Origin of the sequence: Pseudomonas sp. PDM14 (assembly GCF_014851905.1) — a bacterium.
In the GTDB taxonomy this organism is placed as follows: Bacteria; Pseudomonadota; Gammaproteobacteria; order Pseudomonadales; family Pseudomonadaceae; genus Aquipseudomonas.
On the sequence record NZ_JACVAQ010000002.1, the window covers coordinates 1 to 55,440 of the forward strand.

The 55,440-nt window shown below is 63.2% G+C and carries 52 protein-coding genes and 1 pseudogene (1 of these 53 only partly in view); 16 read left to right on the plus strand and 37 right to left on the minus strand.

The features are described from left to right. Positions 1-324: 324 nt before the first annotated feature. The 3 genes from queD to IB229_RS12575 all read right to left on the minus strand — a co-directional run bounded on the left by queD (position 325) and on the right by IB229_RS12575 (position 2,235). A complete protein-coding gene (queD, locus tag IB229_RS12565; RefSeq protein WP_192329411.1) occupies positions 325-681 on the minus strand; it encodes a 6-carboxytetrahydropterin synthase QueD in 357 nt (118 codons plus the stop codon). A 74-nt stretch (positions 682-755) separates the two neighbouring features. Next, positions 756-1,124: a DUF5329 domain-containing protein gene (locus IB229_RS12570; RefSeq protein ID WP_225579140.1), complete on the minus strand. Its 369-nt coding sequence runs from the start codon at positions 1,122-1,124 to the stop codon at positions 756-758. A gap of 31 nt (positions 1,125-1,155) precedes the next feature. Beyond that, positions 1,156-2,235 carry a patatin-like phospholipase family protein gene (locus IB229_RS12575; protein ID WP_192329415.1) on the minus strand — a complete coding sequence of 360 codons (1,080 nt, stop codon included), beginning with the start codon at positions 2,233-2,235 and terminating at the stop codon, positions 1,156-1,158. A gap of 198 nt (positions 2,236-2,433) precedes the next feature. Here IB229_RS12575 and IB229_RS12580 point away from each other — a divergent pair, with 198 nt between their 5' ends. The 4 genes from IB229_RS12580 to IB229_RS12595 are packed head-to-tail and all read left to right on the plus strand — an operon-like array spanning position 2,434 to position 5,043. After that, positions 2,434-2,742: a PepSY domain-containing protein gene (locus IB229_RS12580; protein ID WP_192329416.1), complete on the plus strand. Its 309-nt coding sequence runs from the start codon at positions 2,434-2,436 to the stop codon at positions 2,740-2,742. Continuing rightward, positions 2,742-3,056 carry a PepSY domain-containing protein gene (locus tag IB229_RS12585; protein ID WP_192329418.1) on the plus strand — a complete coding sequence of 105 codons (315 nt, stop codon included), beginning with the start codon at positions 2,742-2,744 and terminating at the stop codon, positions 3,054-3,056. The genes IB229_RS12580 and IB229_RS12585 overlap by 1 nt, the downstream gene beginning before the upstream one ends. Further along, complete coding sequence (locus IB229_RS12590; protein ID WP_192329420.1) at positions 3,056-3,724, plus strand: response regulator transcription factor; 669 nt, start codon at positions 3,056-3,058, stop codon at positions 3,722-3,724. Before IB229_RS12585 ends, IB229_RS12590 begins: the two co-directional genes overlap by 1 nt. Then, entirely contained in the window at positions 3,721-5,043 is a 1,323-nt protein-coding gene (locus tag IB229_RS12595) for an ATP-binding protein (protein WP_192329422.1), read from the plus strand. The genes IB229_RS12590 and IB229_RS12595 overlap by 4 nt, the downstream gene beginning before the upstream one ends. Before the next feature lie 78 nt (positions 5,044-5,121). Here the strand turns inward: IB229_RS12595 and IB229_RS12600 are convergent, their stop codons facing one another. The 3 genes and pseudogenes from IB229_RS12600 to IB229_RS22295 all read right to left on the minus strand — a co-directional run. Next, positions 5,122-5,718, minus strand: a complete 597-nt coding sequence (locus IB229_RS12600) for an NADPH-dependent FMN reductase (RefSeq protein ID WP_192329424.1) — start codon at positions 5,716-5,718, stop codon at positions 5,122-5,124. Positions 5,719-5,841: 123 nt separating this feature from the next. Continuing rightward, the gene (locus IB229_RS22290) at positions 5,842-6,597 is read right to left on the minus strand and encodes a methyl-accepting chemotaxis protein (protein ID WP_412547801.1); all 756 of its coding nucleotides are present in this window, start codon (positions 6,595-6,597) and stop codon (positions 5,842-5,844) included. Positions 6,598-6,699: 102 nt separating this feature from the next. Next, positions 6,700-7,983 (minus strand): annotated as a pseudogene (locus IB229_RS22295) (HAMP domain-containing protein); the annotation flags it as partial. A 250-nt stretch (positions 7,984-8,233) separates the two neighbouring features. Between IB229_RS22295 and IB229_RS12610 the strand changes: the two are divergent. The 3 genes from IB229_RS12610 (at position 8,234) to IB229_RS12620 (ending at position 12,514) form a co-directional block, all read left to right on the plus strand. Further along, positions 8,234-9,553, plus strand: coding sequence for a Na+/H+ antiporter family protein (locus IB229_RS12610; RefSeq protein ID WP_192329428.1), 1,320 nt, complete (start codon positions 8,234-8,236; stop codon positions 9,551-9,553). 89 nt (positions 9,554-9,642) lie between these two features. Next, on the plus strand, positions 9,643-11,325 hold the full coding sequence (locus IB229_RS12615; protein ID WP_192329430.1) for a methyl-accepting chemotaxis protein: 1,683 nt from the start codon (positions 9,643-9,645) through the stop codon (positions 11,323-11,325). A gap of 127 nt (positions 11,326-11,452) precedes the next feature. Next, positions 11,453-12,514, plus strand: a complete 1,062-nt coding sequence (locus IB229_RS12620) for an AI-2E family transporter (RefSeq protein ID WP_192329432.1) — start codon at positions 11,453-11,455, stop codon at positions 12,512-12,514. A gap of 57 nt (positions 12,515-12,571) precedes the next feature. Here the strand turns inward: IB229_RS12620 and nuoN are convergent, their stop codons facing one another. From nuoN to IB229_RS12740, 24 genes are all read right to left on the minus strand, one after another. Then, complete coding sequence (nuoN, locus tag IB229_RS12625) at positions 12,572-14,047, minus strand: NADH-quinone oxidoreductase subunit NuoN (RefSeq protein WP_192329434.1); 1,476 nt, start codon at positions 14,045-14,047, stop codon at positions 12,572-12,574. Positions 14,048-14,051: 4 nt separating this feature from the next. Next, positions 14,052-15,575 carry an NADH-quinone oxidoreductase subunit M gene (gene nuoM, locus IB229_RS12630; RefSeq protein ID WP_192329435.1) on the minus strand — a complete coding sequence of 508 codons (1,524 nt, stop codon included), beginning with the start codon at positions 15,573-15,575 and terminating at the stop codon, positions 14,052-14,054. Between the two features lie 15 nt (positions 15,576-15,590). Then, positions 15,591-17,441 (minus strand): NADH-quinone oxidoreductase subunit L, encoded by a 1,851-nt coding sequence (gene nuoL / locus IB229_RS12635; RefSeq protein ID WP_192329437.1) that lies wholly within the window; start codon positions 17,439-17,441, stop codon positions 15,591-15,593. Further along, complete coding sequence (gene nuoK / locus IB229_RS12640) at positions 17,438-17,746, minus strand: NADH-quinone oxidoreductase subunit NuoK (RefSeq protein ID WP_192329439.1); 309 nt, start codon at positions 17,744-17,746, stop codon at positions 17,438-17,440. The genes nuoL and nuoK overlap by 4 nt, the downstream gene beginning before the upstream one ends. Then, on the minus strand, positions 17,743-18,252 hold the full coding sequence (nuoJ, locus tag IB229_RS12645) for an NADH-quinone oxidoreductase subunit J (RefSeq protein WP_192329441.1): 510 nt from the start codon (positions 18,250-18,252) through the stop codon (positions 17,743-17,745). The genes nuoK and nuoJ overlap by 4 nt, the downstream gene beginning before the upstream one ends. 9 nt (positions 18,253-18,261) lie before the next feature. Beyond that, the gene (gene nuoI, locus IB229_RS12650; protein WP_192329443.1) at positions 18,262-18,810 is read right to left on the minus strand and encodes an NADH-quinone oxidoreductase subunit NuoI; all 549 of its coding nucleotides are present in this window, start codon (positions 18,808-18,810) and stop codon (positions 18,262-18,264) included. Between the two features lie 11 nt (positions 18,811-18,821). Beyond that, entirely contained in the window at positions 18,822-19,811 is a 990-nt protein-coding gene (gene nuoH / locus IB229_RS12655; protein ID WP_192331565.1) for an NADH-quinone oxidoreductase subunit NuoH, read from the minus strand. Beyond that, entirely contained in the window at positions 19,811-22,522 is a 2,712-nt protein-coding gene (gene nuoG, locus IB229_RS12660; RefSeq protein WP_192329445.1) for an NADH-quinone oxidoreductase subunit NuoG, read from the minus strand. Before nuoG ends, nuoH begins: the two co-directional genes overlap by 1 nt. A 95-nt stretch (positions 22,523-22,617) precedes the next feature. Continuing rightward, positions 22,618-23,982, minus strand: a complete 1,365-nt coding sequence (gene nuoF, locus IB229_RS12665) for an NADH-quinone oxidoreductase subunit NuoF (RefSeq protein WP_192329447.1) — start codon at positions 23,980-23,982, stop codon at positions 22,618-22,620. After that, complete coding sequence (gene nuoE / locus IB229_RS12670) at positions 23,979-24,479, minus strand: NADH-quinone oxidoreductase subunit NuoE (RefSeq protein WP_192329449.1); 501 nt, start codon at positions 24,477-24,479, stop codon at positions 23,979-23,981. Before nuoE ends, nuoF begins: the two co-directional genes overlap by 4 nt. A gap of 1 nt (position 24,480) precedes the next feature. Further along, positions 24,481-26,262 carry an NADH-quinone oxidoreductase subunit C/D gene (nuoC, locus tag IB229_RS12675; protein ID WP_192329451.1) on the minus strand — a complete coding sequence of 594 codons (1,782 nt, stop codon included), beginning with the start codon at positions 26,260-26,262 and terminating at the stop codon, positions 24,481-24,483. A gap of 58 nt (positions 26,263-26,320) precedes the next feature. Continuing rightward, entirely contained in the window at positions 26,321-26,998 is a 678-nt protein-coding gene (locus IB229_RS12680) for a NuoB/complex I 20 kDa subunit family protein (RefSeq protein WP_192329453.1), read from the minus strand. A 10-nt stretch (positions 26,999-27,008) separates the two neighbouring features. Beyond that, complete coding sequence (locus tag IB229_RS12685) at positions 27,009-27,422, minus strand: NADH-quinone oxidoreductase subunit A (RefSeq protein ID WP_192329455.1); 414 nt, start codon at positions 27,420-27,422, stop codon at positions 27,009-27,011. 327 nt (positions 27,423-27,749) lie between these two features. Then, positions 27,750-28,388, minus strand: coding sequence for a murein L,D-transpeptidase catalytic domain-containing protein (locus IB229_RS12690; RefSeq protein ID WP_192329457.1), 639 nt, complete (start codon positions 28,386-28,388; stop codon positions 27,750-27,752). 155 nt (positions 28,389-28,543) lie between these two features. Beyond that, positions 28,544-30,139 carry an isocitrate lyase gene (locus tag IB229_RS12695; protein ID WP_192329459.1) on the minus strand — a complete coding sequence of 532 codons (1,596 nt, stop codon included), beginning with the start codon at positions 30,137-30,139 and terminating at the stop codon, positions 28,544-28,546. Positions 30,140-30,586: 447 nt separating this feature from the next. After that, positions 30,587-31,396 carry a secretin N-terminal domain-containing protein gene (locus tag IB229_RS12700; RefSeq protein ID WP_192329461.1) on the minus strand — a complete coding sequence of 270 codons (810 nt, stop codon included), beginning with the start codon at positions 31,394-31,396 and terminating at the stop codon, positions 30,587-30,589. Further along, positions 31,393-32,022: a histone acetyltransferase HPA2 gene (locus tag IB229_RS12705; RefSeq protein ID WP_192329463.1), complete on the minus strand. Its 630-nt coding sequence runs from the start codon at positions 32,020-32,022 to the stop codon at positions 31,393-31,395. Before IB229_RS12705 ends, IB229_RS12700 begins: the two co-directional genes overlap by 4 nt. Positions 32,023-32,030: 8 nt before the next feature. Next, positions 32,031-32,456, minus strand: coding sequence for a GNAT family N-acetyltransferase (locus IB229_RS12710; RefSeq protein ID WP_192329465.1), 426 nt, complete (start codon positions 32,454-32,456; stop codon positions 32,031-32,033). Beyond that, positions 32,449-33,615 carry a cupin domain-containing protein gene (locus IB229_RS12715; RefSeq protein ID WP_192329467.1) on the minus strand — a complete coding sequence of 389 codons (1,167 nt, stop codon included), beginning with the start codon at positions 33,613-33,615 and terminating at the stop codon, positions 32,449-32,451. Before IB229_RS12715 ends, IB229_RS12710 begins: the two co-directional genes overlap by 8 nt. Before the next feature lie 60 nt (positions 33,616-33,675). Then, positions 33,676-35,046 carry an adenylosuccinate lyase gene (gene purB, locus IB229_RS12720; RefSeq protein ID WP_192331566.1) on the minus strand — a complete coding sequence of 457 codons (1,371 nt, stop codon included), beginning with the start codon at positions 35,044-35,046 and terminating at the stop codon, positions 33,676-33,678. 87 nt (positions 35,047-35,133) lie between these two features. Beyond that, entirely contained in the window at positions 35,134-35,991 is an 858-nt protein-coding gene (locus tag IB229_RS12725; protein WP_192329469.1) for a DMT family transporter, read from the minus strand. A gap of 1 nt (position 35,992) precedes the next feature. After that, complete coding sequence (gene hflD / locus IB229_RS12730) at positions 35,993-36,613, minus strand: high frequency lysogenization protein HflD (protein ID WP_192329471.1); 621 nt, start codon at positions 36,611-36,613, stop codon at positions 35,993-35,995. Beyond that, the gene (gene mnmA, locus IB229_RS12735; RefSeq protein WP_192329473.1) at positions 36,610-37,740 is read right to left on the minus strand and encodes a tRNA 2-thiouridine(34) synthase MnmA; all 1,131 of its coding nucleotides are present in this window, start codon (positions 37,738-37,740) and stop codon (positions 36,610-36,612) included. The genes hflD and mnmA overlap by 4 nt, the downstream gene beginning before the upstream one ends. 65 nt (positions 37,741-37,805) lie before the next feature. Next, the gene (locus IB229_RS12740; protein WP_192329475.1) at positions 37,806-38,252 is read right to left on the minus strand and encodes an NUDIX hydrolase; all 447 of its coding nucleotides are present in this window, start codon (positions 38,250-38,252) and stop codon (positions 37,806-37,808) included. Positions 38,253-38,572: 320 nt separating this feature from the next. Here IB229_RS12740 and icd point away from each other — a divergent pair, with 320 nt between their 5' ends. Beyond that, entirely contained in the window at positions 38,573-39,829 is a 1,257-nt protein-coding gene (gene icd / locus IB229_RS12745) for an NADP-dependent isocitrate dehydrogenase (RefSeq protein ID WP_192329477.1), read from the plus strand. A gap of 64 nt (positions 39,830-39,893) precedes the next feature. On the opposite strand, the gene cspD is transcribed toward icd, so the two are convergent. Further along, entirely contained in the window at positions 39,894-40,157 is a 264-nt protein-coding gene (gene cspD / locus IB229_RS12750) for a cold shock domain-containing protein CspD (protein ID WP_192329479.1), read from the minus strand. Between the two features lie 230 nt (positions 40,158-40,387). Here cspD and clpS point away from each other — a divergent pair, with 230 nt between their 5' ends. Together clpS and clpA are read left to right on the plus strand one after the other, a co-directional pair. Further along, positions 40,388-40,750 (plus strand): ATP-dependent Clp protease adapter ClpS, encoded by a 363-nt coding sequence (clpS, locus tag IB229_RS12755; RefSeq protein ID WP_192329481.1) that lies wholly within the window; start codon positions 40,388-40,390, stop codon positions 40,748-40,750. Positions 40,751-40,779: 29 nt separating this feature from the next. Further along, on the plus strand, positions 40,780-43,050 hold the full coding sequence (gene clpA / locus IB229_RS12760; RefSeq protein WP_192329483.1) for an ATP-dependent Clp protease ATP-binding subunit ClpA: 2,271 nt from the start codon (positions 40,780-40,782) through the stop codon (positions 43,048-43,050). 61 nt (positions 43,051-43,111) lie between these two features. On the opposite strand, the gene infA is transcribed toward clpA, so the two are convergent. From infA to trxB, 4 genes are all read right to left on the minus strand, one after another. Further along, positions 43,112-43,330, minus strand: a complete 219-nt coding sequence (gene infA, locus IB229_RS12765; RefSeq protein ID WP_002553999.1) for a translation initiation factor IF-1 — start codon at positions 43,328-43,330, stop codon at positions 43,112-43,114. 99 nt (positions 43,331-43,429) lie between these two features. Beyond that, positions 43,430-44,137, minus strand: a complete 708-nt coding sequence (locus tag IB229_RS12770; protein ID WP_192329485.1) for an arginyltransferase — start codon at positions 44,135-44,137, stop codon at positions 43,430-43,432. An 84-nt stretch (positions 44,138-44,221) separates the two neighbouring features. Then, on the minus strand, positions 44,222-44,911 hold the full coding sequence (gene aat, locus IB229_RS12775) for a leucyl/phenylalanyl-tRNA--protein transferase (protein ID WP_192329486.1): 690 nt from the start codon (positions 44,909-44,911) through the stop codon (positions 44,222-44,224). 42 nt (positions 44,912-44,953) lie between these two features. Further along, positions 44,954-45,901 carry a thioredoxin-disulfide reductase gene (gene trxB / locus IB229_RS12780; protein WP_192329488.1) on the minus strand — a complete coding sequence of 316 codons (948 nt, stop codon included), beginning with the start codon at positions 45,899-45,901 and terminating at the stop codon, positions 44,954-44,956. A gap of 221 nt (positions 45,902-46,122) precedes the next feature. Here trxB and ftsK point away from each other — a divergent pair, with 221 nt between their 5' ends. The 6 genes from ftsK to cysG all read left to right on the plus strand — a co-directional run bounded on the left by ftsK (position 46,123) and on the right by cysG (position 53,696). Further along, positions 46,123-48,528 (plus strand): DNA translocase FtsK, encoded by a 2,406-nt coding sequence (ftsK, locus tag IB229_RS12785; RefSeq protein WP_192329497.1) that lies wholly within the window; start codon positions 46,123-46,125, stop codon positions 48,526-48,528. Between the two features lie 27 nt (positions 48,529-48,555). Then, positions 48,556-49,182, plus strand: coding sequence for an outer membrane lipoprotein chaperone LolA (gene lolA, locus IB229_RS12790; protein ID WP_192329499.1), 627 nt, complete (start codon positions 48,556-48,558; stop codon positions 49,180-49,182). Between the two features lie 19 nt (positions 49,183-49,201). Then, positions 49,202-50,527 carry a replication-associated recombination protein A gene (locus IB229_RS12795; protein WP_192329501.1) on the plus strand — a complete coding sequence of 442 codons (1,326 nt, stop codon included), beginning with the start codon at positions 49,202-49,204 and terminating at the stop codon, positions 50,525-50,527. Next, on the plus strand, positions 50,524-50,898 hold the full coding sequence (gene crcB, locus IB229_RS12800; protein WP_192329503.1) for a fluoride efflux transporter CrcB: 375 nt from the start codon (positions 50,524-50,526) through the stop codon (positions 50,896-50,898). Before IB229_RS12795 ends, crcB begins: the two co-directional genes overlap by 4 nt. A gap of 23 nt (positions 50,899-50,921) precedes the next feature. Further along, the gene (gene serS / locus IB229_RS12805; protein ID WP_192329505.1) at positions 50,922-52,202 is read left to right on the plus strand and encodes a serine--tRNA ligase; all 1,281 of its coding nucleotides are present in this window, start codon (positions 50,922-50,924) and stop codon (positions 52,200-52,202) included. A 99-nt stretch (positions 52,203-52,301) separates the two neighbouring features. After that, positions 52,302-53,696, plus strand: coding sequence for a siroheme synthase CysG (cysG, locus tag IB229_RS12810; protein WP_192329506.1), 1,395 nt, complete (start codon positions 52,302-52,304; stop codon positions 53,694-53,696). A gap of 3 nt (positions 53,697-53,699) precedes the next feature. On the opposite strand, the gene IB229_RS12815 is transcribed toward cysG, so the two are convergent. Further along, positions 53,700-54,695 (minus strand): glutathione S-transferase family protein, encoded by a 996-nt coding sequence (locus IB229_RS12815; RefSeq protein WP_192329508.1) that lies wholly within the window; start codon positions 54,693-54,695, stop codon positions 53,700-53,702. Positions 54,696-54,783: 88 nt separating this feature from the next. Further along, a protein-coding gene (locus IB229_RS12820) for a glycosyl transferase family protein (protein ID WP_192329510.1) crosses the window boundary here: on the minus strand, positions 54,784-55,440 show its 3' portion. Its footprint extends 327 nt past the window's final position; only the last 657 of its 984 coding nucleotides appear in the window; the start codon falls outside the window, past its right edge — the gene reads right to left on this strand; its stop codon occupies positions 54,784-54,786.

A 55,440-nucleotide genomic window follows, 5' to 3' on the forward strand; every position in this document is an offset into this window, starting at 1 on the left:
AGCTCCTATCCCCAAACCCCCAATCCGAGAAATCGGGTTGGGGGTTTGGCTTTGGGCGATGGAAAATCTCAACAGGCAATCGAGCCTACCAGCACGCTGAACCTTACTCGCACCTTTGTAACCTAAGCGTTCAGGTGCGCTTGCAGCGCAGCGGGCTTGTTGGTCTACTCGTTGACCTGCTCGTGCACGATATTTACGCCGGGCAACTATCGTCTTGGCTGAAGAGCATCCCAACAAAGTGTGTTCTCCTATGACCTAGTGATATCTCGTTCATAAAAAAGCCACCCGCAGGTGGCTTTTCTGTTTGTGCCAGGAGCTATCCGATCAATCGCCGCGGTATTCGCAGCCACTGGTGCAGGTTTCGTGAATTCGGACACGGGAGAGTTCTGGCAGTAGCGGTTTCACCCGTTGCCAGAGCCATTTCGCCAGGTTTTCGCTGGTTGGGTTTTCCAGGCCGGGAATGTCGTTCAGGTAATTGTGGTCGAGCTGGTCATAGACCGGTTTGAAAATCGCCTTGATCTCGGAAAAGTCTCGAATCCAGCCGGTATGCGGGTCCACTTCGCCCTCGATGTAGATGGCAATCCGGAACGAGTGGCCGTGAAGGCGACCGCATTTGTGGCCCTCCGGAACGTGGGGGAGTCGGTGTGCGGATTCGAAGATGAATTCTTTGAACAGTTCCAAGATGTATAGCGCTCTGAAGGTCGATTACAGCGGCCGAGAAGTTTACCAGCTATGCCTGCTGCAAGCCTCGCCCGTCAGTCCTGTCGAAGCCGTTGCAGCTCCTGATTCAGCCAGTCGGCCGAGCGCAGTTTGTGCCCGTTGCAGTCGACTTCGTAAGCTGTACCACTGAAACTGCTTTCTGTTGCAGCCCGGGTAATGAAGTCTTCCGTCGAGTCGACGAGCTCCTTCCGCTTCAAGTAGTCGAGCTTCTTCTGCAAGTGAGCTTTGGCGTCCCTTGAGTCGTGTTCCGTGCTATTGCGAATGAAGGTGCAGCCGCTGTCTTCGACAAATCGCAAGAGTGCGTCGATTTCCTGCTGACTTGCATTTGGCAATGCGACGCTGGTGATCGACGTGATCAGCAGGGCGCTTGCGCAGAGCGGGCGAAGGTAGTGCTGAGATTTCATAAGGCAAACCATTCCGTGTCTGCTGGGTTGTTCAGAGTGCTTGCAGCCTATCGCCCAGACGGCCCGTTTCTGTCAGTTCGAGGAACTCGTCACCGAGGCGGACGCTTTCGTCCATGGCTGTGCGCCAGTAACGTTCGCGCCCACTGTCGTTGCCCAGATAGCGCTTGAAGTCGCTGCGATCCGGCAGCTTTCCATGGGGAAGACCGGCCAGGTACTGCTTGGATGGCGAGATCAGCAGCACATCCTGCAGACGTTCGCTGTCGCCGCGTCGCCAGGGTAGTCCCTTGTCGAACCAGCCAGGGATCACCCGATCGGTGAAGTGTGGGTAGAGCACAATGCCATCGCTGTTGTAGGGCAGGTCCAGGTGGTAATCCAGCAGGCCGCCATCACGGTAGGCGCCGGGCGTCAGGCCAGGAATCTCGCGAATAGCCTCCATGACCATCGGGATCGAGCCGGACGCCAATAGCGCATGGCGCAGGTTGAGGGTGTCCAGCGTGTGGAAGTGCGAGAGGAAATCCTTCAGCTCGCCGAGCGGTGGCGCCAGGCGCGCGTCGTGCAGGATCACGCGGTCGAAGTGTCGACTCAGGCGGCTGCGGCTGAGCAGGTTGTTGCCGATCACGGAGGACAGGCCAAAGCCGAGTGCGCCCTTACGATCATGCTGCAGCAGGCCATGACTGCGCACCACGACGATGTTCAGGCGGTACAGCGGATTGTCGAGAACGGCGGCGTCCTGACCGTCGAGCAGCTCATCGAGCAGGGTCACGCAGCTACGCGAAACTTCCGCCATGCTTACGCCTTTGGCGAAGCGCTGGCTAGTATATAGCTCACCAAGCCGACGAATCCCAGCGCGTGCATCGGGCAGGCAGGCACTGGCGAAGCGCCAGGAGCCGATCGACGCGCCGATCAACGTGCGCACACGCGGTGCGCGAGGTAGCCAGTCGCCAAAGAGTGCGAGATCCAGTCCCTGGATGCCCAGCCCCTTGGGGCCGCCAGCGGCACCAGGCAGAACGCCGACATCTTCAGGGCGCAGACCCTGTTCACGAATCCGCGCCAGCGCGCGTTTACCCGCGCGCAGAGTCAGGGCCGGGGACTTGATGTGGATGGCGGTCATGCTGGTCTCCATAAGGCAAGCCAGCGATTATAGTGTGCTGAGTTTTCAGGCCAAGCGGGTTCAACGGATGAATGACGCATCTGCCGCTGTGCAGATGGTGGCGAGGGCCGTTCAGGCAAATTCAGTTTCAGTTAAGTCCGTAGCAGTATCTTGGGCACCGTACACAGCACATACCCGCTGCCTCAAGGAGAGACCACCATGAATAAGTTGACTGCCGTATTTTCCATCCTTGCCATGACTGCCGCTGTCGGCGTCGCCCAGGCGCGTGATCTGGGCCCGGACGAAGCGCTGAAGCTGCGCGATGCCGGCACCGTGCAATCGTTCGAGAAGCTCAACGCCGCCGCTATCGCCAAGCACCCGGGCGCCACTGTCGAAGACACCGAACTCGAAGAGCAGCACGGTCGCTACATCTATCAGGTCGAGCTGCGTGATGCCCAGGGCGTGCAGTGGGACGTCGAGCTCGACGCCACCAGCGGCCAGGTGCTGAAAGACCACCGGGATGACTGATGAAGTTCGTCGCGCGTTACATCGGTATCGTCGTGCTGGTTCTCGGGGTGCTTGCGCTTGAGGCGCAGGCCCGCGATCTGGACCAGGACGAGGCGCTACGCTTGCGCCGCGAAGGCGTGATCATGCCCCTCGAGCAGCTGATGCAGCCAGCTCTGGGGCGTTACCCCGGGGCTACGCTGCTTGAGGCGGAACTGGAAGAAGAGGACGACGTCTTCGTCTATGAGGTCGAGTTGCTGACCAGCGACGGCGTGGTCCGCGAGCTGGAACTGGATGCCCGTGATGGCCGCATTCTTAAGGACGAAGTGGAGGACTGATGCGTCTGTTGCTCGTAGAGGATCACGTACCACTGGCGGATGAACTGCTCGCCGATCTTGGCCGTCAGGGATATGCCGTTGACTGGTTGGCCGATGGCCGCGATGCGGTTTACCAGGGAGCCAGCGAGCCCTATGACCTGATCATTCTCGACCTCGGTCTGCCCGGCAAGCCGGGGCTCGAGGTCTTGCGCGAATGGCGCGCCGGGGCGTTGGCCACGCCGGTGCTGATCCTCACCGCGCGCGACTGCTGGGCCGAGCGCATTGATGGCCTGAAGGCCGGGGCCGACGATTACCTGACCAAGCCCTTTCATCCGGAGGAGTTGGCCTTACGTATCCAGGCGCTGCTGCGTCGTGCCCACGGCCTGGCCAACCAGCCGCAGCTGGAAGCCGCCGGCCTGCAGTTGGACGAGGGACGCCAGTGCGTGACTCGTGCCGGACAGGAAGTGGAGTTGACCGCTGCGGAGTTCCGCCTGCTGCGTTATTTCATGCTGCACCCCGGCCAACTGTTGTCGAAGAGTCACCTGGCCGAGCACCTGTATGACGGCGAAACCGAGCGCGACTCCAACGTGCTCGAGGTTCACGTCAACCGGCTGCGCGGCAAGCTCGGTCGCGAGGTGATCGAGACTCGTCGCGGCCAGGGCTATCGCTTCACCGGAGCGGCCGTGTGACCTCGATCCAGCGGCGTCTCAGCCTGGGGCTGATCGGCGTTCTTCTGATCGTCGGCCTGGCCCTGGCGCAGACCTGCCTGTGGCTGTTCGACAAGAGCTTGCGCAGCTATCTGGAGGCCGGCCTGCATGATGAGGCGCGCTCGCTGCTGGTGGCGATCGTGCGCGGGCCGCAGGGCCTGCAGCTGGATGAACAGCGCCTGAGCGCGACCTACCAGCGGCCGTTCGCCGGCCTGTACTTTCGCATCGATTTCGCTGGCAAGGTCTGGCGCTCGCGCTCGCTGTGGGACCGCGAGCTGCAGCAGCCAACGGCCGTCGGCCTGCAGGAGGGGCTGGGCGACGGGCCGCGTAATCAGATGCTCCTGATCTACCGCGAAGACTTCACCCGCTACGGCGAGCGTTTCTCCATCACCGTGGCGCGCGATTACACGCCGATTCTGCAGAGCTTTCGGCAGATCCAGTGGATTGGTCTGGCGCTCGGCATCGGCGCCCTGGTGCTGATCCTGCTGGCCCAGCGTTACACCGTGCACGCGGCGTTGCGTCCGCTGGAGCGGGTGCGCCGGCAGATCGCCCAGTTGCAGCGAGGCCAGCGCAGCGAGCTGGATGATCAGGTGCCAGTAGAACTGGAGCCGCTGGTGGGGCAGGTCAACCGCCTGCTGGCCCACACCGAGGACACCCTGCGCCGCTCGCGCAACGCCCTCGGTAACCTTGGTCACGCGCTGAAAACACCACTGGCGGTGCTGGTCAGCCTGTCCAATCGTGAAGCCCTGGCGGCGCAACCGGAGTTGCAGAGTAGCCTGCGTGAGCAGTTGCAACAGATCGAGCAACGCCTGGCGCGTGAGCTCGGCCGTGCACGTTTGGCGGGCGATGTGCTGCCCGGCGCGCACTTCGACTGCGATACCGAAGTGCCGGGCCTGCTCAGTACCCTGCAGATGATCCACGCGTCCGGTCTGGACATGGACTGGCAGGCACCATCCGGCCTGCGTCTGCCGTGGGACCGCGAGGACATGCTCGAGCTGCTCGGCAACCTGTTGGATAACGCCTGCAAGTGGGCCGACAGTCTGGTGCGCCTGCGGTTTTCACTGGACGGGCAGGGCTATCGGATCGATGTCGAGGACGATGGCCCCGGCATCAGCGAGGCACGGCGCGATGAGGTGCTCGAGCGCGGAGTGCGCCTGGATGAGCAGGTCGACGGCCATGGCCTGGGGCTGGGCATCGTGCGCGATATCGTTGAAGCCTGGGGCGGCGAGTTGAAGCTGACGGAGAGCGAACTCGGCGGCTTGCAGGTGGCGATTCGCCTGCCGCAGCGTGGCGTTGCCTGAGCCCGTAGCCTTCTTGCTTCAACGCGGATGCATGGCACACGCGCAGAAAAAAGCCCGGTTGATACCGGGCTTTTTCATTTACATGCCGGTGGCGAAAGCCGGCTGGTCGATGTCGATGGCGGCACGCACCGGCTTCAGTGCTTCGCCGTACTTGGCGAAGATATCCAGGGCGAAATCTATGCGGTTGCGCAGGCGCTGATCGTCATCGCTGGTCACATCGCTGCCATTCAGCACCTTCTCGACGTGGCGCACGATCAGGTGCTCGGGAAGGTAGCAGAGGCGGCAGTTCTTGTAGCCGGACGCCCGCAGTTCGCTGATCGGGTAGGCGCCGCCGATACCCGATGACACACCCACCAGCAGGCCGGGTTTGTGGGCCAGCTCGGCCTTGCCGGCATAGAGGAAGAAGTTCTTGATCGCCGGACCGGCCATACCGTTCCACTCGGGGGCGATGATCACCACCGCATCGGCGGCCTGCAGCTGCTGCTGGTACTCGTTCCACGGGCCGTTGTCGTCAGCTGGCCACAGTGGCAGCGGCCGTTCGCCCAGGTCGAGCACGCTGCTCAGTTCGGTGCTGGTGAGGCCGAGTTCGATCAGGCGCTGGCGGAGGAAGCCGGCGACCTTGGCCGACTGGCTGTTGCGGCGGCTGGAGCCGGCGACGAGGGCAATGTTCAACATGCGGTATGTCTCTCTGGAAAAGTGACGGCAGGCTAGCGAGCGCTCAACGGTGCGGCAAGGGCATGCGCGTCAGCCATGCCGGCCATTCACGCCAGCGACCGCCAGACCGGCGCCCGTGACTGATCAGACGCGGAACTGGTCCATCAGCCCCTGCTGGTGGTTGGCCAGGCTGTTCAATGCCTGGCTGACCTGGGCGGACTCCTCGGCCTGGCCGGAAAGCGCCTCGGTGACATCGCGGATGCCGGCGACGTTACGCGTGATCTCTTCGGCGACCGCACTCTGCTCCTCGGCCGCGCTGGCGATCTGCAGGTTCATGTCGCTGATCACCGTGACCGCATCGCCGATGCGCCGCAGCGCGGTGACCGCCTGCTCGACCTGGGTGACGCTGCCCTGGGCCTGCTGGTGGCTGCTGTGCATGGAGCTGACCACTTCACGGGTGCCGCTCTGCAGGCCTTCGATGACCTGGCGGATTTCCTCCACCGAATCCTGGGTACGCTTGGCCAGGTTGCGCACCTCATCGGCGACCACGGCGAAGCCTCGTCCGGCTTCGCCAGCACGGGCGGCCTCGATGGCGGCGTTGAGGGCGAGCAGGTTGGTCTGTTCGGCAATGGCGCGGATCACCTCCAGCACCGAGCCGATCTTCTCGCTGCTGCTGGCCAGTTTCTCCACTTTGCCCATGGCGTCGTTCAGCTCGGCGGCAAGCTGCTCGATGGACAGGGTGGTGCGGTCGATCACCGCCAGGCCGTCGCGGGTGGCTTGGTCCGCGCCGCGGGCGGCGGTTGCAGCCTGGGCGGCGCTGCTGGCGACATCGTGGGCGGTGGCGCTCATTTCCTGGGACGCGGTGGCGACCTGGTCGATCTCGCGGAATTGCTGCTGCATCCCCGAGCTGGTCTGGCTGGCGATCACGGCCGATTGGTCAGCAGTGTGGCGGGCGTCCTGCACGCTGTGTTTGACGTCGGCGATCACCGGTTGCAGCTTGTCGAGGAAGCGGTTGAACCAGCCGGCAAGGGTGCCCAGTTCGTCGTCGCGCGCGTATTCCAGGCGCCGGGTCAGGTCGCCTTCGCCGCTAGCGATGTTCTGCAGCATGGCGGCGACGTCGAGGATCGGCCGGGTCACGCCGCGCGCGGTGAGCCACATCAGGCCGGCGCCGAGGACGATGGCGACCAGGGCGAGAAGCAGCGACAGGCTGGTGTCACGGGTGCGCTGCTGGTCGAGCTGGCCTTCCAGCTGCACGGCTGGTGCGAGCAGGGCGGCGCGGGGAACTTCGAGCAGCACGCCCCAGGGCTTGGCGCCGGGGATCGGCAGCAGCGGCTCGAGCACGCGCAGGTGCTCGGCACGCTCGAAGAACTGCGACTGGCCCTGGCCCATGGCGGCGGCGATTTCGTCGCCCTGGTTGGGGAAGGCCGCTTTCAGCGGTTTGCCGAGCAGGCCGGCGTCACGGCTGTGGCCGGCGAGCAGCGGTGCCGGACTGATGATGCTGACTTCACCCTGGCCGCCATACAGGTCCTTGTGCGCCTGCTCGCTGAGTTCCTGCAGGCTTTCCAGGCTGATGTCGACGCCGAGCACGCCGACCACCTTGCCATCGAGAATCAGCGGGAAGGCGATGCTGGTCATCAGCACCTGCTTGCCATTGATCTCGTCGAAGTAGGGGTCGAGCACGCAGCTCTTCTGGCTGGCCAGCGGACAGGTGTACCAGGCGTTGTAGGGGCTGCCGCTGGGGCCGGTGCTGGTGTCGTTGAGCAGTTCCTCGTTCATCGCCTCGGCTTCGAGCTTGCCTGGCGTACTCTGCGACCAGTAGAGGGAGAAGCGGCCCTTGTCATTGCTGCCCAGCTCGGCCTGGTCGACGAACAGTTCATCCTTGCCATCCAGGGCATTGGCCTCGAAGACCACATACAGGCCGAGCAGATCCGGGTTGGCATCGAGCGCGGTACGCACCTGGCGGGTGAGGTCTTCGCGCAGGTCATAGGCGTCGAGAAAGCGCTTCTCGGCCTGTTCCTTGAGGAACAGTACCTGGCGCGAAAAGCCCTTGCCGTACTGGTAGGCGTCCATGAAATAGCGCTGGATGCGGATGCCCTGTAGCTGGCCGAGTGCAGCCATGCGTTCACGCGCCGACTCCTCGAGCATCTTCGAGCTGGACGACTTCACCAGCTCGGCGCTGTGCTTGGACTGGTACAGCGACGCCCCTACCAGAAGGGTGACGATGGCCAGCAGGCAGAGCCCCGCCAGTAGCGTGATTTTCCATTGAATGGACAGACGGGGCAGCATGGGGAGGTCCTTTAAAGTCAGACTACTAGCGCTGTATCGGTGCGCCGCGCCATAAGTTGAAGCGCCACAGACCCCGATCTAGACGGGCTACTTGATGTTCAAGGAAGCTGGGGAATTTCAAGGCAAGAATTATGCACGTTTTGCTCAGTATTCTGCACAAAGTTGTTTTTGACAGAAGCTGACCAATCGGGCAAAGTTTTGCGCTTTTTTTCCAGGCGCCTGCCTGCTCTTTATCCCTCTGGAGCTTCCCATGAACGCAGTTGTTGCCGCTGTCGGCATCATGCTGGTCCTCAGCCTGTGTCGCGTGCACGTGGTCATCGCCCTGATTGCCGGCGCACTGGCGGGCGGCCTGATCGGCGGCCTCGATATCCAGGCCAGCCTGGCGGCGTTCAACAAGGGGCTCGGCAATGGTGCCACCGTGGCGCTGTCCTACGCGCTGCTCGGCGCGTTCGCCGTGGCGATTTCCAAGTCCGGTCTGGCCCATGCCCTGGCCGACAAGGCGTTGAACCTCGTCGGGCGTCAGCAGGAGAAGGGCGGCAGCCTCGTGGGCTGGCTGCTGATCGGCCTGCTGCTGGTGGTGTCGATCTGCTCGCAAAACGTCCTGCCGATCCACATCGCCTTTATCCCGCTGCTGGTACCGCCGCTGCTCTATGTGATGGCGCGCCTGCAGATGGATCGCCGGCTGATCGCCTGCGTGATCACCTTCGGCCTGATCACCCCGTATATCTTCCTGCCGGTCGGCTTCGGCAACATCTACCTCAACGAGATCCTGCTCGCCAGCGTGAGCAAGGGCGGCGCCGATGTCTCCGGCGTCAATGTCACCCAGGCCATGCTTCTGCCGGCGCTGGGCATGCTCTGTGGCCTGCTGTTCGCGGTGTTCATCAGCTACCGGCGCAAGCGCAGCTACGACATCGAGCGCATCGAGCAGGTGGAAAAGGTTGCCGTGCAGTACAACCCCTACAGCCTGTTGGTGGCTGGCGTGGCGGTAGCGGTGGCGTTCGCCGTGCAGCTGTGGCTGGACTCGATGATCATCGGCGCGCTGGTCGGCTTCGTGATCTTCTCGGTGTCCGGCGTGGTGCGCTGGCGCGAGTCGGACGACCTGTTCACCGAGGGCATGAAGATGATGGCCATGATGGGCTTCATCATGATCGCCGCCGACGGTTTCGCCGAAGTCATGCGCGCCACCGGCGAGATCGACGCCCTGGTCGGGTCGGCCACCCAATGGATCGGCCACAGCCAGGCCATCGGCGCGCTGATGATGCTGCTGATCGGCCTGTTGCTGACCACCGGCATCGGCTCGTCCTTCTCCAGCGTGCCGATCGTGGCGGCGATCTTCGTGCCGCTGTGTGCGCAGCTCGGCTTCAGCCCGCTGGCCATCGTCTGCATCGTTGGCACCGCCGGCGCCCTGGGCGATGCCGGCTCGCCGGTATCGGATTCGACCCTGGGGCCGACCGCCGGCCTCAATGCCGACGGTCAGCACGACCACATCTGGGACACCGTGGTGCCGACCTTCCTGCACTACAACCTGCCGTTGCTGGTATTCGGCTGGGTGGCGGCTATGGTGCTTTAACGCACGTCGGGCTTCAGTTGCGAACGGGGTTGCCGACATAGCGGTAACCCCGTTTTCGTTTGGGCCGGCAATTTATCGAGGATGAGCGCATGCGCCTCACACTAAAAACAAAAGTACTGCTGCTGGCCCTGGTGCCGGTGATCCTCTTCGCCCTGGTTCTTAGTGGCGCTGCTGCCAAGATTCTGCTCGACCTCGCCGAGGGCGAGGTCAAGGAAACCCGCGACCGCCTGATGGAGGAAAGCCACAAGGAGCTGCAGAACTACATGCAGATCGCCCTGGGCTCGGTGCAGGCGCTCTATGACCAGGCGGCACCAGGCGACACCGCCAGCCGCGAGCAGGCCATTGCCATCCTGTCGAAGATCAAGTACGGCAAGGATGGCTACTTCTTCGGCCATGACTCCAACGTGGTGCGCCTGTTCCGCGGCGACAGCCCGGTTGACGTGGGCAAGAACCTCTCCGATCGCAAGGACCCCAACGGCGTCTACGTCAACCGCGAACTGGTGCGGGTGGCCAAGGACAGCAGCTACTACGTGCAATACAGCTCGCCGCTGCCGACCAACGAGAAGGTCATGGTGCCCAAGCTGGCGTACAGCTATTACCTGAGCAAATGGGACATGGCGCTCGGTACCGCGATCAACCTGGATGGCGTCGAGGCCGAGGTGGCCAAGGTGCAACTGGCCATCGACGAGCGCATCAGCACCATCCTCAGCAGCGTGCTGGTGATCGCGGTGATCCTTCTGGTGATCTTCGGTATCGCTGGCCTGGCCCTGGCCAATGCTTTCCTCAAGCCGTTGCAGCAGATCAAGGACAACCTCGACGACATCGCCGCCGGTGAAGGTGACCTGACCCGACGCCTGCCAGTGAACAGCAATGACGAGCTGGGCCAGTTGGCCGGATCGTTCAACCAGTTCGTCGAGAAGATCCACGGCCTGGTGCGGCAGATCGTCGACATGACCGGCCAGCTCACCGGCCTGGTGGCCGAGGTGTCGTCCCAGGCGCAGCGCTCGGAACAGGCGATGGATCGCCAGCGTCACGAAACCGACCAGGTGGCGACGGCGATCAACGAGATGTCCGCCGCCGCCCATGAGGTGGCCAAGAGTGCCCAGGGCGCGGCCGAAGCGGCGCAGCAGACCGATCAGGAAGGCCAGGCGGCGAAGAAGGTGGTGGATGGCAGCATCACGCGCATCCATGCCCTGGTCGGCGACATCCGCAGCAGCGGGCAGTCGCTCGACAGCCTGCAGCAGGACGTGCAGTCGATTGTCAGCGTGCTCGGCGTGATTCGCTCCATCGCCGAACAGACCAACCTGCTCGCGCTCAACGCGGCCATCGAGGCGGCGCGCGCCGGCGAGGCCGGGCGAGGCTTTGCCGTGGTCGCCGACGAGGTGCGTGCGCTGGCCAGCCGCACGCAGCAGAGCACCCAGGAAATCCAGGGCATGATCGACCGCCTGCAACAGGGCACCCAGGAGGCGGTGACGTCGATGCGCCGCTCCAGCGATGCCGGTGACATCACCAGCGAGCAGGCCAACCAGGCCGGTTCGTCACTGGATGCCATCGCCCAGCTGATCGGCACCATCAACGCCATGAACGCGCAGATCGCCAGCGCCGCCGAGGAGCAGACCGCGGTGGCCGAGGAGATCAACCGCAGCGTGCACCAGATCGCCGTGGCGGTGGACAGCGTGGCCGATGAAACCCAGCACGGAGCGCAGACCGCGCGCAGCCTGGCGGCTCTGGGCGAGCGCCTGAGCTCGCTGGTGCGGCAGTTCCGCATCTGACCGTGATGTGGTGAAACGAGGCGCTGCGGCGCCTTTTTTCATGCCCGCAAGACCGGCTGCAAATGACTGGCACTTGCCCGACCAGCGGCGGACTAAACAGAAACAGTCTCTGAGGTTCGCCCCTGCCATGTCGTCAGACCGTATCGAACAGAAAACCTTTCTCCTGCTGCTGGTCATCGTCACCCTGGCCTTCGGCTGGATTCTGCTGCCGTTCTACGGTGCGGTGTTCTGGGCGGTGGTGCTGGCGGTGATCTTCGGCCCGCTGCAGCGGCGCCTGGCGCTGCGCATCGGTGGGCGTGGCAACCTGTCGGCGCTGATCACGCTGCTGATCTGCCTGACGGTGGCGATCCTCCCGGTGATCGCCATCACCAGCATGCTGGTCAGCGAAGGCACGGTGATCTACCAGCGCATCGAGTCCGGTGAGCTGGATGTCGGCGCCTATGTCGAACAAACCAAGGCCATGCTGCCCGGCAGCGTGCAGACCCAGCTCGACCGCTTTGGCCTGGGCGATTTCGATGCGGTTCGTGATCGTATCGCCAAAGGTGCGCTGGCCGGCAGTCAGTTCCTCGCGACCAAGGCGTTCTCCATCGGCCAGGACACGTTCCAGTTCGTCATCGGCTTTTTCCTGATGCTCTACCTGCTGTATTTCTTCCTGCGTGACGGCCCGGAGCTGGTGCGCACCGTGCGCACGGCGATCCCGCTGGTGGATACGCAGAAGCGCCGCCTGCAGATCAAGTTCACCCGCGTGGTGCGCGCCACGGTGAAGGGCAACATCGTTGTCGCCGCGGTGCAGGGTGCGCTGGGCGGGGTGATCTTCTGGATTCTCGGTATTCCCAGCCCGCTGATCTGGGGGGTGCTGATGGCCTTCCTGTCGCTGCTGCCGGCCGTGGGCTGCGGCATCGTCTGGGTGCCGGTCGCGCTGTACCTGCTGCTCAGCGGGCAGATGGTCCAGGGCGTGGTGCTGGTGCTGTTCGGCGTGCTGGTGATCGGCCTGGTCGACAACATCCTGCGCCCGTTGCTGGTGGGCAAGGACACGCGCATGCCGGACTACCTGATCCTCATCTCCACCCTCGGTGGCCTGACCCTGTTCGGCCTCAACGGCTTCGTCATCGGGCCGCTGATCGCCGCATTGTTTATCGCCTGCTGGGATCTCTACAGCAGTAGCAAGCGCACCGTGCGTCTGCCGTAGCGTTTTCGCAGGCAGAAAAAACCCGGCATGTGCCGGGTTTTTTGTTTGCCTGGGTGCTCAGGGCGCGAGGGGCACAAGACCGGCGTGCTGCACCAGCTCCAGTAGCGGTTGCGGGTACACGCCCAGCCCGAAGGTGAGCAGGGCGACGAGCAGCAGCATGATGCCGCCAGCGTGTTGCGCCCAGTGCATGTCCGCATCGTGGCGGCGCAGGTTCGGCTCGACCATGAACAGGGTGACCATCACGCGCAGGTAATAGAACACGCCGATGGCGCTACCCAGGACCAGCGCGCCGAGCAGCCACCACTGCTGCGCCTGCACGCCGGCGGCGACCACGTAGAACTTGCCGATGAAACCGGCGGTCAGCGGGATGCCCGCCAGCGACAGCATCATCACGGTGAGCACGGCGGTCAGGTACGGACGGCGCCAGAACAGGCCGCGGTACTCGTACAGGGCGTCGGCGTCGCGGCCGCTGTAGGGCGTGGACATCAGGGTGATCACGCCGAACGCGCCCAGGCTGGTCAGCACGTAGGTGGCCAGGTACACGCCAATTGCTTCCACGGCCAGGCCCTTGCTGGCGATCAGCGCCACCAGCAGGTAGCCGAAGTGGGCGATGGAGGAGTAGCCGAGCAGGCGCTTGAGGTTGTTCTGCAGCAGGGCCAACAGGTTGCCGAAGAGGATCGAGGCAATGGCGATCAGCGTCAGCAGCTCGTTCAGCCAGCCGCCAGCGGCAACTGGGGAAACCTGGTACAGGCGCAGCAACACGGCGAACACCGCGACCTTGCTGGCGGTGGCGAGGAAGGCGGCGACCGGTGCCGGCGCGCCTTCGTAGACGTCCGGCGTCCACAGGTGGAACGGTACCAGCGACAGCTTGAAGGCCAGGCCGATCAGCATCATGCCCATGCCGATCTGGGCGATCAGGCTGGGCAGGCCATCCGCCGCCAGCTTGGCGCCGATACCAGCGAAGCTGAGGCTGCCGGATTCGGCGTAGAGCAGGGCCATGCCGAACAGCAGGAACGCCGAGCCGGCGGCCGACAGGACCATGTACTTGATGCCGGCTTCCAGCGAGCGCTTGTTGAAGAAGGCGTAAGCGATCATGCCGTAGGTCGGCACCGAGAGCAGTTCCAGGCCGATGAACAGGCCGGCCAGGTGTTGCGCGCTGACCAGGACCAGGCCGCCGGTGGCGGACAGCAGCATCAGCAGGTACAGCTCTTCGCGGTTGCCCGGATAACCCTTGCCCGAATCGCCGCCCAGGTACGCGTGGATCAGGGTGATGCAGGCCAGCGTGGCGGCGAGCACCAGTGCCATGTAGTAGCAGGCGTAGGTGTCGATCAGCAGCAGCGGGGTGACTTCCAGCGGCGTCACGCCCAGGGCCGGGATGATCGACAGCAGCGCCAGGTTGAGGCCGACCACGGACAGGCCGAAGGTCATCGAGTGGTTGCGCTTCCAGGCGATGGCCAGCATCACCACGACGACGGTGATGCTGGTGACCAGCAGCGGCAGCAGGGCGATGAAGTGTTGAATCGTCAGTTGCATAGCACTACTTACCGAGTTGATTGAGGGCGCTGCCCATCCATTGCTGCACACCGTTCATGGTGGCGGCAGAGGTGTCGAGAACCGGCTGCGGGTAGACGCCGAGCAGGATCAGCAGGACCGCCAGGCCCAGCACCATACCCAACTCGCGAACCTTGAGGGCTTGCAGCGGTTCGTCCGACTTGGCGGTGCCGAAGTAGGCACGGTGGATCATGATCAGCGAGTAGACCGAGCCGAACACCAGGCCGGTGGCCGCCAGGACGATGACCCACGGCGCCGTCTGGAACGCACCGATGAGGATCAGGAACTCGCCGACGAAGTTGCCGGTGCCTGGTAGGCCCAGTGCCGCTGCAGCGAAGAACAGGCTCACCGCAGGCAACCACGGCAGGCGCGACCAGATGCCGCCCATCTGGCGCATGTCGCGGGTGTGCAGGCGCTCGTAGAGCTGGCCGCAGAGGATGAACAGTGCCGCGGCCGATAGGCCGTGGGCCATCATCTGTACCACTGCGCCCTGCAGGGCGATCAGGCTGCCGGAGTAGATGGCGATCAGCACGAAGCCCATGTGCGAGACGCTGGAGTAGGCCACCAGGCGCTTGATGTCGGTCTGGGCGAACGACAGCAGGGCACCGTAGATGATCGCGAATACGCCAAGCCACTGGGCGATCGGTGCGAACTCGGCCGAGGCGTTGGGGAACAGCGGCAGGGCGAAGCGCATCAGGCCGTAGGCCGCGGTTTTCAGCAAGATACCGGCGAGGTCCACGGAGCCTGCGGTCGGTGCCTGGGCGTGGGCGTCGGGCAGCCAGGAGTGGAACGGCACCACCGGGAACTTCACCGCGAAGGCGATGAAGAAGCCGAGCATCAGCAGGTATTCGGTGCCCGCGGTGAACTGGGTCTTCAGCAGGTCGGCGTAGTTGAAGGTCAGCACGCCGGTCTGGTCGAAGTGGACGAACACCAGGGCCAGGATGGCCACCAGCATGATCAGGCCGCTGGCCTGGGTGAAAATGAAGAACTTGGTGGCGGCGGTGATGCGGGTCTTGCCTTCGCTGCCGCTATGACCCCAGAGCGCGATGAGGAAGTACATCGGCACCAGCATCATTTCCCAGAAGAAGAAGAACAGGAACAGGTCGATGGCGAGGAACACGCCGACCACGCCGCCAAGGATCCACATCAGGTTGAGGTGGAAGAAGCCGACGCGGTTCTGGATCTCGTTCCACGAGCACAGTACCGAGAGCACACCGAGCAGGCCGGTGAGGGCGATCATCAGCACGGACAGACCGTCCAGCGCCAGGTGCACGTTGATACCGAAACGCTCGATCCACTGCACCTTGAATTCGGCGGCCCAGACCGGGTCCGCGCCCGGCACCGGGGCCAGGGCGAAGTTGCCGGTAGCCCACAGCCACAGGCCGAGGCCGAACAGCAGGCTCATGGTCAGCAGGGCGATCCAGCGCGGCAGGGTGTTGCCGAAACGCTCGCCTTGCCAGCACAACAGGCCGCCGATGAAGGGGATCAGGATTAGCCAGGGCAGAATCATGACGGTTGGATTTCCTTAATTCAGAATCAGCAGCAGGCCGAGCACCAGCACGGCACCCCCGGCGATGGACGTGGCGTACCAGCGGATCTGGCCGGTCTCGCTGCGCGCGAGCAGGGCGTTGCCGCCGCGAATCAGGCGCGGAACCAGGCCGATGCCGCGGTCGATCGGGTCACGCCCGAGCAGACGGCAGAGCAGCAGATAGGGGCGCACGAACAGCTTGTCGTAGAGCCAGTCGAAGCCCCAGGCGGCGAACCACCAGGCCGACAGGAAACGGCCCGGCGCGCTCTGCGCCACCGCTGTGACAAAACGGCGCTTGCCGAGGAACAGCAGGGCAGCGAGCAGGATGCCGGCCAGGGCGATGGCGCCCGAGGCGATTTCCAGGCTGTGCTGCGCTTCGCCACCGGCATGGCCGACGCTCTGCGGTAGGACGCCAGCCAGCGGCGGGGTGATCAGTGCGCCGATGAAGGTCGACAGCACGATCAGCACCGACAGCGGCAGCCAGTGGGCGATGCCGTGACCGGCGTGGGCCTCGGTCTTCTGTTCGCCGTGGAAGGCGATGAAGATCAGGCGGAAGGTGTAGATCGAGGTCAGGAAGGCACCGGCCAGGCCGGCGTACAGCAGGCCGCTGTGGCCGCTGGCGAAGGCTTCCCAGAGGATCTCGTCCTTGGAGTAGAACCCGGCGGTGATCAGCGGCAGTGCGGCCAGGGCCGAGCCGCCGACGATGAAGCTGGCGTAGGCCAGCGGCAGTTTCTTCCACAGACCGCCCATCTTGAAGATGTTCTGCTCGTGGTGGCAGGCGTTGATCACCGCACCGGACGCGAGGAACAGCAGGGCCTTGAAGAAGGCGTGGGTCATCAGGTGGAAGATCGCCGCGTCCCAGGCACCAACGCCGAGGGCGAGGAACATGTAGCCGATCTGGCTCATGGTCGAGTAGGCGAGGATGCGCTTGATGTCGGTCTGCACCAGGGCGGCGAAGCCGGCCAGGACCAGGGTCACGCCGCCGACGATGCCGACCAGTTCGAGGATCTCGGGGGTCAGCAGGAACAGGCCGTGGGTACGGGCGATCAGGTAGACGCCAGCGGTAACCATGGTGGCCGCGTGGATCAGGGCGGAAACCGGCGTCGGGCCGGCCATCGCATCGGCCAGCCAGGTTTGCAGTGGCAGCTGGGCGGATTTACCCACCGCGCCGCCGAGCAGCATCAGCGTGGCAACCCACAGCCAGGTGTCGCCGGCCACGTACTTCTGCGGCGCCAGCACCATCAGCTCCTGGATGTTCAGGGTGCCGAGGTGGAGGAACAGGATGAACAGGCCGATGGCCATGAACACGTCGCCGATACGGGTGACGATGAACGCCTTCAGCGCCGCGTTGCCATTGGGCACGTGCTTGAAGTAGAAGCCGATCAGCAGGTACGAGCACAGGCCCACGCCTTCCCAACCGAAGTAGAGGAACAGCAGGTTATCGCCGAGCACCAGGAACAGCATGCTGGCGATGAACAGGTTGGTGTAGGCGAAGAAGCGCGAGTAACCCTCTTCACCGCGCATGTACCAGCTGGCGAACAGGTGGATCAGGAAGCCGACCCCGGTGACCACGCCGAGCATGGTCACCGACAGGCCGTCGAGGTAAAGGGTGAAGCTCGGGGCGAAACCGCCGACGCTCATCCACTGCCACAACACCTGGGTGAACACGCCGTTTTCTGGCGGATTGACGTTGAACTGCAGGATCACCCAGCCGGCGGTGAGCGCCGACAGGCCGATCGAGCCGACGCCGATCAGCGCCGAGAGGTTTTCCGAGAAACGTCCGCGGGAGAAGGCCAGGAGAAACCAGCCAAGCAGCGGAAACAGGCATGTCAGGAATAGAAGGTTCATCCGCGCATCTCGCTCGCAGCGTCGATATCGAGGGTGTTGAAGCGGCGATACAGCTGCAGCAGGATCGCCAGGCCGATACTGGCCTCGGCGGCTGCCAGGGTGATCACCAGAATGAACATCACCTGGCCATCAGCCTGCACCCAGCGGCTGCCGGCAACGACGAAGGCCAGGGCGGTGGCGTTCATCATGATTTCCAGACTCATCAACACGAAGAGAATGTTGCGGCGCACCATCAGGCCGATCAGGCCGAGGCTGAACAGCACGCCGGCCAAGGCCAGGCCGTGCTCCATGGGAATCGCGTTCATGGTTTGAGCTCCTTGGCTTCGTGGCGGCCCAGGTGGTAGGCGGCGACCAGCGCGGCGAGCAGCAGCATGGAGGCCAGCTCCACGACCAGCAGGTAGGGGCCGAACAGGGTGATACCCACGGCTTTGGCATCGACCGTGACCAGGCCGATGGAGGCACCGCTCGGCGCCTTGAACAGGGCGTACAGCAGCTGGCCCAGGAGCAGCGCGGCGAGAATCGCCGGGCCGGTCCAGATACCGGGTTTGAACCACTGCTTTTCCTGGTCGACCGCAGCCGGACCGAGGTTGAGCATCATCACCACGAAGACGAACAGCACCATGATCGCACCGGCGTAGACGATGATCTCCAGCGCGCCGGCGAACGGTGCGCCGAGGGCGAAGAAAGTCATGGCCACGGCCAGCAGCGACACGATGAGATAGAGCAGGGCATGCACGGGGTTGGTGTTGGTCACCACCCGCACGGTTGAAGCCACGGCAACGCCCGCGGCGAAGTAGAAAGCGAATTCCATCGTTCGTCCTTAAGGCAGCAGGCTTTTCACGTTGATCGGCTCGGCTTCATTCTGCGCGGCGCCTTTCGGCTTGCCGGCGATGGCCATACCGGCAACGCGGTAGAAGTTGTAGTCCGGGTTCTTGCCCGGGCCGCTGATGAGCAGGTCTTCCTTCTCGTACACCAGGTCCTGGCGCTTGTACTCGCCCATCTCGAAGTCCGGGGTGAGCTGGATCGCGGTGGTCGGGCAGGCCTCCTCGCACAGGCCGCAGAAGATGCAGCGCGAGAAGTTGATGCGGAAGAAGTCCGGGTACCAGCGACCGTCCGGGGTTTCGGCCTTCTGCAGCGAGATGCAGCCGACCGGGCAGGCCACGGCGCACAGGTTGCAGGCCACGCAGCGTTCTTCACCGTCGGGGTCGCGGGTCAGGACGATGCGGCCGCGGTAGCGCGGCGGCAAGTAGACCGGCTCTTCCGGGTACTGCAGGGTGTCGCGCTTGCGGAAGCCGTGACTGAACACCATCACCAGGCTGCGCAATTGGGTGCCGGTACCGACCAGCACGTCCCATATGTATTTGAGCATCGTGTTTCTCCTTACTGGGTGGCCAGCACGAGCGCGCCGGTCACCAGCAGGTTGATCAGGGTCAGCGGAAGGCAGAACTTCCAGCTGAACGCCATGACCTGGTCATACCGCGGGCGTGGGATCGACGCGCGCAGCAGGATGAAGATCATGATGAAGAAGCAGGTTTTCAGGGCGAACCAGATGAACGGGATCTGCGGCAGGATGCCGAACGGCCCGTGCCAGCCACCGAAGAACAGGGTTACCAGCAGCGCCGATACGGTGACGATGGCCACGTACTCACCGACAAAGAACATGCCCCATTTCATGCCGGCGTATTCGATGTGGTAACCGTCGGCCAGTTCCTGCTCCGCTTCCGGCTGGTCGAATGGGTGACGGTGAGTCACGGCGACGCCAGCGATGAAGAAGGTACAGAAGCCGAAGAACTGCGGAATGATGAACCACAGGTTCTCGGCCTGGTAATCGACGATGTCGCGCATGTTGAACGAGCCGACCTGCGCTACCACGCCCATCAGGGCCAGGGCCAGGAACACCTCGTAGGAGACGGTCTGGGCCGAGGCGCGCAGGGCGCCGAGCAGGGCGAACTTGTTGTTGCTCGACCAGCCGGCGAACAGCACGGCGTACACCGACAGGCCGGCCATGGCGAAGAAGAACAGGATGCCGATGTTCAGGTCGGCAACGTACCAGGTCGGGGTGATCGGGATGATCGCGAAAGCGATCAGCATCGAGGCGAAGGCGATCATCGGCGCCAGGGTGAAGATGAACTTGTCGGCGAACGGTGGCGTCCAGTCTTCCTTGAAGAACATCTTCAGCATGTCGGCGGCGATCTGGAACATGCCGAACGGGCCTACACGGTTCGGGCCGTAGCGGTCCTGCCACCAGCCGAGCAGTCGACGTTCGACGAAGCTCAGCAGCGCGCCGCAGATGACCACGGCGAGCAGGATGACGATGGCCTTGAGCACCGCGACGACCACGTCGATCACATCAGGAGTGAGCCAGCTCATCATTGCGCGGCCTCCTGAACGCCGGTGACCACGGCGCCGGCGATGGCCGCCGGAATACCCGGCAGACCGGCCGGCAGGCCGACCAGGCCGATGGCCAGTTCTTCACGCACCTGTAGCAGCAGGCGCAGGGCCTGGCCGTTGACGGTCAGCGCCAGCAGGGCACCATCATTGACACCGAGGCGGTCGGCTTCGGCCTTGGCCAGAGCTACGTAAGGCTGCGGCATGCGCTCCTGCAGCGGAGCGGCGCGCGAAGAGTTCTCTTCGCTGCCGAACAGGTGATGCAGCGGCACGACCTGCAGGGTGCCTGGTTGTGGGTTGAAAGCATTGGCAACGCTGAACCACGGCAGTACTGCGCCCTTGGCTTCGATCAGGCGCACGCCCGGATCGCCGGCACGCAGATGGCCGCCGACTTCGTCCTGGAACTTGTTCCAGGCTTGCGGCGAGTTCCAGCCTGGCGACCAGGCAAACGGGATCTGCTGACGGTCTTCCTTGCTGCCCGAGTAACCTTCCATGGAGAAGGCGAAAGCCGAGTCCTGGTCCTGCGGCTGACGCGGCTCGTGCACGCTGATATTGGCGCGCATGGCGGTACGGCCGCTGTAGCGCAGCGGCTCGCGCGCCAGCTTCAGGCCCTTGATGCGGAACGAGGCGCTTGGTGCGGCTTCGGTGATGGTGGCGAGCGATGCGCTGCTGGCGGCGCAGGCCGCGGTGACCTGATCAAGCTGGGTCCAATCCGCCATCGGCTTGCCTTGCAGCGTGCTATGCAGGGCGTGCAGCCAGCGCCAGCCTTCACGTACGAGGATGTTGCTGTCGTAGTAGCTCGGCTCGAACACCTGGAAGAAGCGCTGTGCACGGCCTTCCAGGCTGACCAGGGTGCCGTCGCCTTCGGCGAAGCTGGCAGCCGGCAGCACCAGATGGGCCTTGGCGGTGGTATCGGTCTGCTGGTGGTCGGCGACGATCACCACCTGGGCGGCGGCGAGGGCTGCATCGACCTTGGCGGCATCGGCGCGGCGATACAGATCGTTTTCGAGGATGACCACGGCGTCGGCCTGGCCGGCGCTCAGGGCATCCAGTGCGGCATCCACGGAGTCGCCGCCGAACAGGGCCAGGCCCATGCTGTTGGCTTCCGGCACGACCAGGGTGATCGAACCGTTCTTCTCGCGATTCTTCAGTGCGCTGGCGATGTTCGCTGCGGCTTCGATCAGCGCCTTGCTGCCCAGCGAGGCACCGGAAACGATCAGCGGACGCTTGGCGTTGAGCAGGGCGTCGGCAATGCGCTGGACCAGCTCGGCGGCCTCGGCTTCCAGGCCGCTGACGGCCGGGGCACTCGGGTCGATGGCGTGGGCCACGGCGAAACCGAGGCGGGCCAGGTCGGCTGGTGCGGCGTGGACGGTTTCTTCGGCGATGTCGTCCAGGCGGGTGGCGGTGACGCTGGCGATGAACAGCGGGTTCAGCGCGTGCTGGGCGACGTTCTGCACGGCCGCCATGTGCCAATCCTGGATCTTCGCCGCCGCGGCGATCTCGGTGGCCTTGCCCTTGACCGACTGGCGCAGGGCCAGGGCCAGGCGTGCGGCAGTCTGGGTCAGGTCTTCGCCGAGAACGAACACGGCGTCGTGGCTTTCCACGTCACGCAGGTTCGGCACCGGCAATGGGCCGTTCTGCAGTACGTCGCGGATCAGGCGCAGGTTGTCCAGTTCGCCCGCGGCAATACCGGAGTAGTAGTTGCCTTCACCGACCAGCTCGCGCAGGGCGAAGTTGCCTTCCAGGCTGGCGCGGGGCGAACCGATGCCGATCACGCGCTTGCCCTTGAGCAGCTCGGCGGCCTTGTCCAGTGCCGCGTCCAGGCCGAGCTTCTCGGTGCCCAGCGTAGGCTGGCGCGGGCGATCGTCGCGGTTGGTGTAGCCGTAGCCGAAGCGGCCTCGGTCACAGAGGAAATACTGGTTCACCGAGCCGTTGAAGCGGTTCTCGATGCGGCGGATCTCGCCGTAACGCTCGCCGGGGCTGGTGTTGCAGCCGCTGGAGCAGCCATGGCAGATGCTCGGCGAGAACTGCATGTCCCACTTGCGGTTGTAGCGCTCGGAGTGGGTCTTGTCGGTGAACACACCAGTCGGGCAGACCTCGACCAGGTTGCCGGAGAACTCGCTTTCCAGGGTGCCGTCTTCGACGCGGCCGAAGTACACGTTGTCATGCGCACCGTAGACGCCCAGGTCGGTGCCACCGGCGTAGTCTTTGTAGTAGCGCACGCAGCGGTAGCAGGCGATGCAGCGGTTCATCTCGTGGGCGATGAACGGGCCGAGCTCCTGGTTCTGGTGGGTACGCTTGGTGAAGCGATAGCGGCGCTCGTTGTGGCCGGTCATCACCGTCATGTCCTGCAGGTGGCAGTGGCCGCCTTCCTCGCAGACCGGGCAGTCGTGCGGGTGGTTGGTCATCAGCCACTCGACGACGCTGGCGCGGAACTGCTTGGCCTCTTCGTCCTCGATGGAAATCCAGGTGTTGTCGGTTGCCGGGGTCATGCAGGACATGACCAAGCGGCCGCGCTTGTCGTTCTCGTCGCTGTACTGCTTCACCGCGCACTGGCGGCAGGCGCCGACGCTGCCGAGCGCCGGGTGCCAGCAGAAGTAGGGGATGTCGAGACCGAGGGACAGACAGGCCTGTAGCAGGTTGTCCGCACCATCGACTTCAAGATCTTTGCCGTCTACGTGGATAGTGGCCATGGTTCAGGTTTCTTCTTGCCCCGCGTGAGCGGGCTTGGCTAATGGAATCTCGGTGTGCCGCGGGGCCAGGTTGCTGGCCGCCGCAACGCAAATCTTCACGCGGGGGCGAATTGCCCCGTCGCTGCCGGAGTCGAGGTACTGGCCACGCCAGCGTCGAACTCCGGACGGAAATACTTGATCGCACTGCCCAATGGCTCGACGGCGCCTGGTGCGTGAGCACAGAAGGTCTTGCCAGGGCCGAGGAAATTGACCAGGCCGAGCAGGGTGTCGATGTCCTGCTGGGTGCCTTGCTTGCGTTCCAGGGCACGAAGGATCTTCACGCTCCACGGCAGGCCGTCACGGCACGGTGTGCACCAGCCGCAGGATTCGCGGGCGAAAAACTCTTCCATGTTGCGCAGCAGCGCGACCATGTTGACGCTGTCGTCGATGGCCAGGGCCAGGCCCGTACCCATGCGGGTGCCGACCTTGGCGATACCGCCGGCGAACATGGCTGCGTCCAGGTGCTCCGGGAGCAGGAAACCAGTACCGGCGCCACCAGGCTGCCAGCACTTCAGCTTGAAGCCGTCACGCATGCCGCCGGCATAGTCTTCGAACAGCTCGCGGGCTGGAAGGCCGAACGGCAGTTCCCACAGGCCAGGGTTCTTTACCTTGCCGGAGAAGCCCATGAGCTTGGTGCCCATGTCTTCGCTGCCCGGGCGGGCCAGGGTCTTGTACCAGTCGACACCGTTGGCGACGATCGCCGGGACGTTGCACAGGGTCTCGACGTTGTTCACGCAGGTCGGCTTGCCCCACACGCCAACGGCGGCGGGGAAGGGCGGCTTGGAGCGCGGGTTGGCACGACGGCCTTCCAGAGAGTTGATCAGCGCGGTTTCTTCACCGCAGATATAGCGGCCGGCACCGGTGTGGACGAACAGCTCGAAGTCGAAGCCGCTGCCGAGGATATTCTTGCCCAGCAGGCCGGCGGCCTTGGCTTCCTCGATAGCGCGGTTGAGATTGGCTGCCGCGTCGACGTACTCACCGCGCAGGAAGATGTAGCCGCGGTAGGCCTTCAGCGCACGCGCGGAGATCAGCATGCCCTCCACCAGCAGGTGCGGCAGCTGCTCCATGAGCATGCGGTCTTTCCAGGTATTCGGCTCCATCTCATCCGCGTTGCACAGCAGGTAACGGATGTTCATGGATTCGTCGTTGGGCATCAGGCCCCACTTCACGCCGGTGGGGAAGCCCGCACCGCCGCGGCCCTTGAGGCCGGAGTCCTTGACCGTCTGCACGATGTCGGCCTGGGCCATTTCGCCCAGGGCCTTGCGTGCGGCGGCATAGCCGTTCTTCTGCTGGTACTCGTCGAGCCATACCGGCTGCGCGTCTTCACGCAGACGCCAGGTCAGCGGATGGGTTTCTTCGCTGCGGTCGATGCGGTTGGCCGGCCCGAAGGAGGTCAGCTGGGTCGAGCTGCGGCTGGTCATTGGAAACTCTCCAGCAGTTGGGCGACGCCATCGGGACGGACGTCGCCGAAGGTCTCGTCGTCGATCATCAGCGCCGGCGCCTTGTCGCAGTTGCCCAGGCAGCACACCGGCAGCAGGGTGAAGCGGCCATCGGCAGTGGTCTGGCCTGGGGCGATGCCGAGCTGGTCCTTGATGCTGGCGAGGACGTTTTCATGCCCGCCAACGAAGCAGGTCATGCTGTCGCATACGCGGATGATGTGGCGGCCCACCGGCTGACGGAAAATCTGACTATAGAAGGTGGCTACGCCTTCGACGTCGCTGGCCGGGATGCCGAGGATCGCGCCGATGGCATCGGCAGCGCCGTCAGGCACCCAGCCTCGAGCCTTCTGCACGATCTTCAGGGCTTCGATGGACGCCGCGCGCGGGTCCTCGTAGTGGTGCATCTCGTGCTCGATGGCCGAGCGCTCGGCTTCGCTCAGGGCGAAACGATCGGTTTGAATCAGGGATGTCTGGCTCATGTCAGCGGTCCACGTCAGCCATAACGAAGTCGATACTGCCCAGGTAGGCAATGAGGTCGGCCACCATGCTGCCGCGGATCACCGAGGGGATCTGCTGCAGGTGGGCGAAGCTCGGGGTGCGAATCCGGGTGCGGTAGCTCATGGTGCTGCCGTCGCTCGTCAGGTAGTAGCTGTTGATGCCCTTGGTCGCTTCGATCATCTGGAAGCTTTCGTTGGCCGGCATGACCGGGCCCCACGAAACCTGCAGGAAGTGCGTGATCAGGGTCTCGATGTGCTGCAGCGTGCGCTCTTTCGGCGGCGGCGTGGTCAGCGGGTGATCCGCCTTGTACGGGCCTTCCGGCATGTTGCGCATGCACTGGTCGATGATGCGGATGCTCTGGCGCATCTCCTCGACGCGGACCATGCAGCGGTCATAGGCGTCGCCGTTGACGGCCAGCGGCACTTCGAACTCGAAGTTCTCGTAGCCGGAGTACGGACGGGCCTTGCGCAGGTCGAAGTCGAGACCGGTGGAACGCAGGCCGGCGCCGGTGACGCCCCATTCCAGCGCTTCCTTGGTGTTGTACTGGGCCACGCCGATGGTGCGGCCCTTGAGGATGCTGTTGCGCAGAGCAGCTTTCTCGTACTCGTCGAGGCGCTTGGGCAGCCAGTCGACGAACTCCTTGACCAGGCCATCCCAGCCGCGCGGCAGGTCGTGGGCAACACCGCCGATGCGGTACCAGGCCGGGTGCAGGCGGAAACCGGTGATGGCTTCGATGACCTTGTAGGCGCGCTGGCGGTCGGTGAAGGTGAAGAACACCGGGGTCATGGCGCCGACGTCCTGGATGTAGGTACCCAGGAACAGCAGGTGGCTGGTGATGCGGAAGAACTCGGCCATCATGATGCGGATGACGTCGACCTTCTGCGGCACCTTGATGCCGGCCAGTTTCTCCACCGAGAGCACGTACGGCAGGTTGTTCATCACCCCGCCGAGGTAGTCGATACGGTCGGTGTAGGGGATGAAGCTGTGCCAGCTCTGGCGTTCGGCCATCTTCTCGGCACCACGGTGGTGGTAGCCGATCTCCGGTACGCAGTCGATGATCTCTTCACCGTCCAGCTGCAGGATGATGCGGAACGCACCGTGCGCGGACGGGTGGTTGGGGCCGAGGTTGAGGAACATGTAGTCCTCGTGCTCGCCGCCGCGTTTCATGCCCCAGTCTTCGGGGTTGAAGCGTGCGGCTTCCTCTTCGTGCTGCTGCTTGGCCAGGGTCAGGCTGAACGGATCGAATTCGGTGGCGCGCGCCGGGTAGTCCTTGCGCAGCGGGTGACCTTCCCAGGTCGGTGGCATCATGATGCGGGTCAGGTGCGGGTGGCCCTGGAAGTTGATGCCGTAAAGGTCCCAGACCTCGCGCTCGTACCAGTTGGCGTTTGGCCAGATACCGGTGACGGTGGGCAGGTTGAGATCGCCTTCTTTCAACGCGACCTTGATCATGATGTCGCTGTTACGCTCGATCGACATCAGGTGGTAGAAGACGGTGAAGTCGGCGCCTGGCAGGCCACGGCGCTGGGTGCGCAGGCGCTCGTCTACGCCATGCAGGTCGTACAGCATGACGTACGGGCGCGGCAGGTTGCGCAGGAACGTCAGGACATTGATCAGGCGGTCACGCGCCACCCACAGCACGGGCATGCCGGTACGGGTGGTCTGGGCGGTGAACGCCTCTTCGCCAAAACGGGAGTTCAGCTCAACAACCACGTCTTGGTCATCGGCCTTGTATGGCGGTATGGACAGAATGCTGTCTGCAGTCATGGTCTCGGTCGCTATCGGTCAACGGCGTCAGTGAAAGGGCTCGAACAGGAGCCCATGCTCACACTTCGTCGGGGCTGCGCAGGTTGGTCACAGCAATACGCTGTTCGCGGCGCTGTTCTTTCTGCGAAGGCATTTCGGCACGGTAGATGCCTTGATCACCAACGACCCAGGACAGCGGGCGACGCTCCTTGCCGATGGATTCCTGCAGCAGCATCAGGCCTTGCAGGAACGCTTCGGGGCGGGGCGGGCAGCCGGGAATGTAGACGTCGACCGGGAGGAACTTGTCGACCCCCTGGACCACGGAGTAGATGTCGTACATGCCACCGGAGTTGGCACACGAACCCATGGAGATCACCCACTTGGGTTCCAGCATCTGCTCGTACAGGCGCTGGATGACGGGCGCCATCTTGATGAAGCAGGTACCGGCGATGACCATGAAGTCCGCCTGGCGCGGGGACGCACGAATGACTTCCGCACCGAAGCGCGCAACGTCGTGTGGCGCGGTGAAGGCGGTGGTCATTTCCACGTAGCAGCAGGACAGGCCGAAGTTGTACGGCCACAGGGAGTTCTTGCGCCCCCAGTTCACCGCACCATTGAGAACATCTTCGAGCTTGCCCATGTAGATGTTCTTGTGGACCTGATCGTCTAGCAGCGGGTCGGAGACAGTCTCCCGCTCGCCGACCGGATAGTGCTCGTTAGGCGCATCCGGATCGATCCGAGTAAGTTTGTATTGCATCGCCAAAGCCTCATTGTTTTAGCTTCGCCTGCCGATTACGACGGCCCTCGGGTGCCCAGTCGAGCGCACCGATACGCCATAGGTAGACAAGACCTGCCAACAGAATTGCTATAAAAACTGTAGCTTCGATCAGCCCGGCCCAGCCGCTTTCGCGAACCGACACCGACCAAGCGAAGAGAAAGAGGGCTTCAACGTCGAAGATCACGAAGAGCATCGCGACCAGATAGAACTTTGCGGACAAGCGCAGGCGGGCACTGCCGGTAGGCAGCATGCCGGATTCGAAAGGCTCGTTCTTGCTGCGCCCCCAAGCCTTGCTGCCGAGTAGGGCGGAAAGACCGAGCATGAAGGCGATGAGTCCGAAGACCCCGAGCAAGAAAATGGCGAACGCCCAGTTGTGGGACATGGTGGATACCGCATCAGGCATGCCGTTACTCCTTGGGTAAAGGGGCGGCTCTATTATGGTCAGGTGCAAGCCGAATCGGATTGCCCTGCAAAGTATGGGCGCAATTTTATGCGCGCATTAGGCGCTAAGTAAATTTTTCTGAATAAAAAAATGAACGGACTGCAGTGGTTAGCGTGTATCGGCAGCACGTGAATGCCGGCCCGCCAGTGCCTGCAGGGTACTCTACTGCTTTGGTCTTATGGTGCTTATGGCGTTTATCTGTAGGCCGTTGGCGCCTTTCTGAATGAACCCTGTCTGGAATTGTTTACAGATCAGCGGCTTGTTGGTGCGTTAACGGCAACAGCCTGTTCATGGTTTTTTTGTAACGCGAGGGCTATTCGACGATGGCGCGAGGTAGCGCTGCTGCTTTTGCCGTGAGTCGAGCGCGAATATCAGTGCGCCACCCTCCAGCGCTTGTACCGCAGCATCCCGATCCCGATCGGCTAGTACCAGGCAACCGTGGCTGCGCCCGGCAACACCATGGCGCTCGATGAAGTCCTTTTCCATGTAGCGGTTGCCGTGCAGGACGATGTCGCGTTGTTCAGCGTTGCGATTGCTCTCGCTGAGTCCTTGCAGGCGCATCGATAGCCCGTGTCCGGGCGCCGTGCTCTGGTAAACGCTGCCGGTTCTGAAAATGCCGAGCGATGACGCGAGGCTGCTCGGTTCATCGGAGAAGCGTTCGGCATAGCCGTCGTGGTTGGCGTCGGAGCCCTTGCCGTGCGCGACACGATAGCTGGCGATCAGGGTGTGGTCGCTGCGGCGCAAGATCATCAGGCGCGGTTGACTGGAGTGGCGGGCGTAATCGATCACCGCGAAATACGGTTGGCTGTTGTTCTCGAGCTGTTCGAGGATCAGTGCGATGGCGGCGGGCGGCGCATGCTGATCCAGATCATCGGCCTGAGCGCCCAGGGTTGTGATCAGCAGGCAAAGCAGAAGGTGTTTGAGCATGTAGGCTCGCCTCATGGTTTCTGCCTTGCTACCGCAGCTGTTCGGCTGCCGCAAGGCTTTCCTGTGGGCAATAAAAAACCCCAGCATCGCTGCTGGGGTTTTTCAGACACCCTCTCGGTTCGGGGCGTGGCCTTCGCCGAGTGAGCCAGTTCCTATTAGTGGAACTGGTTCATGGTGTTGTCTTTGCCGCCGGCTTTCAGCGCAGCGTCACCAGCGAAGTACTCTTTGTGAGCGTCGCCAATGTCGGAGCCGGACATGTTCTGGTGTTTGACGCAGGCGATACCTTGACGGATCTCCTGACGCTGAACGCCCTTCACGTAGGCCAGCATGCCTTGGTCTGCGAAGTAACCTTTGGCCAGGTTGTCGGTGGACAGCGCGGCGGTGTGGTAGGTCGGCAGGGTGATCAGGTGGTGGAAGATACCAGCCTGGGCAGAGCCGTCGCGTTGGAAGGTGCGGATCTTCTCGTCGGCAACCTGAGCCAGCTCGGTTTCGTCGTAATCGACGCTCATCAGCTTGGCGCGGTCGTAGGCGGAAACGTCTTTACCTTCGGCAGCGAAAGCGTCGAACACTTGCTGGCGGAAGTTCAGAGTCCAGTTGAAGGACGGGCTGTTGTTGTAGACCAGCTTGGCGTTCGGGATGACCTTGCGGATCTCGTCAACCATGCCTTTGATCTGGCCAACGTGCGGCTTCTCGGTTTCGATCCACAGCATGTCAGCGCCGTTTTGCAGCGAGGTGATGCTGTCCAGTACGCAGCGTGCTTCACCAGTGCCAGCGCGGAACTGGAACAGGTTGGAAGCCAGGCGCTTCGGACGCAGCAGCTTGCCGCCACGGTTGATCACGACGTCGCCGTTGCCCAGGTCGGCAGCGGATACTTCTTCGCAATCCAGGAACGAGTTGTACTGGTCACCCAGGTCGCCCGGCTCGTTGGTAACAGCGATCTGCTTGGTCAGGCCGGCACCCAGGGAGTCGGTACGAGCAACGATCACGCCGTTGTCGATGCCCAGCTCGAGGAATGCATAGCGAACAGCGTTGATCTTGGCCAGGAAGTCAGCGTGCGGCACGGTGACTTTACCGTCTTGGTGACCGCACTGCTTCTCGTCGGAAACCTGGTTTTCGATCTGGATGCAGCATGCACCCGCTTCGATCATTTTCTTGGCCAGCAGGTAGGTGGCTTCCGGGTTACCGAAACCAGCGTCGATGTCGGCGATGATCGGGACTACGTGAGTCTCGTGGTTGTCGATCTGAGCCTGAATTTCAGCGGCTTTGGCGTTGTCGCCAGCAGCGCGAGCGGCATCGAGAGCGGTGAACAGCAGATCCAGTTCACGGGCGTCGGCTTGACGCAGGAAGGTGTACAGCTCTTCGATCAGGCCGGAAACCGAGGTTTTCTCGTGCATGGACTGATCCGGCAGCGGACCGAAGTCCGAACGCAGAGCAGCAACCATCCAGCCGGACAGGTAGAGGTAGCGCTTGTTGGTGGTCTTCAGGTGCTTCTTGATCGAGATCAGCTTCTGCTGACCGATGAAGCCATGCCAGCAACCCAGGGACTGGGTGTAGACGGACGAGTCGGCGTCGTACTCGGCCATGTCCTTGCGCATGATGTCAGCGGTGTACTGAGCGATTTCCAGGCCGGTCTTGAAACGGTTCTGGGCGCGCATACGGGCCACGTATTCCGGGTTGATAGCGCTCCAGCTGCTGCCTGCGGCTTCTTTCAGGGCGGCAACGGCTTTGATGTCGTTTTGATAAGCTGACATGGTCAATCCTTCAAAGTGTGAGTTTGGTTGAGCACCGACTTCCCACCCAAAACCAACGTGCAAAAAACTTGCTGTTGCGGGCGACACATTGCAGAACGTCGAAATGTCGACTGAGACGAGAAAGGGGTCGAGCGGAGAGGGGGGATGACGAGACAAACAGGTCGAGGGCCGCACGCGCAAGGCGAAGGTCTTCAATCTGGCTGATACGCTTAAGGCTTCCCCGTCCCTCAGGACAACTTTCGTTCCAGTCGCAACCTCGTCGAACTGCCTTGTGGGCTGTTAAAACACGGACCTGCCCGAATGGTGTTACGGGACCGATCTGGAGGCTCCTGTTACAGAGCCCCTGGCTAGCGGGAGCGGCGCCATGATGCGCCTCGAACAGGTGTTCGTCAACGATTTTGTAGTGCCCGTGCGTCGCCACTACATCCTCTGGCAGGGCCGCCCCAGCTAGTCCAGGGCCTGTACGCGAATGCGCATGCTCATGTCGTTGGCGCCCTGGGTGGAATGCCGGCGCAGGAAGCCGTCATCGTTGCCCTGGCTCTGCTCGCTGACGCCGCCTAGGCTGATCCATTCGCCCAGCCGGCCACTGACGCGGGTGTCGGTGCTCTGGATATCGATGGCGCCGGGCTGGCTGCGGCTCATGCGGTCGTTGTTGCTGCTGATGGTGACGTGAACGATCTCGCCGGAGAGGCTGGCGGTGACGTAGAAGCCCTGGGTCACATTGCGGTACTGGGTGTTGTTGTAGACCTGGCCGTACGGGCCGACGCTGGTGGTGGTCAGGGGCACGCTCTGGCCAACCTGGATCAGCGCCGGATAGCCTTCGGTAGCCTGGACCTGCTGCACGCCACCGCTGCGGCTGTCGGTCGAGCGGCGGATGATGCGCACTTGGTCGCGACCTCGGACTTCACCACGCCCGGCCTCGATGTCGACATTGCCGACGCTGGCCGAGCCATTGACCGCGTAGCCTTCGTTGTCCTGATACCCCGACTCGCTGGTGTCGACGCTGATCATCAGGCGGCGCGGGGCAGTGTCGAGCTGGCTGAGCAGCTCGCGGATCTCGCGGATCTTCTCCGGCGAGGCGTTGATCACCAACTGGTTGCCGTAGAAGCTGACCTTACCCTGGCCGTCGAGTGCCGATTGCACCACGGGCATCACGTCGTCCGCGGTGCGGTAGTTCAGCGGGATCAGCTCGGTGGCAGCCAGCAGCGGCAGGCAGGGGCTAAGCAGCAGGGCGAACAGGCAGGCGCGCAACGTCATAGCAGAAAGCTCCGCAGATCGGGGTCGAGGAGGCTGGTGTCCCAGGCCTGGTTGAACTGTGCCTGCTGTCCGCGGACGCGACCCGCGTCGTTGTACAGGGCGTAGCCAGAATAGGTCTCGGGCTTGGGCCGCAGCAACAGGCCGCAGCGGTCGACCAGCAGGTAGGCACTGTCTTCGCTGGGCAGGTCCGGGTTGATCTTGCGGATGTGCAGGTTACTGGTGATGCGCTGGGCGAGGTTGAGCAGGCGGTGGCCATTCTTGATCGGCCGGCTGACGTCGCGCAGCAGAATGCGCAGCTGGTTTCTCGGGTTGGCGAGCAAGAGTTGGGTGCAGGCGTCCTGCACACTGCTGTGGTTGTACAGCAGATGTTCCAGATCGGGGGAGTACAGGCAGATACTCGATTGAGCCTGCTGGAGCAATGCCAGGGCATGTGCCTGGGCCTGTTCGGGCGTATGGAAGCGCTCCAGTGCCGCATGCTCGCCGAGACGAAACGGCGCGGGTTCGAGGAGGCGCGGTGGCAGTGCGTCGGAGGCCGGGTTATGCACGCTGAAGCGCCCCGGCGATTGAAAGTCGATGGCCGGAAGGTCCGGCTCGGTTTCGTTCAGCGGGGCGCTATCGTCGTTCATGTGGACCTCTAGTCGCTGCGACGCACCATCATCACGTGAGGAATGCCGGCTTCCAGGTATTCCTCGCCTTCGATCTCAAAACCCAGGCGCTGGTAGAACGCTGCGGCGTGGACTTGGGCGCTGAGTTTCTGTTCGCTCTGGCCGCGGCGCTCGGCCTCGGCGATGGCGGCGTGCATCAGTGCATCGCCAACCTTCAGCCCGCGCCAGTCCTTGAGTACCGACACGCGGCCGATCTGGCCGTCGGCCAGCAGGCGCGCGGTACCGATCGGGTAGTCACCTTCCAGGGCGAGGAAGTGCACGGCCTCGTTGTCCTCGTCATCCCATTCGAGCTCGGCGGGTACCGCTTGTTCCGCGATAAACACCGCCTCGCGGATGCGGCGCAGTTCGAGGTGGTCCCTCTGCCAGTGGGCCAGGCGGACGTGTATCTCACTCATCAGCAAACTCCAGGCTTCCTTGCTTGACCAGTTCGCAGAGCAGCTTACGCCCGTCTTCATCGGCGAGCCACGGCTGCAGGTTGTCGGTGTGCAGGGCGTCGGCAGCGCAGATCAGCTTGAGCAGTTCCTTCAGCTCGGCCGGCAGCAGGCGACTCTGGCCGCTGGCGAACAGCACCAGGCCGATGTCCAGTTCACTCCAGGCCAGGCGTGCGCTGGGGTTGCGCACCAGTACGGCGCCGTCGTCGAGGGCGGCGAGCAGGTCGTCTTCCTCCAGCTCGGTGCCGTCGACCAGCTCCGGGTAGCGCGGCTCTGTCATGAACTGGCCGAACCAGGTCAGCAGCAGGCGCTCGTCGCTCATGTGCTCAGCCAGCAGTGCCTTGAGGCGGTCGAGGGCGTCGAGCTGAATCTGGTGCGGGTCTTCGGCGGGCGCGGTGCCGGCGTCGCTGTAGCGCTCCTCGTCCGGCAGGAACTGGGCGAGGAAGTCGGTGAAGTGGGTCAGTACTTCGGCGGCGCTGGGTGCGCGGAAGCCCACGGAGTAGGTCAGGCAGTCGTTTTCGGCCGTGCCGAAATGCGCCAGACGCGGCGGCAGGTAGAGCATGTCGCCGGGCTCGAGCACCCATTCCTCGGTCTGTTCGAAATCGGCGAGGATGCGCAGGTCGGCATGCGGCAGCAGAGCGCTGTCGCTGTCGCACACCTGGCCGATGCGCCAGCGGCGCTGGCCGTGAGCCTGGAGCAGGAACACATCGTAATTGTCGTAGTGCGGGCCGACACCGCCGCCAGGTGCAGCGAAGCTGATCATCACGTCGTCGATGCGCCAGCTGGGCAGGAAATTGAAGTGCTTGAGCAGTTCGGCGACATCCGGCACGAACTGGTCGACAGCTTGTACCAGCAGGGTCCAGTCGCGCGCGGGCAGCTGGCCGAAGGTGTCCTCGGCGAATGGGCCGCGGCGCAGTTCCCAGGGGCGCTCGCCGTGCTCGATGACCAGGCGCGACTCGACTTCTTCTTCCAGGGCCAGGCCGGCCAGTTCGTCCGGGCTGATCGGACTTTCGAAGTCAGGAATGGCCTGGCGGATCAGCAGGGGCTTCTTCTGCCAGTAGTCGCGCAGGAATTCACGAGCTGTAAGACCGCCGAGCAGTTGAAGAGGTACATCAGTAGTCATGTTCAAGCCTTTGAAATAAAAACGCCCGGCACAGCCGGGCGTGCAGAGAAGGTGCGTCGGTCAGACGCGCTTGGCCTGGGCTACGGCGTTGCCGATGTAGTTGGCCGGGGTCAGTTGCTTGAGTTCTTCCTTGGCGGCGGCCGGCATGTCCAGGCCGTCGATGAAGCTGAGCAGGGCTTCCGGGCTGATGCCCTTGCCGCGGGTCAGCTCCTTGAGCTTTTCGTAGGGGTTCTCGATGGCGTAGCGACGCATCACGGTCTGGATCGGCTCGGCGAGGACCTCCCAGCAGGCGTCCAGGTCGGCGGCGATGCGCGCCTGGTTCAGCTCCAGCTTGCCGATGCCCTTGAGGCTGGCTTCGTAGGCGATGACGCTGTGGGCGAAGCCGACGCCGAGGTTGCGCAGCACGGTGGAGTCGGTCAAGTCGCGCTGCCAGCGCGAGATCGGCAGCTTGCTGGCCAGGTGCTGGAACAGCGCATTGGCGATGCCGAGGTTGCCTTCGGAGTTCTCGAAGTCGATCGGGTTGACCTTGTGCGGCATGGTCGAGGAGCCGATTTCACCGGCCACGGTCTTCTGCTTGAAGTAGCCGAGGGAGATGTAGCCCCAGATGTCGCGGTCGAAGTCGATGAGGATGGTGTTGAAGCGCGCGATGGCGTCGAACAGTTCGGCGATGTAGTCGTGCGGCTCGATCTGCGTGGTGTAGGGGTTCCACTGCAGGCCCAGGTCCTTCTCGATGAACTGGCGGGCGTTGGCTTCCCAGTCGATGCTCGGGTAGGCCGACAGGTGCGCGTTGTAGTTGCCCACGGCGCCGTTGATCTTGCCCAGCAGCGGCACGGCGGCGACCTGGTTGATCTGCCGCTCGAGGCGGTAGACGACGTTGGCCAGTTCCTTGCCCAGGGTGGTCGGCGAAGCCGGTTGGCCGTGGGTGCGCGAGAGCATCGGTATGTCGGCGAACTTGACCGCCAGTTCGCGGATGGCGGCGGCGATCTGCTTCATCAGCGGTAGCAGTACGCCGTCGCGGCCTTCCCGCAGCATCAGGGCGTGGGACAGGTTGTTGATGTCCTCGCTGGTGCAGGCGAAGTGGATGAACTCACTCACAGCGGCCAGTTCTGGCAGCTTGGCGGCCTGTTCCTTGAGCAGGTACTCCACGGCCTTGACGTCGTGGTTGGTGGTGCGCTCGATCTCTTTCACGCGCTCGGCGTGTTCGATGGCGAAGTTCTCCGCCAGCTCGTTGAGAATCGCCTGGGCATCGGCGGAGAAGGGCGGCACTTCGTTGACGCCGGTGTGGGCGGCCAGGCGTTGCAGCCAGCGGACCTCGACCAGAACGCGGAAACGGATCAGGCCGTATTCGCTGAAGATCGGGCGCAGAGCGCTGGTTTTGCCGGCATAGCGGCCATCAACGGGGGAAACCGCGGTGAGCGAGGAGAGCTGCATGGAGGTGTTCTCGGGCAGTCGGTCGACGAAAAGGGCGCACATCATACATGAAAACGTCGGGCGTTCCGCGGTCCGGCGATCGGTCGTTCAGCGCCGGCTTATCGACAGCAGGCCGGCACAGAAGATCAGCGCGGCGCCGATCACTGACAGCAGGTCGGGAATCTCGCCCCACAGCAGCCAGGCGATCACCCCGGCGAAGACGATGGACAGGTAGGCGACCGGGCCGATCAGGCCGGGCGGTGCAAGGGCGTAGGCCTTGGACATGGCGATCTGGCTGATGGTCGCGAGCAGGCCGATGCCCAGCAGCAGGCTCAGCTCATGGGTGTCGAGCGCCTGCCAGGCCCAGGTCAGCGGCACGGCGGAGATCAGTGCGCTGCACAGGGCGAAATAGAAAACGATGCGAAAGGCCGGCTCGGTATTGCTCATCTCGCGGATCGAGACGAAGGCGAACGCGGCGAGAATGCTGGCGGCAAGGCCGACCAGGGCCTGGGTGTCGAGCAGGGCTTCGCTAGGCTTGGCGACCATCAGCACGCCGACCAGACCGATCAGCGAAGTCAGCAGCATGCGCCGGGTCAGCGGTTCCTTCAGCCAGACGCGGGCGATGAAAGGGGTGAACACCGGCGCCGAGTAGGTGAACAGCATGGCATCGGCCAGCGGCAGGTGGGCGATGGCGTAGAAGAAGCAGTACATCGCCGCCAGGCCGTAGGTAGTGCGCCACAGGTGCGATTTCAGGTGCCGGGTCTTGAGTGGCTGCAGGCCCTTGGCGAGCACCAGGGGCAGGAAGAACAGCACACCGACGAAGTTGCGGAAGAACACCACCGATTCGTTGTTGACGCTGCTGGAGACCTCGCGAATCCCCACGCCCATGAGTGCGAACAGCAGCGCGGAGAGCGCCAGCAACAGGGCGCCGTGGATCGGCTTCACGCTCCGCGCGGGCGCTTGCATGTCAGCTGCGCAGCAAGGGATAGAGTTCCTTCAGCAGCTTGCCGCGGCTGAATACCAGTTGCCAGCGATGCCCGCCCAGTTGCCGCCACAGGCGCGCCGAGCGGATGCCGGTGAGCAGCAGGGCGCGGATCTTCGCGGCGTTGCTGGCCTGCTGCAGGAAGCGCATATCGCCCTGCACCTGAATGCGCTGGCGGAAGGTGCTGATGGTGTCCTGGTACAGGGCGCCGCAGGAGGCTGCGACGTTTTCGTGGGTCAGGCCGAAGTGCTCGACCTGTTGCTGGACCTGGTCCAGGCGCGAGCCCATGAGCTGCAGCAGGTCGCCGCGCTTGTCCAGTTGCCGCTCCAGGCCGAGCAACGCCAGGGCGTAGCGCAGCGGTTCGCGCTGCAGGCTCGCCGGGTTGCGCTCCAGGGCGCTGGCGAGGGCCTTGTAGCCTTCGCGCAGGTTGAGGTCGTCGCCGCCGTAGACATCCAGCGTGCTCTTCGGGTCGCGCACCAGCAGGCTGCCGAGCAGGCAGCTCATGTCGGCCTCGCTGGACTGGCCGGTGCGGGCGATCTTGTCGACCAGTGTGGTGGCCTGGAAAACCGCAGCGAGTGCGACCAGCTGTTCCTGCGTCGGCGTCATACCAGTCCTGCTCCAGCAAACCAGGGTTCGGCGCGCTCGATCACACCGCCGCCCAGGCAGATTTCCCCGTCATAGAACACCACCGACTGGCCGGGCGTGACCGCACGCTGTGGTTCGTCGAACACGGCGCGGTAGCCATCGGCAGTCTTTTCCAGGGTGCAGGCCTGGTCGCTCTGGCGATAGCGGACCTTGGCGGTGAGTGCGCGCGGGCTGCTCAGGTCAATCGGGTTGACCCAGTAGATGTCCGAGGCGAGCAGGGCGCGGGAGAACAGCCAGGGATGCTCGTTGCCCTGGCCGACCACCAGCACATTGCGATTCAGGTCTTTCGCCAGCACGTACCAGGGCTCTTCGCCGGCGTCCTTGAGGCCACCGATACCCAGCCCCTGGCGCTGGCCGATGGTGTGGTACATCAGGCCGTGGTGGCGGCCGATGACATCGCCTTCGGTGGTTTCGATGTCACCCGGCTGGGCTGGCAGGTACTGCTTGAGGAAGTCGCTGAAACGTCGTTCGCCGATGAAGCAGATGCCGGTCGAATCCTTTTTTTTCGCAGTCGCCAGGCCATGCTTCTCGGCGATGGCGCGAACTTGCGGTTTCTCTAGTTCGCCAACCGGGAACAGGGTCTTGCCGATCTGCTCGCCGCCTACCGCATGCAGGAAGTAGCTCTGGTCCTTGTTCGGGTCCAGGCCCTTGAGCAGCTCGCTGGTGCCGTCGATATCGCGGCGACGCGTGTAATGGCCGGTGGCGATGAGGTCGGCGCCCAGGCTCAGGGCGTAGTCGAGGAAGGCTTTGAACTTGATCTCGCGGTTGCACAGGATGTCCGGGTTGGGCGTGCGCCCGGCCTTGTATTCGGCGAGGAAGTGCTCGAAGACGTTGTCCCAGTATTCGGCCGCGAAATTGGCAGTGTGCAGCTTTATGCCGATGCGATCGCACACGGCCTGGGCGTCGGCCAGGTCATCCATGGCGGTGCAGTACTCGGTACCGTCATCCTCTTCCCAGTTCTTCATGAACAGGCCTTCCACCTGATAACCCTGCTCCATCAGCAGGACGGCGGAAACGGACGAGTCGACACCGCCGGACATGCCGACGATGACGCGTGTTTGGGAGGGTTCGAGAGCGGATGCGGACATAGGAATCTGACAGGGCAACGTCGGAAAAGGCGCGATTCTATCAGGCGCGGCCGGGCAAGGGGGAATCAGGCCGGGTCGCGGATCAGGCTCAGGGGAAAGCATTCGCCCGCCAGGTAGTCGTCGATGCAGCGCATCACCAGTTCGCTGCGCCAGCGCTCAGGTTGCGCGGCGAGCTCGGCGCGGGTCAGCCAGCGCGGGCCGATGATGCCTTCGTCCAGCGGGCTGTCGGGTATCGCATGCAGGGCCTTGGCGGCGAAGCACACGCGCTGGTAGGTGATGCCATTGCTTGGCGCGGTATACAGGTAGATGCCGGTGACGCCGGTTAGCTCGACTGCCCAGCCGGTTTCCTCGCGGGTTTCGCGCAACGCGGCGTCGATGAGACTTTCGTCGGCTTCCAGATGGCCAGCAGGCTGGTTAAATACGGCCTTGCCGTCGGCAAGCTCCTCGACAAGGAGAAAGCGGCCCTGGTCTTCGATGACTGTGGCAACGGTAACGTGGGGGGTGAAGCGCATTGCGAGCCTCCTTTGCATGGTGGGTGCATGGTATCGACAGATGCCGTCGGCCGCCAAAAAGCGCATTTCGGGATTGAGCTGCTAGGATAAAAGTCGTCCTGAGCTGGCGAATATGTAGTGAATATGTAGTTTGACTACAGGAATGGCTGCAGGGCAGCATTGATGCAGTTTCAGCGGCCGCATTGCGGCAAGAAAATGTCGAAAGGGCGTGACTTTCTGTAGAAAAACTACAAGAATGCAGCGCCTTTCCGCGACCCAGTTCCATTCGTCGCGCCATCCGCGTGACGCAATGTCAGACCACGAAAACAACGGAGTCCAGCATGGGATACCAAAAAATCCAGGTGCCTGCGAACGGTGACAAAATCACTGTCAACGCCGACATGTCCCTGAACGTACCGAACAATCCGATCATCCCGTTCATCGAGGGTGATGGCATTGGTGTCGACATCAGCCCGGTCATGATCAAAGTCGTTGATGCTGCTGTCCAGAAAGCCTACGGCGGCGACCGCAAGATCTCCTGGATGGAAGTTTACGCCGGCGAGAAAGCCACTCAGGTTTACGACCAGGACACCTGGCTGCCGAAAGAAACCCTCGAAGCGGTGCGCGACTACGTCGTCTCCATCAAAGGCCCTCTGACCACTCCGGTCGGTGGCGGCATCCGTTCGCTGAACGTTGCCCTGCGCCAGGAGCTGGACCTGTACGTCTGCCTGCGTCCAGTACGCTGGTTCGAAGGCGTGCCTAGCCCGGTCAAGCGCCCGGGTGACGTCGACATGACCATCTTCCGCGAGAACTCGGAAGACATCTATGCCGGTATCGAGTGGAAGGCCGGTTCGCCAGAAGCGACCAAGGTCATCAAGTTCCTGAAAGAAGAAATGGGTGTTACCAAGATCCGTTTTGACCAGGACTGCGGTATCGGCGTCAAGCCGGTTTCCAAAGAAGGCACCAAGCGTCTGGTGCGCAAGGCTCTGCAATACACTGTCGACAACGACCGTGAATCGCTGACCATCGTGCACAAAGGCAACATCATGAAGTTCACCGAAGGTGCCTTCAAAGACTGGGGCTACGAAGTTGCCCGTGACGAGTTCGGCGCCGAGCTGCTCGACGGCGGTCCTTGGATGCAGTTCATGAACCCGAACACCGGCAAGAACATCGTCGTCAAGGACGCTATCGCCGACGCCATGCTGCAGCAGATTCTCCTGCGTCCGGCCGAGTACGACGTGATTGCCACCCTGAACCTGAACGGTGACTACCTCTCCGACGCCCTGGCGGCCGAAGTGGGTGGTATCGGTATCGCTCCGGGTGCCAACCTGTCCGATAACATCGCCATGTTCGAAGCGACTCACGGCACTGCGCCGAAGTACGCTGGCCAGGACAAGGTCAACCCAGGTTCGGTCATCCTCTCCGCCGAGATGATGCTGCGCCACATGGGCTGGACCGAAGCGGCCGACCTGATCATCAAGGGCACCAACGGTGCCATCGCTGCGAAGACCGTGACTTACGACTTCGAGCGTCTGATGGAAGGCGCCAAGCTGCTGTCCTGCTCGCAGTTCGGTGATGCCCTGATCGCCCACATGTAAGGCGAAAGGTGTAAACAAAAAAAGGCCGGTCACATGACCGGCCTTTTTTATTGCCGAGGAATACTCAGGCTTCTACAGGCGCGCTCTGCGGCGTGCTTGCGGGTGTCGCCGCCTCACTGGTTGCCAGGGCCGCGCTGATATTCACTGCGTGCAGGCCTTTGGGGCCTTGCAGAATATCGAAGCTGACTGGCTGGCCGGCCTTCAATGTCTTGTAGCCGTCCATCTGGATGGCCGAATAGTGGGCGAACAGGTCCTCATCTCGGCCATCTGCGACGATGAAGCCGTAGCCCTTGGCGTTGTTGAACCACTTGACCTTACCACTGAGCATGCTGATATCCCTCTGCAAAGGACTCCATCTCTGGAGTATCATCCACTTCAGTTTCGCACCGCATTCAGCCGGGTTGGGCGAAGGTGCGAAACCCCGATACCCCAAGTAGGGTATTCACTGTTTGTAACACCGTTTTGCCCATAGTCAAGGTCATACGGCGGCTGGCTGAGAAGCCGGTCATAAACCTGTCTAGATCCGAATTCGCCCACCCTCGAAGCATTGAATTTCGCATGCATGCAAGCAGTCAGATTCGTCTAACATTCAATCAGGACCGTCCGGCCGAGCACGAAGACGATGGATCGGGTCTGGCCGTTCAAGAGTCCAAGCCGTTGCTGCAGGCACCACCGATGTACAAGGTGCTGCTGTTCAACGACGACTACACACCAATGGATTTTGTGGTCGAAGTACTTGAAGTGTTCTTCAACCACAATCGTGAGCTGGCTACCAAGATCATGCTGACCGTCCATACAGAGGGGCGAGCAGTGTGCGGCGTGTATACCCGCGATATCGCAGAGACCAAGGCTACGCAGGTCAACCAATACGCCCGGGAAAGCCAGCATCCGCTACTCTGTGAGATAGAGAAGGACGGTTAATACCGGCCGCTTGGGTAAGAGGTGAAGCTATGTTGAACCGAGAGCTGGAAGTCACCCTGAATCTTGCCTTCAAGGAGGCGCGCGCTAAGCGCCACGAGTTCATGACGGTCGAGCACCTGCTGCTCGCGCTACTGGACAACGAGGCCGCTGCAACTGTCCTACGCGCCTGTGGCGCCAACCTGGACAAACTCCGGCATGACCTGCAGGAGTTCATCGATTCCACCACCCCCCTGATCCCGCAACACGATGAAGAACGTGAAACCCAGCCAACCCTGGGTTTCCAGCGCGTGCTGCAGCGCGCGGTGTTCCATGTGCAAAGCTCCGGCAAGCGCGAGGTCACCGGTGCCAACGTACTGGTCGCGATTTTCAGCGAGCAGGAGAGTCAGGCGGTGTTCCTGCTCAAGCAGCAGAATGTCGCGCGTATCGACGTGGTCAATTACATCGCTCACGGGATTTCCAAAGTGCCTGGGCACGCGGACCATTCCGATGGCGAGCAGGATATGCAGGATGAAGAGGGCGGCGAGTCCTCGGCGTCGGGCAATCCGCTGGATGCCTACGCGAGCAATCTGAACGAACTGTCCCGCCAGGGCCGTATCGATCCGCTGGTCGGGCGTGAAAGCGAGGTCGAGCGCGTGGCGCAGATTCTCGCCCGGCGGCGCAAGAACAACCCACTGCTGGTTGGTGAGGCGGGCGTGGGTAAAACCGCAATCGCCGAAGGCCTGGCCAAACGCATTGTCGATGGCCAAGTGCCTGATCTGCTGTCCGAGAGCGTGGTCTATTCGTTGGACTTGGGTGCTTTGCTCGCCGGTACCAAGTACCGGGGCGATTTCGAGAAGCGCTTCAAGGCGTTGCTCAACGAGCTGCGCAAGCGCCCACATGCCATTCTGTTCATTGACGAGATCCACACCATTATCGGTGCCGGTGCGGCGTCCGGCGGGGTGATGGATGCTTCCAACCTGCTCAAGCCGCTGCTGTCGTCCGGCGAGATTCGCTGCATCGGCTCCACCACCTTCCAGGAGTTCCGCGGCATCTTCGAGAAGGACCGGGCGTTGGCGCGTCGCTTCCAAAAAGTCGATGTCAGCGAGCCATCGGTAGAGGATACCGTGGGTATCCTGCGCGGCCTGAAGGCGCGTTTCGAGCAGCATCACCATATCGAGTACAGCGACGAGGCACTGCGCGCGGCTGCCGAGCTCGCAGCTCGTTACATCAATGATCGGCACATGCCGGACAAGGCCATCGACGTGATCGACGAGGCGGGTGCCTACCAGCGTCTGCAGCCGGAAGAGAAGCGCGCCAAGCGCATCGAAGTGGCTCAGGTCGAAGACATCGTGGCCAAGATCGCGCGGATTCCCCCGAAGCACGTCACCAGCTCCGACAAGGAGCTGCTGCGTAACCTCGAGCGCGATCTGAAACTGACCGTCTTCGGTCAAGATGCCGCAATCGACTCGCTGTCGACGGCGATCAAGTTGTCGCGTGCAGGCCTCAAGGCGCCGGACAAGCCAGTAGGGTCGTTCCTTTTTGCTGGCCCGACGGGGGTCGGCAAGACCGAAGCGGCGCGCCAACTGGCCAAGGCCATGGGTATCGAGCTGGTACGTTTCGATATGTCGGAATACATGGAGCGGCATACCGTTTCGCGTCTGATTGGCGCGCCGCCAGGGTATGTCGGTTTCGATCAGGGCGGTCTGTTGACCGAGGCCATCACCAAGCAGCCGCACTGCGTGCTGTTGCTCGACGAGATCGAAAAAGCGCATCCGGAGGTCTTCAACCTGCTACTGCAGGTGATGGACCACGGTACGCTGACCGACAACAACGGACGCAAGGCCGACTTCCGCAACGTGATCCTGATCATGACCACCAATGCCGGGGCGGAAACCGCGGCGCGGGCGTCGATCGGTTTCACCCATCAAGATCACTCGTCCGATGCGATGGAAGTCATCCGCAAGAGCTTCACACCGGAGTTCCGCAATCGCCTGGATACCATTATCCAGTTCGGTCGCCTCAGTCACGAAGTGATCAAGAGCATCGTCGACAAGTTCCTCACCGAGCTGCAGGCGCAGCTCGAGGACAAGCGCGTCCAGCTTGAAGTCAGCGACGCCGCACGCGGCTGGCTGGCAGAGAAGGGCTATGACGTGTCGATGGGGGCGAGACCGATGGCGCGCCTGATTCAAGACAAGATCAAGCGTCCGCTCGCGGAAGAAATTCTCTTCGGTGAGCTTGCCGAGCATGGTGGTGTGGTGCACATCGACCTGACCGGCGATGAGCTGAACTTCGAGTTCGAAACCACGGCTGAGCCGGCCTGATCACCAACTGCAGATAAACGAAAACGCCCGGCATTGCCGGGCGTTTTCGTTTTGACTGGGCTTAGCGGGCGCGGTAGGTGATGCGGCCTTTGCTCAGGTCGTAAGGTGTCAGTTCGACACGGACCTTGTCGCCAGTCAGGATTCGGATGTAATTCTTGCGCATCTTTCCGGAGATATGCGCTGTAACGACGTGCCCGTTTTCCAACTCCACACGGAACATGGTGTTGGGCAGGGTGTCGACGACAGTACCTTCCATTTCGAAGCTGTCTTCTTTCGACATGCAGTAGAACCCTCGGTATCCAATGAATGCCCGGCGCAACTGGCCCCGGGCAAAAGCGGCGTGCATTGTGCCCGAAAAATCAGTCGCCCGCCAAGGGCTTCAGGAAAGTACGACCCAGCGCTGGTTGACGAACAGCTCGATGGGGCGGTACTGGGTCTTGTAGTTCATCTTGCGGCAGTTCTTGATCCAGTAACCGAGGTAAACCGCCTCGAGGCCCAGTCGCGCGGCTTCACCGATCTGCCAGAGGATGGCGTGACGGCCCAGGCTGCGGCGCTCTTCGGCTGGATCATAGAAGGTGTAAACCGCGGAAAGACCGTTGGGCAGGACGTCCGTCACCGCGACGGCGAGCAGGCGACCCTGCAGGCGAAACTCGTAGAAGCGGGCGAAAGGCAGGTCGCGGACCAGGAACGTGCTGAACTGGTCGCGGCTCGGTGGGTACATGTCGCCATCGGCATGACGCTGCTCGATGTAGCGGACGTAGAGGTCGTAGTACTCCTCGTTGAACGCCGGACGTACGCCGGTGACCTGGATTTCCGCGTTGCGCTTGAGGATGCGTTTCTGCTGACGATTGGGAATGAACTGATCGGCCGGGATGCGTGCCGGTACGCAGGCGGTGCAACGTTGGCAGTGCGGGCGGTACAGGTGATCGCCGCTGCGACGGAAACCCATCTCCGACAGCTCGGCGTACACCTGCACATCCATCGGCTGGCTGGGATCGAGGAACAGGGTGGTGGCTTGTTCCTCGGGCAGATAGCTGCACGGATGTGGCTGGGTGGCATAGAACTTGAGGCGAGCCAGCTCGGCCATGTTCAACCCTCGGGAAACACTCGGTAAGTGTATGCCAGTGTCTGCGGTGCTACCACCGAGGCGGTTGCGCGGTGAAGCGTGCCATCACGTGTTGAGTAGACACCAATCGGCATGGCTTGGTTGATCGAGGTGGCGCTGCAGGTATTCGGCGAACTCCCGGCGCGCAATCGCGCGGGCGCCGAAGCTGTGTAGGTGCTGAGTCGGCATCTGGCAGTCGATCAGCACGAAGCCCCATTCCTTCAGTGCGCCGACCAGTGTGGCGAAGCCGACCTTCGAGGCGTTGTCCACGTGGCTGAACATAGATTCACCGAAGAACAGTTGCCCCATCGCCAGGCCGTACAGCCCGCCAACCAGCTCGCTGCCCTGGCGCACCTCCACCGAGTGGGCGATGCCCCGGTCGTGCAGCTCCAGGTAGGCGTCGCGCATGGCGCTGGTGATCCAGGTGCCGTCGGCATAGTCGCGCGGGCCCGCGCAGGCCTGGATGACGCCGGCGAAATCCTGATCGAAGGTCACCGCGAAACGCTGCTGGCGCATGAGTTTGGCCAGGCTACGTGACAGGTGGAACTCCTCGGGAAAGAGCACGGTGCGGGGATCGGGCGACCACCAGAGCAGTGGCTGGCCATCCTGGTACCAGGGGAAGCAGCCGTGACGGTAGGCAGCCAGCAGGCGTTCCGCAGAGAGGTCGCCACCGGCCGCGAGCAGGCCATTGGGTTCACGCAGCGCCTTGTCCAGCGCCGGGAAGCTCAGGTCGTCGCGTTTCAGCCAATTCAGCATGGAGAGGAGGGCAGGGCGGGCGCTAAGCGTCCGCCCGCGCCGTCAGATGTCGAGGTATTTTTCGGCATCGAGGGCGGCCATGCAGCCGGCGCCGGCAGAGGTGATGGCCTGGCGATAGACATGATCGGCCACATCACCGGCAGCGAATACGCCATCGATGCTGGTGGCGGTGGCATTGCCTTCGTTACCACCCTGGATGATCAGGTAGCCGTCACGCATTTCCAGTTGGCCCTGGAACAGATCGGTATTGGGCTTGTGGCCGATGGCGATGAACACGCCGGCCAGCGGTAGTTCCTGGGTGCTGCCGTCCAGGGCGCTTTTCAGGCGAACCCCGGTTACGCCGGTGGCATCGCCAAGTACTTCGTCCAGAGTCTGGTTCCAGTGCACGCGCATGTTGCCATTGGCGGCTTTGTCGAACAGCTTGTCCTGCAGGATCTTCTCCGAGCGCAGCTTGTCGCGGCGGTGGACCAGATGCACTTCCTTGGCGATGTTGGAGAGGTACAGGGCCTCTTCCACGGCGGTGTTGCCGCCGCCGATCACTGCCACCACCTGGTTTCGGTAGAAGAAGCCGTCGCAGGTGGCGCAGGCGGAAACACCCTTGCCGGCAAACGCTTCTTCCGAGGGCAGGCCGAGGTACTGGGCGCTGGCGCCAGTGGCGATGATCAGGGCGTCACAGGTGTAGGTGCCGCTGTCGCCTTTGAGGGTGAAAGGCTTCTGCTGCAACTCTGCGGTGTGGATATGGTCGTAGACGATCTCGGTGTCGAAGCGCTCGGCGTGCTTCTGCATGCGTTCCATCAGTGCGGGGCCTGTCAGGCCTTCGACATCACCGGGCCAGTTGTCGACTTCGGTGGTGGTGGTCAGTTGACCGCCAGGCTGAATGCCGGTGATGACCAGGGGCTTGAGGTTGGCGCGCGCGGCATAGACGGCAGCGGTGTAGCCGGCTGGGCCGGAGCCCAGAATGATCAGGCGTGAATGCTTGACTTCGCTCATAAAAAGACCCCATAAGCCTTTGTCACATAAGAGAATGCGTGCTCCAATTGAGCCGCACAGACGATGTTGCCGGGTATGCTACACCGAAGCGCGCGGGGGCGGCAAAACGGGCCGCCCGGCTGTGGCTGGCGTGGCATCGGACCTGTAAATCCGTACAATGGCCCGCACATCCGTATTCAACTGATCGTTGGGCGCGCCTCGGGCGCAGGAATAGCAGCGTTTTGAAGAATTCCACCTCTACCGCTCAGGCGCCGCTCTGGCGCCAGCAACTGCACTACCGACTCAAGGAAGGCGCGCTGATCGCACTCGGTGCCCTGTGCCTGTATCTGTGGATGGCATTGCTGACCTACGACCAGAATGATCCGGGCTGGAGCCACACCAGCAACGTCGAGCAGGTGCAGAACGCCGCCGGCCGCGCGGGCGCCTGGTTCGCCGACATCCTGTTCATGGCCCTCGGTTATTTCGCCTACGTGTTTCCGCTGCTGCTGGCGGTGAAGACCTGGCAGGTGTTCCGCAATCGCCACCAGCCGTGGCAATGGAGCGGCTGGCTATTCTCCTGGCGGTTGATTGGTCTAATTTTCCTGATTCTCTCCGGCGCGGCCCTGGCCGATATCCATTTCGTCGACAGTACCGGCCTGCCGGCCTCGGCAGGTGGGGCGCTGGGCGAAAGCCTCAGCGTGCTGTCGGTCAATGCCCTGAACATCCAGGGCAGCACCCTGTTGTTCATCGCGCTGTTCCTCTTCGGCCTCACCGTGTTCGCCGACCTGTCCTGGTTCAAGGTGATGGACCTGACCGGCAAGATCACCCTCGACCTGTTCGAGCTGATCAACAGCCTGATCAACCGCTGGTGGAGTGCGCGGGTCGAGCGCAAGCAACTGGTGGCCAAGCTGCGCGAGGTCGATGACCGCGTCAGCGAAGTGGCCGCACCGGTGGTGCATGACCGCCGCGAGCAGGCCAAGGTCAAGGAGCGCCTGATCGCCCGCGAGGAGGCACTGAGCAAGCACATGAGCGAGCGCGAGAGCCGTACCGCGCCGGTCATCGCGCCGCCGCCCGCGCCCAAGGCGCCGGAGCCGAGCAAGCGTGTGCTCAAGGAAAAACAGGTGCAGCTGTTCGAGGACAGTGCCGTGGCCGGTACCTTGCCGCCGATTTCGATCCTCGATGCCGCCGAGAAGAAACAGAAGCAGTATTCGCCGGAGTCGCTCGAAGCGATGTCGCGTCTACTGGAAATCAAGCTCAAGGAGTTCGGCGTCGAGGTGATGGTCGAGTCCGTGCACCCGGGCCCGGTGATCACCCGTTTCGAAATCCAGCTCGCCGCCGGGGTCAAGGTCAGTCGCATTTCCGGCCTGGCCAAGGACCTGGCGCGCTCGATGGCGATCATCAGCGTGCGCGTAGTGGAAGTAATTCCGGGCAAGACCACCGTGGGTATCGAGATTCCCAACGAAGATCGGCAGATCGTGCGTTTTTCCGAGGTGCTGTCCTCGCCGGAATATGACGACGCCAAGTCGCCGGTCACGCTGGCCCTGGGCCATGACATCGGTGGCAAACCGGTGATCACCGACCTGGCGAAGATGCCGCACCTGCTGGTGGCTGGTACCACCGGTTCCGGTAAGTCGGTGGGAGTCAACGCGATGATTCTGTCGATCCTGTTCAAGTCCACGCCGGAAGAGGCGCGGATGATCATGATCGACCCGAAGATGCTCGAACTGTCGATCTACGAAGGCATTCCGCACCTGCTTTGCCCGGTGGTCACCGACATGAAGGAAGCGGCCAACGCCCTGCGCTGGTCGGTCGCCGAGATGGAGCGTCGCTACAAGCTGATGGCCGCCATGGGCGTACGCAACCTGGCCGGTTTCAACCGCAAGGTGAAGGACGCCGAGGAAGCCGGCACGCCGCTGAGCGACCCGCTGTACCGCCGCGAAAGCATGCAGGACGAAGCCCCGCTGCTGAAGACCCTGCCGACCATCGTGGTGGTGGTCGACGAATTCGCCGACATGATGATGATCGTCGGCAAGAAGGTCGAAGAGCTGATCGCGCGCATCGCGCAGAAGGCGCGTGCCGCCGGTATCCACCTGATCCTCGCGACCCAGCGCCCGTCGGTGGACGTGATCACCGGCCTGATCAAGGCCAACATCCCAACCCGCATGGCGTTCCAGGTGTCGAGCAAGATCGACTCGCGGACCATTCTCGACCAGGGCGGCGCCGAACAGCTGCTCGGCCATGGCGACATGCTCTACCTGCCACCGGGCACCGGCCTGCCGATTCGCGTGCACGGTGCCTTCGTCTCCGACGAGGAAGTCCACCGCGTGGTCGAAGCCTGGAAACAGCGCGGCACGCCGGACTACATCGAAGATATCCTCGCCGGTGTCGAAGAGGCTGGTAGCGGCTTCGACGGCGGCGGTGGTGGCGAAGGCGGCGAGGGCAGCGAGGAAGACCCGCTGTACGACGAAGCCGTACGATTTGTCACTGAAAGCCGCCGCGCCTCGATTTCTGCTGTCCAACGCAAGCTGAAGATCGGTTACAACCGCGCCGCCCGCATGATCGAAGCCATGGAAATGGCCGGCGTGGTGACGTCGATGAATACCAATGGTTCGCGTGAAGTGCTCGCACCGAGTCCGGTCCGAGATTAAGTAGTCCGTTTCCCGAAGAGGATTTCCATGCGCCTGATCCGCATGCTGTTGCTGGCCGCCATGGCCTGTCTGGCCATTCCTGCCCATGCCGACGACGAGGCCGCCGTGAAGCGCCTCACCGTGCTGCTCAACCAGGCGCAGACCATGAGCGCGCGCTTCTCCCAGCTGACCCTGGACGGTACCGGCACCCAGTTGCAGGAAACCGCCGGCCAGCTGGTGCTGCAGCGCCCGGGCCTGTTCCGCTGGCACACCGATGCGCCGCAGGAGCAGCTGCTGGTGTCCAACGGCAAGAAGGTCTGGCTGTACGACCCGGACCTGATGCAGGTGACCATCCAGACCCTCGACCAGCGCCTGACCCACACCCCGGCGCTGCTGCTGTCCGGTGACGTGTCGAAGATCCGCGAGAATTTCGAGATCACCTTCAAGGAGGCCGGCGAAGTAGTCGACTTCATGCTCAAGCCTAAGGCCAAGGACACCCTGTTCGACAACCTGCGCCTGTCGTTCCGGCGTGGCGTGATCAACGACATGCAACTGATCGACAGCATCGGCCAGCGCACCAACATCCTGTTCCTCAGCGTGAAGATGAACGAAAAGGTCGATTCGACCCAGTTCACCTTCGACGTGCCTGAGGGCGCGGACGTCATCCAGGAATAAGAGGCCGGCTCGACCTGTTATGGATCTGTTTCGTGCTGCTCCCGTCGCTCAGCCCCTGGCCGCGCGCCTCCGCGCCACCAGTCTGGATGAGTACGTCGGTCAGGAGCACGTGCTGGGCCAGGGCAAGCCGCTGCGCGATGCGCTGGAGCAGGGCGCGCTGCACTCGATGATCTTCTGGGGGCCGCCCGGTGTCGGCAAGACCACGCTGGCCAAGCTGCTGGCGCAGGTTTCCGAGGCGCATTTCGAGACCATCTCCGCGGTGCTTTCCGGGGTCAAGGAAATCCGCCAGGCCGTGGACATGGCCAAGCAGCAGGCGGCGCAGTACGGCCGCCGCACCATCCTCTTCGTCGACGAAGTGCACCGCTTCAACAAGTCGCAGCAGGATGCGTTTCTGCCCTATGTGGAAGACGGCACGCTGATCTTCATCGGCGCGACCACGGAGAACCCCTCGTTCGAGCTGAACAACGCCTTGCTCTCGCGGGCCCGCGTCTATGTGCTGAAAAGCCTGGACGAGGCGGCCATGCGCAAGCTGGTGCAGCGCGCGCTGAGTGAGGACAAAGGCCTGGGCAAGCAACGCCTGGGCCTGCCGGAAGAAAGCTTCCAGATCCTCATGGCTGCCGCCGATGGTGATGGCCGGCGCCTGCTCAACCTGCTGGAGAATGCCGCCGACCTCGCCGAGGACGGCAGCGACATCGCCCCGGAACTGCTGCAGAACCTGCTCGGCGACAGCCGTCGGCGTTTCGACAAGGGGGGCGAGGCGTTCTACGACCAGATTTCCGCACTGCACAAATCGGTGCGCGGCTCCAGCCCTGACGGCGCGCTGTACTGGTACGCGCGGATGATCGACGGCGGTTGCGACCCGTTGTACCTGGCGCGACGCGTGGTGCGCATGGCCAGCGAAGACATCGGCAACGCCGACCCGCGTGCGCTGACCCTGTGCCTGAACGCCTGGGACGTGCAGGAGCGCCTCGGCAGCCCGGAAGGCGAGCTGGCAGTGGCCCAGGCCATCGTTTATCTGGCCTGCGCGCCAAAGAGCAACGCCGTGTACATGGGTTACAAGGCCGCGATGCGCGATGTCAGCGAGCATGGTTCGCTGGAGGTGCCGCTGCACCTGCGCAACGCGCCAACCAAGCTGATGAAGGAACTGGGCTATGGTGACGAATACCGCTACGCCCACGACGAGCCGGACGCCTACGCCGCTGGTGAGGACTATTTTCCCGACGAATTCGAGCCGCGCAGCTACTACCAGCCGGTGCCGCGCGGCCTTGAGCTGAAGATCCGCGACAAGCTCACGCACCTGGTGGCGCTCGATGCCGCCAGCCCGCGCAGAAGGCGCAAACCATGATCGGCGCCGTTCTCGCCGTAGCTGCCGGCGGCGTTGTCGGTACCCTGATGCGCTTCGCCGCCGGTAACTGGGTCACTGCCCACTACCCGCAACATTTTTATGGCGCTACCCTGGCCGTCAACATCGTCGGTTGCCTGTTGATCGGCTACCTGTATGGGGCCTTCCTGCTGCGCCCGGAAATCCCTCTGGAAGTACGCGCTGGCCTGATCGTCGGTTTTCTCGGTGGCCTGACCACGTTTTCATCGTTTTCGCTCGACACCTTGCGCCTGCTGGAAAGCGGCCAGGCCCCCATCGCCATTGGCTATGCGGTGCTCAGTGTGTTGGGTGGCCTGCTCGCGACCTGGGCCGGCCTGGCATTAACCAAAATCTGATTGCTTTCGATAGAGACCCTCTCATGCTCGACTCCAAACTGGTTCGTACCCAACTGCAGGACATTGCGGACCGCCTGGCTTCCCGTGGTTTTCAACTCGACGTGGCGCGCTTCGAAGCGCTCGAGGCCCAGCGCAAGGCTGTGCAGACGCGCACCGAGCAGCTGCAGGCCGAGCGCAACTCGCGCTCCAAGAGCATCGGCCAGGCCAAGCAGCGTGGCGAAGACATCGCACCGCTGCTGGCAGAAGTCGACCGCATGGGCAGCGATCTGGAAGACGGCAAGCGCGAGCTGGATGCCATCCAGGTCGAACTGGACAACCTGCTGCTGAACATCCCCAACCTGCCGCACGAGTCAGTGCCGGTGGGCGAGGACGAGGAGGGCAACGTCGAGGTGCGCCGCTGGGGTACGCCGAAGGCATTCGATTTCGCCATCCAGGATCACGTTAGCCTGGGTGAACAGCACGGCTGGCTGGATTTCGAGACCGCCGCCAAGCTCTCTGGCGCACGTTTCGCCCTGTTGCGCGGGCCGATTGCCCGTCTGCACCGTGCCCTGGCGCAGTTCATGATCAACCTGCACACCGCCGAGCACGGCTACGAGGAGGCCTACACGCCATACCTCGTGCAGGCACCAGCGCTGCAAGGCACCGGCCAGCTGCCGAAGTTCGAGGAAGACCTGTTCAAGATCAGCCGTGAAGGCGAGGCCGACTTCTATCTGATCCCCACGGCCGAGGTGTCGCTGACCAACATCGTTTCCGGCGAGATTCTCGAGGCCAAGCAGCTGCCGCTGAAGTTCGTCGCCCACACCCCGTGCTTCCGCAGTGAAGCGGGTGCTTCGGGCCGCGACACCCGCGGGATGATCCGCCAGCATCAGTTCGACAAGGTCGAGATGGTGCATATCGTCGAGCCGAGCACCTCGTACCAGGCGCTGGAAGAGCTCACCGGCCATGCCGAGAAGGTTCTGCAACTGCTCGAGCTGCCGTACCGCGTACTGGCGCTGTGCACCGGCGACATGGGCTTCAGTGCGACCAAGACCTACGACCTGGAAGTCTGGGTGCCGAGCCAGGACAAGTACCGCGAGATTTCCTCCTGCTCCAACTGCGGCGACTTCCAGGCGCGGCGCATGCAGGCGCGTTACCGTAACCCGGAAACCGGCAAACCGGAGCTGCTGCACACTCTCAATGGCTCCGGCCTGGCGGTGGGCCGTACCCTGGTTGCGGTGCTGGAGAACTACCAGCAGGCCGACGGCAGCATCCGTGTGCCGGACGTGCTCAAGCCGTACATGGGCGGTATCGACGTCATCGGCTAAGAACCTGCTCATGAATCGCTGAACAGGTTCTGCTTTACCGTCAAATTCGGGGTGGCCAGAGCTGCCCCGTTTTGTTTTTCCTGATCGAGAGCGTGCGCCATGGATTTCCTTCCCCTGTTCCACAAGCTGCAGGATCGCTTGGTGCTGGTCATTGGCGGCGGCGAGGTTGCCTTGCGCAAGGCGCGGCTGCTGGCCGATGCCGGCGCGGCGCTGCGTGTGGTGGCACCGCAGGTGCGCGATGAGCTGAACGAGCTGGCCCGGCAGTCGGCGCGTGGCGAGCTGCTGCTGCGTGACTATCGACTCGACGATCTGGACGGCGTGGCCCTGGTCATTGCCGCCACGGACGACGAGGCGCTCAATGCCCAGGTGTCGGTCGACGCCCAGGCCCGTGGTATCCCGGTCAACGTGGTCGATGCGCCGGCACTATGCAGCGTGATCTTCCCGGCCATCGTCGACCGCTCGCCGTTGATCGTCGCGGTCACCAGCGGCGGTGATGCGCCGGTACTGGCGCGGTTGATTCGCGCCAAGATCGAGACCTGGATTCCCTCTTCTTATGGTCAGCTGGCTGGCCTGGCGAAGAAGTTTCGCGCCCAGGTCAAGGCGTTGTTCCCCGATGTGCAGCAGCGTCGGGTGTTCTGGGAGGACGTGTTTCAAGGGCCGATTGCCGAAAACGTGTTCGCCGGCAAGCTGGGCGAGGGGGAGCGCCTGCTCGCGGCCAAGGTGGCAGGGGCTGCGCCGCGTGCGCTGGGTGAGGTCTATCTGGTCGGTGCCGGCCCTGGCGACCCGGATCTGCTGACTTTTCGCGCGTTGCGCCTGATGCAGCAGGCCGACGTGGTGCTCTACGACCGCCTGGTGGCGCCGGCGATCATCGAGCTGTGCCGCCGTGATGCCGAGCGCATCTACGTTGGCAAGCGCCGCGCCGACCATGCGCTGCCGCAGGAGCAGATCAACGAGCGTCTGGTCAGCTTGGCGAAGGAGGGCAAGCGGGTGCTGCGCCTCAAGGGCGGCGATCCGTTCATCTTCGGCCGTGGAGGCGAGGAAATCGAGGAGCTGGCAGCCCACGGCATTCCCTTTCAGGTGGTGCCGGGGATTACTGCGGCTTCGGGCTGCGCGGCGTATGCCGGTATTCCGCTGACTCACCGTGACTATGCGCAGTCGGTGCGCTTCGTCACCGGGCACCTCAAGGACGGCAGCAGCGACCTGCCGTGGCAGGAACTGAGCGCGCCGGGGCAGACCCTGGTGTTCTACATGGGCCTGGTCGGCTTGCCGGCGATCTGCACACAACTGATCGCTCATGGCCGCAGCGCCGCTACACCGGCCGCGTTGGTGCAGCAGGGCACCACGCAGAGCCAGCGTGTGTTCACCGGTACCCTGGGCGATCTGCCCCAGCTGGTCGCCGAGCACGAGGTGCACGCGCCGACCCTGGTGATCGTCGGCGAAGTGGTGCAGTTGCGCGAGAAGCTCGCCTGGTTTGAGGGGGCTCAGCAGGCCTGACGTTTACGCACCGAAGATGCCCCGGCCGCTCAGGCGCCGGCGGTCATGCGGACGGGTGAAGTCCTGCTGCGGGCCGCGCGGGACGATCCCGGTCGGGTTGATGGTCTTATGGCTTGCGTAGTAGTGGCTCTTGATGTGGGTGAAGTCCACGGTCTCGGCAATCCCGGGCCACTGGTACAGCTCGCGTAGCCAGTTGGACAGGTTGGGGTAGTCCTCCAGGCGCTTCAGGTTGCATTTGAAGTGGCCGTGGTAGACCGCATCGAAGCGAATCAGTGTGGTGAACAGGCGGATGTCGGCTTCGGTCAGGTATTCACCTACAAGGTAGCGACGCTCGCTTAATAGCTGTTCCAGGCGATCCAGCTCGGCGAACAACTCGTCGAATGCCTCGTCGTAGGCTTCCTGGGTGGTGGCGAAGCCGGCGCGGTACACACCGTTATTGACTCGGGGGTAGATGCGTTCGTTGAGCGCGTCGATCTCGCTGCGCAAGGCGGCGGGGTAGAAGTCCATGCGGTTGCCGGTCAGCTCGTCGAAGGCACCGTTGAACATGCGGATGATCTCGGACGACTCGTTGTTGACGATGCGCTGGCCGTGCTTGTCCCACAGCAGCGGCACGGTTACGCGCCCGGTGTACTGGGCGTCGTCACGGGTATAGCGCTGATGCAGGTACTGCAGGTCGTCCAGCGGGTCGCCCGAGGAGCCGTGGCTGCGGTCGAAGGTCCAGCCGTTTTCGGCCATCAGCCAGCTGACTACGGACACGTCGATCAGGCTTTCCAGGCCCTTGAGTTTGCGCAGGATCAGGGTGCGATGCGCCCAAGGGCAGGCGAGCGACACGTAGAGGTGATAGCGGCCCGCTTCGGCGGGAAAACCGCCCTCGCCACTCGGGCCAGGGCCGCCGTCGACGGTAATCCAGTTGCGACGCTGGGCGTTCTCACGCTGGAAGCGCCCGCTCTGCGTCTGGTACCACTTGTCCTGCCATTGGCCATCGATAAGCAAACCCATGATCCGACTCCTGCCTTTAAGGTATGGGAGTCAGTCTGCTTGGCATGCGTTCGATAAAAAAGCGCAAAGTACCGACACTGATTATCGATCAATTCGATGAGTGTCGGTTCTGCCAGATGGTCTCGGCTTCGGCAAAGGCCTGCTCGCGGCTGCGACCCAGTGCGCGCAAGGCCAGGGCGGTGGTTGCGCGGATGGCCAGCAGGCCGTAGTCGTCCTGTACTTCGCCACGCCAGACGGCAAGCAGGTGCGCCGGATCGAGGGTTTCCGGTTTGACGTGGCGCTGCGCCGACAGGGCCGGCCATTCCTCGTCCCAGTTCTCGCCATTGGCGGTGCCGTAGAGATGACTGCTGGCATCCGGATTGGCCTCAATCTCGCCGCCTTCGCCCTTGATCACGATGGCCGTGTCACCGAGCAGCTGGCTGGCCTCGCGGTGCACGGCCTGGTAACCGGGGTGGAATATGCTCTGCAGCACGCAGGACGCGCCGAGCGGGTTGAGCACGCGAGCCAGCGAATGGATCGGCGAGCGCAGGCCGAGGGTGTTGCGCAGATCGATCATCCGTTGCAGTTGCGGCGACCAGGAGCCCAGGGTGGTGAAGGCCGGCTTGCGCTGATCGAGTGTTGCGGCGACGGCCTGCCAGTCAGCGCAGAGCGGAATTTCCAGCAGGCCGAGTAGCTGCTCCGTGTACAGGCGCCCAGCCGTGTGCGCGCCGCCGCCATGCATGTGGATGCGCACGCCGCTGGCGGC

Coding starts and splice junctions, on each gene's coding strand:
- IB229_RS12570 (WP_225579140.1), bottom strand. CDS start 1,124: ATGAAATCTCAGCACTACCTTCGCCCGCTCTGCGCAAGCGCCCTGCTG.
- IB229_RS12575 (WP_192329415.1), bottom strand. CDS start 2,235: ATGACCGCCATCCACATCAAGTCCCCGGCCCTGACTCTGCGCGCGGGT.
- IB229_RS12580 (WP_192329416.1), top strand. CDS start 2,434: ATGAATAAGTTGACTGCCGTATTTTCCATCCTTGCCATGACTGCCGCT.
- IB229_RS12585 (WP_192329418.1), top strand. CDS start 2,742: ATGAAGTTCGTCGCGCGTTACATCGGTATCGTCGTGCTGGTTCTCGGG.
- IB229_RS12590 (WP_192329420.1), top strand. CDS start 3,056: ATGCGTCTGTTGCTCGTAGAGGATCACGTACCACTGGCGGATGAACTG.
- IB229_RS12600 (WP_192329424.1), bottom strand. CDS start 5,718: ATGTTGAACATTGCCCTCGTCGCCGGCTCCAGCCGCCGCAACAGCCAG.
- IB229_RS22290 (WP_412547801.1), bottom strand. CDS start 6,597: ATGCAGCAGCAATTCCGCGAGATCGACCAGGTCGCCACCGCGTCCCAG.
- IB229_RS12610 (WP_192329428.1), top strand. CDS start 8,234: ATGAACGCAGTTGTTGCCGCTGTCGGCATCATGCTGGTCCTCAGCCTG.
- IB229_RS12615 (WP_192329430.1), top strand. CDS start 9,643: ATGCGCCTCACACTAAAAACAAAAGTACTGCTGCTGGCCCTGGTGCCG.
- IB229_RS12620 (WP_192329432.1), top strand. CDS start 11,453: ATGTCGTCAGACCGTATCGAACAGAAAACCTTTCTCCTGCTGCTGGTC.
- nuoN (WP_192329434.1), bottom strand. CDS start 14,047: ATGCAACTGACGATTCAACACTTCATCGCCCTGCTGCCGCTGCTGGTC.
- nuoM (WP_192329435.1), bottom strand. CDS start 15,575: ATGATTCTGCCCTGGCTAATCCTGATCCCCTTCATCGGCGGCCTGTTG.
- nuoL (WP_192329437.1), bottom strand. CDS start 17,441: ATGAACCTTCTATTCCTGACATGCCTGTTTCCGCTGCTTGGCTGGTTT.
- nuoK (WP_192329439.1), bottom strand. CDS start 17,746: ATGAACGCGATTCCCATGGAGCACGGCCTGGCCTTGGCCGGCGTGCTG.
- nuoJ (WP_192329441.1), bottom strand. CDS start 18,252: ATGGAATTCGCTTTCTACTTCGCCGCGGGCGTTGCCGTGGCTTCAACC.
- nuoI (WP_192329443.1), bottom strand. CDS start 18,810: ATGCTCAAATACATATGGGACGTGCTGGTCGGTACCGGCACCCAATTG.
- nuoH (WP_192331565.1), bottom strand. CDS start 19,811: ATGAGCTGGCTCACTCCTGATGTGATCGACGTGGTCGTCGCGGTGCTC.
- nuoG (WP_192329445.1), bottom strand. CDS start 22,522: ATGGCCACTATCCACGTAGACGGCAAAGATCTTGAAGTCGATGGTGCG.
- nuoF (WP_192329447.1), bottom strand. CDS start 23,982: ATGACCAGCCGCAGCTCGACCCAGCTGACCTCCTTCGGGCCGGCCAAC.
- nuoE (WP_192329449.1), bottom strand. CDS start 24,479: ATGAGCCAGACATCCCTGATTCAAACCGATCGTTTCGCCCTGAGCGAA.
- nuoC (WP_192329451.1), bottom strand. CDS start 26,262: ATGACTGCAGACAGCATTCTGTCCATACCGCCATACAAGGCCGATGAC.
- IB229_RS12680 (WP_192329453.1), bottom strand. CDS start 26,998: ATGCAATACAAACTTACTCGGATCGATCCGGATGCGCCTAACGAGCAC.
- IB229_RS12685 (WP_192329455.1), bottom strand. CDS start 27,422: ATGCCTGATGCGGTATCCACCATGTCCCACAACTGGGCGTTCGCCATT.
- IB229_RS12690 (WP_192329457.1), bottom strand. CDS start 28,388: ATGCTCAAACACCTTCTGCTTTGCCTGCTGATCACAACCCTGGGCGCT.
- IB229_RS12695 (WP_192329459.1), bottom strand. CDS start 30,139: ATGTCAGCTTATCAAAACGACATCAAAGCCGTTGCCGCCCTGAAAGAA.
- IB229_RS12700 (WP_192329461.1), bottom strand. CDS start 31,396: ATGACGTTGCGCGCCTGCCTGTTCGCCCTGCTGCTTAGCCCCTGCCTG.
- IB229_RS12705 (WP_192329463.1), bottom strand. CDS start 32,022: ATGAACGACGATAGCGCCCCGCTGAACGAAACCGAGCCGGACCTTCCG.
- IB229_RS12710 (WP_192329465.1), bottom strand. CDS start 32,456: ATGAGTGAGATACACGTCCGCCTGGCCCACTGGCAGAGGGACCACCTC.
- IB229_RS12715 (WP_192329467.1), bottom strand. CDS start 33,615: ATGACTACTGATGTACCTCTTCAACTGCTCGGCGGTCTTACAGCTCGT.
- purB (WP_192331566.1), bottom strand. CDS start 35,046: ATGCAGCTCTCCTCGCTCACCGCGGTTTCCCCCGTTGATGGCCGCTAT.
- IB229_RS12725 (WP_192329469.1), bottom strand. CDS start 35,991: ATGCAAGCGCCCGCGCGGAGCGTGAAGCCGATCCACGGCGCCCTGTTG.
- hflD (WP_192329471.1), bottom strand. CDS start 36,613: ATGACGCCGACGCAGGAACAGCTGGTCGCACTCGCTGCGGTTTTCCAG.
- mnmA (WP_192329473.1), bottom strand. CDS start 37,740: ATGTCCGCATCCGCTCTCGAACCCTCCCAAACACGCGTCATCGTCGGC.
- IB229_RS12740 (WP_192329475.1), bottom strand. CDS start 38,252: ATGCGCTTCACCCCCCACGTTACCGTTGCCACAGTCATCGAAGACCAG.
- icd (WP_192329477.1), top strand. CDS start 38,573: ATGGGATACCAAAAAATCCAGGTGCCTGCGAACGGTGACAAAATCACT.
- cspD (WP_192329479.1), bottom strand. CDS start 40,157: ATGCTCAGTGGTAAGGTCAAGTGGTTCAACAACGCCAAGGGCTACGGC.
- clpS (WP_192329481.1), top strand. CDS start 40,388: ATGCATGCAAGCAGTCAGATTCGTCTAACATTCAATCAGGACCGTCCG.
- clpA (WP_192329483.1), top strand. CDS start 40,780: ATGTTGAACCGAGAGCTGGAAGTCACCCTGAATCTTGCCTTCAAGGAG.
- infA (WP_002553999.1), bottom strand. CDS start 43,330: ATGTCGAAAGAAGACAGCTTCGAAATGGAAGGTACTGTCGTCGACACC.
- IB229_RS12770 (WP_192329485.1), bottom strand. CDS start 44,137: ATGGCCGAGCTGGCTCGCCTCAAGTTCTATGCCACCCAGCCACATCCG.
- aat (WP_192329486.1), bottom strand. CDS start 44,911: ATGCTGAATTGGCTGAAACGCGACGACCTGAGCTTCCCGGCGCTGGAC.
- trxB (WP_192329488.1), bottom strand. CDS start 45,901: ATGAGCGAAGTCAAGCATTCACGCCTGATCATTCTGGGCTCCGGCCCA.
- lolA (WP_192329499.1), top strand. CDS start 48,556: ATGCGCCTGATCCGCATGCTGTTGCTGGCCGCCATGGCCTGTCTGGCC.
- IB229_RS12795 (WP_192329501.1), top strand. CDS start 49,202: ATGGATCTGTTTCGTGCTGCTCCCGTCGCTCAGCCCCTGGCCGCGCGC.
- crcB (WP_192329503.1), top strand. CDS start 50,524: ATGATCGGCGCCGTTCTCGCCGTAGCTGCCGGCGGCGTTGTCGGTACC.
- serS (WP_192329505.1), top strand. CDS start 50,922: ATGCTCGACTCCAAACTGGTTCGTACCCAACTGCAGGACATTGCGGAC.
- cysG (WP_192329506.1), top strand. CDS start 52,302: ATGGATTTCCTTCCCCTGTTCCACAAGCTGCAGGATCGCTTGGTGCTG.
- IB229_RS12815 (WP_192329508.1), bottom strand. CDS start 54,695: ATGGGTTTGCTTATCGATGGCCAATGGCAGGACAAGTGGTACCAGACG.